Annotated in this window: 48 protein-coding genes, 1 tRNA gene and 1 pseudogene (1 of these 50 running past the window's edge); 33 read left to right on the plus strand and 17 right to left on the minus strand. The window is 52.0% G+C overall.

Annotated features, from left to right (window positions below; translation table 11 throughout):
* Positions 1–729: 729 nt before the first annotated feature.
* From ACRRUX_RS03785 to ACRRUX_RS03805, 5 genes are all read right to left on the minus strand, one after another.
* Positions 730–1,416 carry a TorD/DmsD family molecular chaperone gene (locus ACRRUX_RS03785; RefSeq protein WP_432527331.1) on the minus strand — a complete coding sequence of 229 codons (687 nt, stop codon included), beginning with the start codon at positions 1,414–1,416 and terminating at the stop codon, positions 730–732.
* An 88-nt stretch (positions 1,417–1,504) separates the two neighbouring features.
* On the minus strand, positions 1,505–2,188 hold the full coding sequence (locus ACRRUX_RS03790; RefSeq protein ID WP_432527333.1) for a 4Fe-4S dicluster domain-containing protein: 684 nt from the start codon (positions 2,186–2,188) through the stop codon (positions 1,505–1,507).
* A gap of 18 nt (positions 2,189–2,206) precedes the next feature.
* Positions 2,207–4,570: a DMSO/selenate family reductase complex A subunit gene (locus ACRRUX_RS03795; protein ID WP_432527335.1), complete on the minus strand. Its 2,364-nt coding sequence runs from the start codon at positions 4,568–4,570 to the stop codon at positions 2,207–2,209.
* 62 nt (positions 4,571–4,632) lie between these two features.
* A complete protein-coding gene (locus ACRRUX_RS03800; RefSeq protein ID WP_432527337.1) occupies positions 4,633–6,645 on the minus strand; it encodes an MtrB/PioB family decaheme-associated outer membrane protein in 2,013 nt (670 codons plus the stop codon).
* 15 nt (positions 6,646–6,660) lie between these two features.
* Complete coding sequence (locus ACRRUX_RS03805; RefSeq protein WP_432527339.1) at positions 6,661–7,605, minus strand: DmsE family decaheme c-type cytochrome; 945 nt, start codon at positions 7,603–7,605, stop codon at positions 6,661–6,663.
* A gap of 514 nt (positions 7,606–8,119) precedes the next feature.
* On the opposite strand from ACRRUX_RS03805, the gene ACRRUX_RS03810 reads away from it, so the two are divergent.
* From ACRRUX_RS03810 to ACRRUX_RS03825, 4 genes are all read left to right on the plus strand, one after another.
* The gene (locus ACRRUX_RS03810; RefSeq protein WP_432527341.1) at positions 8,120–10,711 is read left to right on the plus strand and encodes a molybdopterin-dependent oxidoreductase; all 2,592 of its coding nucleotides are present in this window, start codon (positions 8,120–8,122) and stop codon (positions 10,709–10,711) included.
* Between the two features lie 16 nt (positions 10,712–10,727).
* A complete protein-coding gene (locus tag ACRRUX_RS03815) occupies positions 10,728–11,348 on the plus strand; it encodes a DMSO/selenate family reductase complex B subunit (RefSeq protein WP_432527343.1) in 621 nt (206 codons plus the stop codon).
* 116 nt (positions 11,349–11,464) lie between these two features.
* Positions 11,465–12,196 (plus strand): Crp/Fnr family transcriptional regulator, encoded by a 732-nt coding sequence (locus ACRRUX_RS03820; RefSeq protein WP_432527345.1) that lies wholly within the window; start codon positions 11,465–11,467, stop codon positions 12,194–12,196.
* Positions 12,197–12,316: 120 nt separating this feature from the next.
* Positions 12,317–14,314 (plus strand): hypothetical protein, encoded by a 1,998-nt coding sequence (locus ACRRUX_RS03825; RefSeq protein WP_432527347.1) that lies wholly within the window; start codon positions 12,317–12,319, stop codon positions 14,312–14,314.
* A 104-nt stretch (positions 14,315–14,418) separates the two neighbouring features.
* On the opposite strand, the gene ACRRUX_RS03830 is transcribed toward ACRRUX_RS03825, so the two are convergent.
* Positions 14,419–15,381, minus strand: a complete 963-nt coding sequence (locus ACRRUX_RS03830) for a LysR family transcriptional regulator (protein WP_432527349.1) — start codon at positions 15,379–15,381, stop codon at positions 14,419–14,421.
* Positions 15,382–15,654: 273 nt separating this feature from the next.
* Between ACRRUX_RS03830 and ACRRUX_RS03835 the strand changes: the two genes are divergently transcribed.
* From ACRRUX_RS03835 to menE, 4 genes are all read left to right on the plus strand, one after another.
* Positions 15,655–15,954 (plus strand): multiheme c-type cytochrome, encoded by a 300-nt coding sequence (locus ACRRUX_RS03835; protein WP_432527351.1) that lies wholly within the window; start codon positions 15,655–15,657, stop codon positions 15,952–15,954.
* Between the two features lie 338 nt (positions 15,955–16,292).
* Positions 16,293–18,005: a 2-succinyl-5-enolpyruvyl-6-hydroxy-3-cyclohexene-1-carboxylic-acid synthase gene (gene menD, locus ACRRUX_RS03840; protein ID WP_432527353.1), complete on the plus strand. Its 1,713-nt coding sequence runs from the start codon at positions 16,293–16,295 to the stop codon at positions 18,003–18,005.
* Positions 18,005–19,999, plus strand: a complete 1,995-nt coding sequence (menC, locus tag ACRRUX_RS03845; RefSeq protein WP_432527355.1) for an o-succinylbenzoate synthase — start codon at positions 18,005–18,007, stop codon at positions 19,997–19,999. The genes menD and menC overlap by 1 nt, the downstream gene beginning before the upstream one ends.
* On the plus strand, positions 19,996–21,456 hold the full coding sequence (menE, locus tag ACRRUX_RS03850) for an o-succinylbenzoate--CoA ligase (RefSeq protein ID WP_432527357.1): 1,461 nt from the start codon (positions 19,996–19,998) through the stop codon (positions 21,454–21,456). Before menC ends, menE begins: the two co-directional genes overlap by 4 nt.
* A 55-nt stretch (positions 21,457–21,511) precedes the next feature.
* Here the strand turns inward: menE and rpoH are convergent, their stop codons facing one another.
* The 4 genes from rpoH to ftsY form a co-directional block, all read right to left on the minus strand.
* Positions 21,512–22,378, minus strand: coding sequence for an RNA polymerase sigma factor RpoH (gene rpoH / locus ACRRUX_RS03855; protein WP_432527359.1), 867 nt, complete (start codon positions 22,376–22,378; stop codon positions 21,512–21,514).
* 246 nt (positions 22,379–22,624) lie between these two features.
* Positions 22,625–23,587: a permease-like cell division protein FtsX gene (gene ftsX, locus ACRRUX_RS03860; protein ID WP_432527361.1), complete on the minus strand. Its 963-nt coding sequence runs from the start codon at positions 23,585–23,587 to the stop codon at positions 22,625–22,627.
* 10 nt (positions 23,588–23,597) lie between these two features.
* Positions 23,598–24,281, minus strand: coding sequence for a cell division ATP-binding protein FtsE (gene ftsE / locus ACRRUX_RS03865; protein ID WP_432527363.1), 684 nt, complete (start codon positions 24,279–24,281; stop codon positions 23,598–23,600).
* A gap of 7 nt (positions 24,282–24,288) precedes the next feature.
* The gene (gene ftsY, locus ACRRUX_RS03870) at positions 24,289–26,217 is read right to left on the minus strand and encodes a signal recognition particle-docking protein FtsY (protein ID WP_432527365.1); all 1,929 of its coding nucleotides are present in this window, start codon (positions 26,215–26,217) and stop codon (positions 24,289–24,291) included.
* A 260-nt stretch (positions 26,218–26,477) separates the two neighbouring features.
* On the opposite strand from ftsY, the gene rsmD reads away from it, so the two are divergent.
* A complete protein-coding gene (rsmD, locus tag ACRRUX_RS03875; RefSeq protein WP_432527837.1) occupies positions 26,478–27,119 on the plus strand; it encodes a 16S rRNA (guanine(966)-N(2))-methyltransferase RsmD in 642 nt (213 codons plus the stop codon).
* A gap of 12 nt (positions 27,120–27,131) precedes the next feature.
* Positions 27,132–27,413, plus strand: a complete 282-nt coding sequence (locus ACRRUX_RS03880; protein ID WP_432527367.1) for a DUF1145 domain-containing protein — start codon at positions 27,132–27,134, stop codon at positions 27,411–27,413.
* A 558-nt stretch (positions 27,414–27,971) separates the two neighbouring features.
* Here the strand turns inward: ACRRUX_RS03880 and ACRRUX_RS03885 are convergent.
* Positions 27,972–28,535 carry a NapC/NirT family cytochrome c gene (locus ACRRUX_RS03885; protein ID WP_432527369.1) on the minus strand — a complete coding sequence of 188 codons (564 nt, stop codon included), beginning with the start codon at positions 28,533–28,535 and terminating at the stop codon, positions 27,972–27,974.
* A gap of 429 nt (positions 28,536–28,964) precedes the next feature.
* On the opposite strand from ACRRUX_RS03885, the gene ACRRUX_RS03890 reads away from it, so the two are divergent.
* The 8 genes from ACRRUX_RS03890 to ACRRUX_RS03925 all read left to right on the plus strand — a co-directional run bounded on the left by ACRRUX_RS03890 (position 28,965) and on the right by ACRRUX_RS03925 (position 37,441).
* Positions 28,965–29,387 carry a DUF2057 family protein gene (locus ACRRUX_RS03890; protein WP_432527371.1) on the plus strand — a complete coding sequence of 141 codons (423 nt, stop codon included), beginning with the start codon at positions 28,965–28,967 and terminating at the stop codon, positions 29,385–29,387.
* A gap of 118 nt (positions 29,388–29,505) precedes the next feature.
* The gene (locus ACRRUX_RS03895) at positions 29,506–29,850 is read left to right on the plus strand and encodes a hypothetical protein (RefSeq protein WP_432527373.1); all 345 of its coding nucleotides are present in this window, start codon (positions 29,506–29,508) and stop codon (positions 29,848–29,850) included.
* A 137-nt stretch (positions 29,851–29,987) separates the two neighbouring features.
* Positions 29,988–30,413 carry a DUF2057 family protein gene (locus ACRRUX_RS03900; protein WP_432527375.1) on the plus strand — a complete coding sequence of 142 codons (426 nt, stop codon included), beginning with the start codon at positions 29,988–29,990 and terminating at the stop codon, positions 30,411–30,413.
* An 87-nt stretch (positions 30,414–30,500) separates the two neighbouring features.
* Entirely contained in the window at positions 30,501–30,896 is a 396-nt protein-coding gene (locus ACRRUX_RS03905) for a hypothetical protein (protein WP_432527377.1), read from the plus strand.
* A gap of 152 nt (positions 30,897–31,048) precedes the next feature.
* Entirely contained in the window at positions 31,049–31,471 is a 423-nt protein-coding gene (locus ACRRUX_RS03910; protein ID WP_432527379.1) for a heavy metal-binding domain-containing protein, read from the plus strand.
* A 35-nt stretch (positions 31,472–31,506) separates the two neighbouring features.
* A complete protein-coding gene (locus ACRRUX_RS03915) occupies positions 31,507–33,024 on the plus strand; it encodes an efflux RND transporter periplasmic adaptor subunit (RefSeq protein ID WP_432527839.1) in 1,518 nt (505 codons plus the stop codon).
* A 15-nt stretch (positions 33,025–33,039) separates the two neighbouring features.
* Entirely contained in the window at positions 33,040–36,189 is a 3,150-nt protein-coding gene (locus ACRRUX_RS03920) for an efflux RND transporter permease subunit (protein WP_432527381.1), read from the plus strand.
* A 268-nt stretch (positions 36,190–36,457) separates the two neighbouring features.
* Positions 36,458–37,441, plus strand: coding sequence for a ribonuclease T2 family protein (locus ACRRUX_RS03925; protein ID WP_432527383.1), 984 nt, complete (start codon positions 36,458–36,460; stop codon positions 37,439–37,441).
* Here the strand turns inward: ACRRUX_RS03925 and ACRRUX_RS03930 are convergent.
* The gene (locus ACRRUX_RS03930) at positions 37,438–38,208 is read right to left on the minus strand and encodes a VOC family protein (protein ID WP_432527385.1); all 771 of its coding nucleotides are present in this window, start codon (positions 38,206–38,208) and stop codon (positions 37,438–37,440) included. The genes ACRRUX_RS03925 and ACRRUX_RS03930 overlap by 4 nt on opposite strands.
* A 258-nt stretch (positions 38,209–38,466) precedes the next feature.
* On the opposite strand from ACRRUX_RS03930, the gene ACRRUX_RS03935 reads away from it, so the two are divergent.
* Positions 38,467–38,844 (plus strand): globin domain-containing protein, encoded by a 378-nt coding sequence (locus ACRRUX_RS03935; RefSeq protein ID WP_432527387.1) that lies wholly within the window; start codon positions 38,467–38,469, stop codon positions 38,842–38,844.
* A gap of 31 nt (positions 38,845–38,875) precedes the next feature.
* Here the strand turns inward: ACRRUX_RS03935 and adiA are convergent, their stop codons facing one another.
* Positions 38,876–41,167: an arginine decarboxylase gene (gene adiA, locus ACRRUX_RS03940; protein ID WP_432527389.1), complete on the minus strand. Its 2,292-nt coding sequence runs from the start codon at positions 41,165–41,167 to the stop codon at positions 38,876–38,878.
* Between the two features lie 657 nt (positions 41,168–41,824).
* Here adiA and potE point away from each other — a divergent pair.
* Positions 41,825–43,144 (plus strand): putrescine-ornithine antiporter, encoded by a 1,320-nt coding sequence (potE, locus tag ACRRUX_RS03945; protein WP_432527391.1) that lies wholly within the window; start codon positions 41,825–41,827, stop codon positions 43,142–43,144.
* A gap of 57 nt (positions 43,145–43,201) precedes the next feature.
* On the opposite strand, the gene ACRRUX_RS03950 is transcribed toward potE, so the two are convergent.
* The 3 genes from ACRRUX_RS03950 to plsB all read right to left on the minus strand — a co-directional run bounded on the left by ACRRUX_RS03950 (position 43,202) and on the right by plsB (position 47,091).
* Positions 43,202–43,275 (minus strand) — tRNA-Gly (locus ACRRUX_RS03950).
* Positions 43,276–43,332: 57 nt separating this feature from the next.
* Positions 43,333–44,580: a tryptophan permease gene (gene mtr, locus ACRRUX_RS03955; RefSeq protein ID WP_432527393.1), complete on the minus strand. Its 1,248-nt coding sequence runs from the start codon at positions 44,578–44,580 to the stop codon at positions 43,333–43,335.
* A gap of 93 nt (positions 44,581–44,673) precedes the next feature.
* Positions 44,674–47,091 (minus strand): glycerol-3-phosphate 1-O-acyltransferase PlsB, encoded by a 2,418-nt coding sequence (gene plsB, locus ACRRUX_RS03960; RefSeq protein WP_432527395.1) that lies wholly within the window; start codon positions 47,089–47,091, stop codon positions 44,674–44,676.
* 158 nt (positions 47,092–47,249) lie between these two features.
* Between plsB and lexA the strand changes: the two genes are divergently transcribed.
* The 6 genes and pseudogenes from lexA to ACRRUX_RS03990 all read left to right on the plus strand — a co-directional run bounded on the left by lexA (position 47,250) and on the right by ACRRUX_RS03990 (position 52,920).
* Entirely contained in the window at positions 47,250–47,870 is a 621-nt protein-coding gene (gene lexA, locus ACRRUX_RS03965; RefSeq protein WP_432527397.1) for a transcriptional repressor LexA, read from the plus strand.
* On the plus strand, positions 47,867–48,355 hold the full coding sequence (locus tag ACRRUX_RS03970; protein WP_432527399.1) for a cell division inhibitor SulA: 489 nt from the start codon (positions 47,867–47,869) through the stop codon (positions 48,353–48,355). Before lexA ends, ACRRUX_RS03970 begins: the two co-directional genes overlap by 4 nt.
* Before the next feature lie 376 nt (positions 48,356–48,731).
* A pseudogene (coxB, locus tag ACRRUX_RS03975) lies at positions 48,732–49,835 on the plus strand (cytochrome c oxidase subunit II); the annotation flags it as partial.
* Between the two features lie 30 nt (positions 49,836–49,865).
* On the plus strand, positions 49,866–51,479 hold the full coding sequence (gene ctaD, locus ACRRUX_RS03980; protein WP_432527402.1) for a cytochrome c oxidase subunit I: 1,614 nt from the start codon (positions 49,866–49,868) through the stop codon (positions 51,477–51,479).
* Between the two features lie 2 nt (positions 51,480–51,481).
* The gene (locus ACRRUX_RS03985) at positions 51,482–52,048 is read left to right on the plus strand and encodes a cytochrome c oxidase assembly protein (protein WP_432527404.1); all 567 of its coding nucleotides are present in this window, start codon (positions 51,482–51,484) and stop codon (positions 52,046–52,048) included.
* A complete protein-coding gene (locus ACRRUX_RS03990) occupies positions 52,045–52,920 on the plus strand; it encodes a cytochrome c oxidase subunit 3 (protein ID WP_432527407.1) in 876 nt (291 codons plus the stop codon). The genes ACRRUX_RS03985 and ACRRUX_RS03990 overlap by 4 nt, the downstream gene beginning before the upstream one ends.
* Positions 52,921–52,923: 3 nt before the next feature.
* Here ACRRUX_RS03990 and ACRRUX_RS03995 read toward each other — a convergent pair whose 3' ends face one another.
* Entirely contained in the window at positions 52,924–53,142 is a 219-nt protein-coding gene (locus ACRRUX_RS03995; RefSeq protein ID WP_432527409.1) for a DUF2909 family protein, read from the minus strand.
* A gap of 24 nt (positions 53,143–53,166) precedes the next feature.
* Between ACRRUX_RS03995 and ACRRUX_RS04000 the strand changes: the two genes are divergently transcribed.
* The 7 genes from ACRRUX_RS04000 to ACRRUX_RS04030 all read left to right on the plus strand — a co-directional run.
* Positions 53,167–53,880 carry an SURF1 family protein gene (locus ACRRUX_RS04000; RefSeq protein ID WP_432527411.1) on the plus strand — a complete coding sequence of 238 codons (714 nt, stop codon included), beginning with the start codon at positions 53,167–53,169 and terminating at the stop codon, positions 53,878–53,880.
* Positions 53,881–53,915: 35 nt separating this feature from the next.
* Positions 53,916–54,452, plus strand: a complete 537-nt coding sequence (locus ACRRUX_RS04005) for a hypothetical protein (RefSeq protein ID WP_432527413.1) — start codon at positions 53,916–53,918, stop codon at positions 54,450–54,452.
* The gene (locus tag ACRRUX_RS04010; protein WP_432527415.1) at positions 54,452–55,435 is read left to right on the plus strand and encodes a COX15/CtaA family protein; all 984 of its coding nucleotides are present in this window, start codon (positions 54,452–54,454) and stop codon (positions 55,433–55,435) included. The genes ACRRUX_RS04005 and ACRRUX_RS04010 overlap by 1 nt, the downstream gene beginning before the upstream one ends.
* Before the next feature lie 14 nt (positions 55,436–55,449).
* A complete protein-coding gene (gene cyoE, locus ACRRUX_RS04015; RefSeq protein WP_432527417.1) occupies positions 55,450–56,373 on the plus strand; it encodes a heme o synthase in 924 nt (307 codons plus the stop codon).
* 2 nt (positions 56,374–56,375) lie between these two features.
* A complete protein-coding gene (locus ACRRUX_RS04020) occupies positions 56,376–56,999 on the plus strand; it encodes an SCO family protein (RefSeq protein ID WP_432527419.1) in 624 nt (207 codons plus the stop codon).
* A 166-nt stretch (positions 57,000–57,165) separates the two neighbouring features.
* Complete coding sequence (locus tag ACRRUX_RS04025) at positions 57,166–57,447, plus strand: STAS domain-containing protein (RefSeq protein ID WP_432527421.1); 282 nt, start codon at positions 57,166–57,168, stop codon at positions 57,445–57,447.
* Between the two features lie 14 nt (positions 57,448–57,461).
* Positions 57,462–57,671, plus strand: the 5' portion of a protein-coding gene (locus ACRRUX_RS04030) for a response regulator (RefSeq protein ID WP_432527423.1). The gene runs 153 nt beyond the window's last position; 210 of the gene's 363 nt are visible here — the first part of the coding sequence; it begins with the start codon at positions 57,462–57,464; its stop codon lies off the right edge, out of view.

Raw genomic sequence — 57,671 nt, forward strand, 5'->3', positions numbered from 1 at the left:
CGCAGCAACAGAAAACGCCATGGATAATCCCACGGCGAACAGTGCGCTCAGGCTGCTTTTCCAGCCTCTGGTTACACGCTCATTCATTCTCTGGCCTTTCACTCTTGTTATTTGGAATCGGGTAAATACCACGTGATGAGTATTCTAAAAGAGGTAATTGCTGAATCGGGGATTGTTATATTTCAGGAGTGGAAAAATGCGATCGCGCATTCAGAACAAATATTTTCGTGAGCCAAGCCGCAGGAAACCCACTTTAAACGCAGATAAAAAGCACCCGGAATACATGATTAAAATCATTCTATATTAGACACTTAGAAACTTGTTAAGAGATAACACAAGACCACTTGTTAAATAAGCATTTCCCAATTGTGAATTAACTCTCTCCATGGCCAAAGGTTAAAATTTGATGAAGTTCAAAAATAACCACTTTACCCACTAAGAAGTATTTCACTTATCAGATAAACAAGTGAGAGGATGATAATTATTATCAATAATTATCATAAGTCATTGCCCTTAATTACACCGGCATGTCCTCACAGCCTGACGATAAATCCTGCGAAAAAAAGGAATACCATTACTCCAATAAACGGAGAAGCAAGCGGATAACTGAACAGATAGATATGAATATGAAGGGACACATGCCCCCTCATATTGCTGATATCAGCACCGGAGAAAACCCGCCTGCGCCTTTATCACTCCGCGCCGAAGATGAAGCCTGTCTGCATCCCGCTATGGTGTGATAGCCACAGCAGCCCTGACAGGAATCCTCGCAGCCGCTGGCCTCGGCCCCAAGACCTGACTGAGTGTCACCAGATACTCTTTGGCGAGCACGGCAAAACAGCGGTAATAGTCGGTAGTGGCATGCAGCTCCACCAGCGCCAGACATTGTCCCGACCAGGGCAGCAGATGCTCACTGAGCAGGGTTTGCAGCAACATCAGCGCTCGCTGCTCATCGCCACCCTGCACTGCTTGCAGCAACAGGCTGTCGATAACCGCAAAGATCAGCCCTATGTGATCAACCGGCTCATTGGAAGCCGCACTCACGGTTATTCCCTGCTCACGATAAAAGTCCATCAGCGCCAGCGTGCTGCGCTCATTGAGCAGTTGTGTTTCACTGGTGTAGACCGAGCCCCAGGGCGCGGCTTTGGGGTGTCCGGGGCCAAAGAACAGCTGGCCGTAATCCAGCTTTAACGCCAGCAATAACTGTTCGCGCTCAGGGTCTTTGGCAAGCAGCCAGTCCGACAGGGTCTGTTGCAACAGCTCACAGGCCGCAGATGCCAGCGGCCAGTTGCGCGCCAGCTGGCCCTGAGCAAAACCATCCAGTTGTTGTTTTTCCGGATAGATGTAAAACACATGGTTAAGCACCCGGGCCATGCCCTGGAGCAGTTCAAAGTCTATTTCTTCATTTGTCATCATGGTCGAAGGTGTCATCCCAACCTTTTGAAAGAGAAGCGTCAGTGGAGTTCTGACGCTCAACCTCGGGTTACAGCCGCCCGCCGAACCTTTAGACTTCAGCCGGATTTAACAAACTGCCTCCGGACTGGGCTCTGGCATTGATCTTCACAATCAGGTTGGGAGAAGTGATTCCCTGAGATGGCAAAGGTGCAATATGACTGTCACCTTTTCCGTATTTAGCTTCAAGATTTTCGATAGTATCGAAATCCAGCGCTCTCATTGGACAGGCTTCAACGCAAACAGGCTTCTGTACCAACTCGCCCAACTCATTGGTTTTCAAGCGGTCAGCACACCCATCACACTTAGTCATCACCTTCCTGCCAGCATCCAGCTGTGGCGCATCATAAGGACAGGCCTTGGCACAACTACCGCAGCCGATACACAGCTCCTTGGCAATCTGAACCAAGCCATCTTCCCGACGCTTGTGCATCGCGCCTGTAGGACAGGCTTTCACACACACAGGATTGGAGCAGTGGTTACAACCAACCGACATGTAATAGGCAAAAACACTCTGCTCAAAACTGCCATCACTGTTTTCCTGCCAGATCCCGCCGCCATATTCATATACTCTGCGCCACAACATGCCTTTCAATGTGGCAACCCCGTCATTCACCACATCATCCCGGGACCGCTCCAAACCGGCCATACGGTCTTTACAGGCGATATGACAGGTTTTGCAGCCGGTACACTTGCTGGAGTCAAAATAGAATCCATATTGAGTATTGGTTGTCATATTTGGTAACTCCCTGAATTATGCCCTGGTGATTTGAACCAGATTGGTGTGTTGTGGATTCCCTTTTGCCAGGGGGCTTGGACGCAAAGAGGTCAGGCTATTGACGCAACCACCTATGTCAGTACCATTCTCTGGCTTAAACCAGGCCCCCTGTGGCAGTGAAGCAACTCCCGGCATAATTCTGGGTGTTATTTTCGCAATCGTTCTGACAGCACCACGTTTACTGCTGACGATCACCTCGTCCCCCTGATTAATTCCTCTGTTCATTGCATCAATAGGGTTCATCCAGACCGCGTCCTGAACCGCTTCTCTCAGCCAGGGAATATTATGGAAACTCGAATGGGTGCGTCCTTTGGTATGGTGACCAATCAATTGCAATGGGAAATCCTGTTTGGTTTCCAGATCTCCCACGCCTTCCCAGGTATCGCAATACATTGGAATAGCGCTGATCACATCGCCCTCGGGCAACGCCCACTGAGCAGCAATTTGCGCCAGTCGCTCTGAATAGATTTCAATCTTGCCGGATGGCGTAGATACCGGATTAGCCAGAGGATCGGCAATGAATTTCTGCAAGGTGATCCCTTCCCCCTGTTGAGCAACTTTGACCACACCTTTTTCGCATACTTCCTGATAGGAAGGCAGCGCCGGATTTTTGGTGCGGGATCTCTGGTACACATACTCTACCCATTGCTGATAGTCGCGGCCTTCAGTAAAGGCCTCTTCCACCCCAAGACGTTTGGCCAACTCCAAGCAGACATCAAAACAGCTCTTGGCTTCGAAAGGAGGCTTAACAGAGGTTGTCATGGCAATGACAGACTCCATGTTTGTGCCCGGATTTGAAATGATGTCGTGTTGCTCCAAATCCATGACATCGGGCAGCAAAATATCCGCAAACATCGCACTGGGAGTCATCTGAACATCGTGCACCAGAATAAACTCGCACAGAGATTCATCTTCCAGGATTTTTGCTGTCGCAAAAGTATCTGAATGCTGATTAATCATGGTGTTGCCAGCGTAGTTCCAGATAAACTTAATATTCTGCGAGAGCTTATCCACCCCCTGTACACCATGCTCTGTAGCCGTCATGTTCTTGCCATTGATCACGGCCTCTGTCCACATAAAACATGGGATCTTGGCCTTAACCTTGTTCACCCCGATAGGCATGGCTCCCAGAGTTCCGCCGTGACGTGGCCAGTTACCATTATTGGTACCGGGCAAACCTAACTTGCCCAACAACAGCGGCAGCATATAGATTGCTCTGGCAGTTTGCTCACCATTGGCCTGACGCTGAGGTCCCCATCCCTGGGTGATAAACGGCGCCCGGGCGTTTGTTAACTTATCCGCGAGATCAATGATCTGACGCTCTGGGATCCCGGTGATGGCCGCAGCCCAGGCTGGCGTTTTTGCAATACCATCCGCTCCCAACCCCAGAATATGGGATTTATAGTCGGAATTTGCCGGAGCACTTTCAGGCAGAGATTGCTGATCAAAACCAACACAGTATTTGTCCAAAAACTGTTGATCATGACGTCCCTGAGAAATAATTTGGTAAGCCAATGCCTCACAGAGCGCAGCATCGGTTCCCGGACGAATCGGCAGCCAACTGCAGCCATCAGCCAATGCCGATTCTGAGTAACGCGGATCAACAACAATCGTAGTGACCTCAGTGGCCGCGTTGACATAGTCATAGCCGCCCCCCGTTCCACTCATCCGGGTTTCTGCAGGATTGAACCCAAATGACAGAATCAGGTCACTGTTATTCATCTGCTTGTAGTCACTGGATGCAAACTCACCAAAGGTATAAACAGAGGCAGGAACAATCTGCGCTGCACTGTATGAGCCGTACATATCCAGAAAACCACCGAGAAGGTTAAGCAACCTCTTTGAAGACTCGCGTCCGCCCGCCCGATATTGATTGGTTCCGGAAGCATATTGCCAATACACGGCGTCATTCCCGTAGGTATCAATTACCCTTTTCAGCTCAGCAGCAATAGTTGAATAGGCTTCATCCCATGAAATCGGAACGAACTTACCCTCACCTCGCTTGCCAACCCGCTTCATCGGCGTTTTCAGTCGATCCGCCGCGTAGATTTTTTGTCTTGAAGATCGGCCCCGCAAACACGCTCTGGCCTGAATATCCACGCCGGTATCCGGGCCGCTGCTGTCGGTTTCAACTCTGGTCACTACACCATCCCGGCTGTAGACCTTTAATGCACAGGCGGCTGCACAATTGCAGGTGCAGGACGACCAGTTCACCCGTTCAAGTGACATGGGAGGTAGCGGTGGTTTCGCATCAACATCACTTGAGCTGGAGTCACATCCGGCTACCGATGCGGCGCATCCAAGTGCTGCACTCATTTTTAAGAAACTTCTGCGTTCCATTATGTCCTTCCTCTTATTCTTGAAACTCTTGTAGGTTCATCGAGAAATGCGCCTCAACCCTGTCATGGCAACAGATAGCTGAAAGACAGCATGATCTGATGTGCGTTGTAGTTATGGTTGAGATCGCCAAGGGTTATCAGTCCGGGAATGGCGTTCACCGCCACGACGCCAGGGTCTGTGTCGTAATAACGTTCGTACTGATAGGCAAGTTTCAGCGTCATCTGCGCGTTGAGTGCATAGGCCGCGTAGGCGCTGGCGCTGTGTTGATAGGAGTAGTAGTCGCCCGGATTAGTCGGGGCACCGACCAACAGATGGGCATCGCTGCCGGAATTGGCAAACAGGTAATCAGCCCCCAGTGACAGACGACCATCCAGCAGACCGGTATAGCCGATACCGGCGCCCAGGTTGATAAAATGATCTTCCACAGTCTGTTGCCACAGGCCTGCTCCTGCAAATTCGCCGCCGGCAATGTCTGAGTCTATATATTGCTGACCGGCAAAACCGTAGGCAGTCAGTTGCTCACCCAGAGTCAGGTTGGCATTCAGATCATAGCCATAGTCTTTTGAATGGGTCAGACCCAGTACACTTTCGTCATAGTCATCCACGGCGTAGTAACTGCGCAGATCCAGACTCAGCCAGTCCATGGCCTGCCAGTTCACCTTCAGCGCCACGGCCGTGCGCTCACGATCCGCCAGATGGTATTTGCGCAGCAGCGAAGTTTCTTCGGTAGAGGTCAGCTCATTGGCCTGATATTCACTGCCACCCCGCTTGCCATAGTCGGCATCAAGCTGCAGAACCACTCCGGGAATGGCGCTGATCTTGAGTTTGGCCCAGAGCTTGTCGTCATGGGTATCTTCCCGCTCGCCATAGCTACGGCTGACTTCTTTACGGTCATAGCCTGCCATTAAACGGTAGCCGGATGCGAGGCGATAAGCCGCATTGAGCTTGTAAGTCTGGCGTTCGATATCCAACGGCAGATTCTGGCTAAAGCCGCCGGACAGCGGGTCGAAACTCAGACTTGCGATGCCCTGATTGAAATCCCACAGCGAACTTTTATTGTCTCTGTCGCTGTAATCCACACTGGCACCAAGGCGCAGGCGATTGGTGAGCATAGAGGTGATATTGAAACCGGCATCCAGGGTATCGACTTCACCGTCCCAGTTAACAATGGGATTGCCGCTGACCGGGATCAGATCGTCATCCTGGATCATGCGTCCGGCAACAACTCTGCCGGTCATGACAGTGGTATTCAGCTGATACTGGCCGGACAAACTCAGTTGGTGGGCCTGGTTATCCGGGGTGGCACTGTAGATGTCGTACCACAGTGGTACCGTAAGGCTCAGGTGTTCGATGTCGTTGTCGTATAAGCTGCCCTGATAGTTCAGATCCACCAGCCAGTGCTGACCGGAAAATGCCAAACCGGCGGCCAGTGAGTCGGTACTTGAATCAACCGGCAAGGCAAAGTTGATCGGCTTGGGTGACACCAGGCTGGCCTGACGATGGCCGGTTTTCTCTTCCCGGTCGTAGCGAATCCAACTTTGAAGGTCACCAAGCCTGTACTCCAGCCCCAAACCAGCCTTCTGCCGCTCAAGGTTTAAATCCAGCAGACGAGTCGTCTCTGATGGACTGAGCACACCATTGTCATGCCACAGCTGAGTCGGTACATCACCATTGCGATAGCTGGTGATCATCCGGTAATCCAGATCCACCTGATAGCGGCCGACTTTGCCGGATTCGATATGGGCAAAACTGTTCTCCAGCCCCAGCTGATGCGCCTGAATAGCAGAGCGATATCCCTCATCGTTATGGTAACGGATATCACCGCTGACACTGCCGTTCAGCCCATCTTCGTCAGTACCAAAGCGGTTACCGGCATGGGGATCACTGCCGTCAACATAACCGGCAGAGACACTGATCTCTCCCTGATGACGGGGCTGAATCACGCACTGACGGCACTGATAATCTTCAACATTCACTGCGCTGGTGTTGGCGTTGGTCACGCTGAAATCCAGCGCCATCACGCTGCCGGATGCGCCCAGCAGTGCCAGGGTGATTAAATTCAATGGAAATTTCATCGTATGCACTCCCTGTTAGCGGGCCAGCGACTTGCCGGCGGGGTGATTGGAACCATGGATCTGGTTGTGGCAGTTAAGGCAGCTCTTGCCGCCGCCAAAGCTGTCGATACCGCTTTGGGCGATCACCCGGGCACCATGTCCATCGTCGGCATGACATTGCTGGCACAACTGCGGCGCACGCTGGGTCACCAGCGATTCGTTGACGCTGCCATGGGGGTTATGGCAGTTACCGCAGTTTTCGGTAACAGGGGCGTGTTCCCACAGAAATGGGCCGCGTTTTTCAGCGTGACACTGAAAACAGGTGGTATTCACATTGGGCTGTACCAGCGCACCTTCACTCATTGAGCCATGGGGATTGTGGCAATCATTGCAGGTCATCTGATCCCACTTCAGCGGATGGGATGAGCGCTTGTTCAGATCAGCACCTTTCTGGGTGTGGCACTGAATACAGGTGTCATTGACCTTGAGTGGATTGAGCGCTGGGTCCTGCGGCGTGTGGATCCGGTGGCAATCAACACAGGCAATCTGCTCCAGATTGTGAGTAGAGCCATGCCAGGCCATGACATCCGGTTCGTTGTGGCAGCCAAGGCATACGCTGTTCTGAGCAGGGGCACTGAGTCTGGCATCATCGCCAAAGGCGATCATAGGCTCCTTGCCGCCACGGTTATGTTTACCCATGGGACCATGGCAGGCTTCACATTGCAGACCGGCCATTGGCGAGCGACTGGCATTGGTATCACCGTGCCGGCTATTAAAAATAGCCATCACAGATTCACTCTTTTTGTGACACCCCAAACAGGAATCAGCACCTTTCGGAGAATAATTTCCCTGTTTGAATTTTTGCATCAGGGTAGTTTCAAGTTCTGCTTCGGATAAATTATCCCAGGGGGTTGCATTTACTGTGACAGAAATACATATGCCGACTCCAAGCAGGAGTTTACTTAAAGCATGCAGCATCATTATCAAGCCCTATAGTATTTTAGTTGTTTGACAAGAAGCATTCAGATAACAGCCGGAGATTAATTACAAAGGAATAAACTCCACCCTGAAATAGCCATCAGGAATGAATCTCAATAATAAAGTGATCAACGCCACACCAGCCAGCTAGCGGCATACGGGCGGTCGCAACTATTAATAGCCATAAACCCGGATAGAATCTGTGACCTACTCATAAAAATAATTTATTAATAAATCATCAAATTAAGGATAAGCAAACCACTATATAAAATCAGGATCACAGTATTGAATAGCTAACAAAAAGAAACCATATTGAATTTGCGTAACACCTCACACTTATATCCATAAAACACATCAAATGTATATTAGTTTGCATTCCTGCCAGCCAATTAAAAACTAACTTAATAGCGCCCTGAAAGCTCCCTGAATATTTCAAATAGATAACCCGCTACTTTAGTTAAATAGCAATAAATAACCCAGAGAATATTTCAATACTGACTGGGTTGAGAGCTGAATAATGAAAAGACGTGATTTTTTGAAGCTATCAGCTTCCTGTGCAGCTTCTGCCACTGTGGTTGGATGCAACAGTGATTCCGCATCCCCCCTGTTACCACCGATCTCACCGGATACCGGATTACCCGGTGAGGTTTCCAGGCTATCGGCCTGCATCGGCAACTGTTTCCAGACCTGTCCACTGCGGGTATATACACGCGATGGTGTCATCACCCGCATCGAGTCTGAAGCCAGTGGTATCAAAGGCTTCGTCGACAAGTGGGACGCCGACAGCGCCTCACATGAAATCCGTCCCTGCCTGCGGGGCCGCGCGCTCAAACAAAAGGTCTACAGTGCCGACCGACTGAAGTATCCGATGAAACGGGTCGGCCCCAGAGGCAGTGAGCAGTTCATCCGTATCAGCTGGGATGAAGCAATCGCCGAAGTGTCCGCCCGCCTGCAACACACCATAGATACCTATGGCGCTCAGTCCGTCTATTTGCCGGTGGCTACCGGTGATTATGACTATCAGGTCGATGGCATGTATGCCGCCATGCGCTTCTTACATCAGGTCACCAAAACCAAGATTCCGTTTGAGCCTATCCCGGGATTCCAGATGGAAATTGAGGCCTCCGGCTACATGATGTACCACGACAGCTATTCAGCCGCCCAGATGCAGACCGCCGCCAACAGCACCTTTGGCTTTGCGGATATGTGGGGCAGCGGCAACAGCCTGCTGGATATGAAAAACGGCACAGATCTGATGATCTGCTTTGGCTACAACCCGATGGAAAGCCGTATGGGTGGCGCCGGATCTGGGTATGACTACACCAACCTCAAGCGTCAGTATGGCTTCAAATCCATCTACATCGAACCCAGATTCACCGACACCATGGTGGTCTGCGACGATCAGTGGGTACCTATAAAGCCGGGCACAGATGCCGCACTGGCCGAAGCCATCGCCTATGTGTGGATCGCCGAGCAGCACGAGCAGGCGCTGGATCTTGAGTTCCTGCGCAGCAAAGTGTTTGGTTATGATGCAGAAACCGCCACCGCCAGCACACCGGCTGTATCAGCCGAGGAGAGCTACAAAGGGCATATTCTGGGGCTGGCGGACAATCAACCGAAAACTCCTGAGTGGGCAGAGGCCATCACCGGCATTGCGGCAGATACCATCCGCGATCTGGCCGATCAAATCGCCGCCGCCAACAAGCCTTTCTTTGTGCAGGGATGGGGTATTCAGCGCCAGGTCAATGGTGAGAACGCCGCCCGCTCGCTGTTTATGCTGCCGATCTTGCTGGGCAAAATCGGCCAGTCCGGTACCAACTTCTGCTCCCAGCCCGGCGCAAAGACCTATGCCAAACCTGTGGTGATGGGAATGGAAACAGACAGTCTTGGCAGCAGCATAGGTTCCATTACCATTGGCGGCACTGAGTACACGATCCCCGGTTATATGTGGCTGGAGGGCATTCAACAGCCACTGAACTCAAGGGATCATGGGCTGCGCCAGATGCTGGGGTTTGAGCAGGGATATCCCAAAGAGCACCCACTGACGCTGAAAAATCCGATCAAGTTCATCTTTGCCAATGCCTGCGGTACTGTGCTGAACCAGACACCGGATATCAACCGCACCCTGGACATCCTCAATCAGGCCGAAGATCTGTTCATTCTGTCCATCGATCATATGTTTGGCCCCAGTGCCAAAGTGGCCGACATCATATTGCCCTGCATCACCAACCTGGAAAACTCAGACATAGTCACCAACAAGCTGGACCACGACTCAGGGATGATGAGTTACTCCTATATCTTTGAGCAGGCCATTGCCCCCATGCACGAAGCCAAGAGCACCTGGGAGATCTGTCGCCTGCTGGCAGTCGCCATGAACGTTGAAGCTGGCTTTACTGAACTCAAGACCCAGCAGGAATGGGTACAGTGGTGTTTTGAAAAGTTCGCCAACAAGCTGCCCGGGGTATTTGAGCCGGGGGCCAGCTATGAATCGCTCAAAGGCCAGTTGCCGGCGCGCAAACTGGCCGAAGAGAACCCCAACTTTACCGCCCTGCGCCAGTTCCGCGAGGACACCAGCGGCAAGGTGAAACTGGGCACCCCCAGCGGCAAAATCGAAGCCTATTCGCTGAAAATTCTGGCCCGGGAAAAACTCGAAGCGCTGGACATGAGCGAAGTCAGTTATCTGCCCAAGTACATCGCCGCCCAGGAAGGCGCCGAGGATACAGAGCTTGCACGGGAGTTTCCGCTGCAACTGATTGGCTTTCACGCCAAGTCCCGGGTGCATTCCACTCACGCCAACTATCCCTGGCTGCAGGAAGCCAACGAGCAAACGGCCTGGCTCAACCCGCTTGATGCCAACCGGCTGGGTGTGGCCAACGGCCGCAAAATCCGTCTGCTCAGCCCCCGTGGCGGCCAGATGGAGATCAGCGCCCGGGTCACCCCCAGAGTAATGCCCGGCGTCGTGGCCATGGGCCAGGGAGCCTGGTACACCCCCAATGCTCAGGGAGTCGACACAGGTGGCAACATCAATGTGCTCACCAGCCGCAAAGCCAGCCCGCTGGCCCGCGGGATCCCGGCAAACAGCGCAAGAGTAAGACTCGAACTGGCTTAATCACACAGGTCTAAGTATGGAAAATTCAACAATTCAATACGGCTTCTATCTGGATGCCAGTAAGTGCAGTGGCTGTAAAACCTGTCAGGTCGCCTGTAAAGACAGAAGCAATATGATTGTCGGCCCCAAGTGGCGCCGGGTTTACGAATATACCGGCGGCAGCTGGCAACAAAACCCCAATGGCACCTTCACCCAGGATATCTTCGCCTGCTACCTGGCACTGTCCTGCAACCATTGCAACAACCCCAAATGTGTTCAGGCCTGCCCGACCGGCGCCATGCATAAAGACCGTCAGACCGGCCTGGTCAGGGTGTTTGAGGAGTCCTGTATCGGCTGTGAGGCCTGCGCCAGAGCCTGTCCTTACGATGCCCCGCAGATCCATCCGGAGCGGCGGGTCATGACCAAGTGTGATGGTTGTTACGATCGGCTCAAACAGGGACTGGCGCCTGTCTGTGTCGCCTCCTGCCCACAACGGGCGCTGGAGTTTGGCCCAATCGATGAGCTCAGGGCACGCTACGGTAACCAGGCAGACGCCCCCGGTCTGCCCTCTTCGGCCATTACCGATCCGAATCTGGTCATCACCAGACATCCCCGGAGCAGAAATGGAGGACAAATCATCAATACCAGTGAGATCTGAGCCCCAAATCCGGTGGGCAGCAGGATGCGTGCCCGCTTTTGAATAACCGGTAACTTCGGTACCAGGGACTTGGTGGTACTCTCTGAGCAACAAAGCTATGCAGCGGATACAGCAATATGCCAAGCCATCATTCAGTTATTTTAAGTCATTTGCTCCAGCGGATTGTTTATCTGGGGGGCGAACCGACGCAATCAAAACAGTTTGTCGAGAACTGTATTATTATGCCATTAACTGAAGGTGATATATTCTGTCGACGCGGCGAGTCCAAAGGCTTAGCTTATTTAGCAGAAGGTGCCATAGTTACCCGACACAATTTTGGTGAAGGCCTGGAAATATATTCAAGCAATCGTACCGCTGATAATTTTGTGATAACCGCAATTGAGAATTTACAACCCGCAGCGAGATCAGATTTTATCTGCCTTGAGCCTGGTATCATCTGTTATTGGAAAGCGCATGTATTGCAGGATTTTATCCATAGCAATCAGCAATTCCATAATAATATCCTGCAGTTGTATCTTTACGAGCTCAGTATTATCTCTGAGCTGGGATACCTGCGCTCAATGCTCAACAAGAGAGATTATGCGATATTGACCATGCTGCTGATGTTTTCTTCCAATGCCAAACGAACACAACCAAGCTACCAGGTATCGCAGCAGATTATGTGTAACCACACCGGCATGACACGCCAATACTATGGCAAGTTATTAAGTGAGCTGGAACACAAAAATGTTATCAAATGTCACTATAAACACATTCATCTGCTGAGCTATGAAAAATTAAGATCCGAGTTATCCATTGATATTCTGGATCATTTTATTGGTAGTTTTGGCTTCAATAATATTCAGTAATAAATTCGTTTCAAACGTAAAACTTTTTAAATAACTAATATCGCTATTTGCTGAGTACCAATTCAGCAAGGTGTACTTGCGGCTGGTGTATTGGCACCGGTTGATAAACAGGATGGGAAAATGAAACTGACTAAAATTTCCAAATGGGTAGTACTGGGAATGCTCGGCGGTACGCTGATGGCATGTAATGATGACGACAATGATTCTTTGGTTGTCCCCCCTGAAACCCAATACAGTGCGCAGCGGGTATCCATCGCGCCCGTGGATGAGATCTATTTTGGCCGGGCCAGCAGTTTAAACGAGTTTCAACCTTACGCCGGGTTGACCGAGTCCGATGCCGAATTGCCCATTCAGCCAGCCAAAGTCCGTCGCAACGCTTCCTATGCCTGGGGCGTCGCGCAGGTTGATGACAAAATCTGGTTTGGCAGCCTGAATAACGGCTGGTGTGGCTGGATGATGAAACACCTCAAACTGCCGATGATGGTGACCGCCTTTGATTCTGAAGTGCAGGCCTGCAATCTGGTCGACATCGCCCGTCCCGGACAGCTGTATATCTATGATGTGGGCAGCAATGAAACCCGGATTATCAATCCGGATGAAATCCAGAATGCTGCCGGACAAAACTATGCCCGGGATATTGCCAATGGTCCCACCAAGCACCTTGGCGATGGTCAGTTTGAAGGAGAGGCACCCAAAATCTATGGTTTCCGCTCCGCCGGTGCCCATGATGGCGTGGTATTTTTCATCGGTCACGCCAACCTCGACAGCCAGAGTGCTACCGAAGCGGCCGAAGGTTTCCTGCGGGTATTTGCCTTCGACAGTCAGACCCAAACCTATTTGGGCAAGGCCGATTTTCCCTATGACTCATCCCGTCGCATGACAGTATTGAACCACCCGGATGGCAGCCAGGCGCTGTATACCTTTATGGGACCGGACACCTCATTGGGTCAGGCAGGAACCTCAGGTACTGTCGGACTGCGCTGGGTTGGCAGCAAAACCGCACCATTTGAAGGCGGCGATGTGCAGGGCTTTGAGATTGTTACGCCGGAGAGCTTCAGATTTGAGGGCCTGCCGGGTGAGTTTGTTACCACGGCCGATGAGAAAGGCAACGAGCGTCTGGTGGTCAGCACCTGGGCACACCCCAGGGCCGCCAAAGATCCCGCTTATCAGGGCGGTAACCTGCTGGCCTCCAACCCGATGCCGGCAGCCGGTTTCAGTAAAGCTGATCCCATGACCTTTACCACCATCTTCAAGACCGAAGACTTTGATGCCGATCCTGTCATCGCCAAAACCTATGAAATGGGTGCCATGACCATGTATCAGGGATACCTCTACTTTGGCTCCATGCATGTGGGTCACTCAGGCGGGTATGACAAGCTCAAAGCGGCGTATCCGGCGCAATTCCCGGCAGTAACCGATGGTCAGTACAGCAAGGTCGAAAAGGAGCTGGCTATCAACAGCTGGCGTGCCTCTTCACTATTTCGCATGAAGATGGATTCCTTCTTCACGCCCGCTGAATTCAAACCTGAACTCCTGTACGGCGACAAGCTGCAGTGGACTTTTGATGGCAACCAATGGCAGCAAAAGCCTAATCGTATGGGGCTGACGCCTCAATATGGCCCGGCCGGCTGGGGCGAAGTGCTGAACGTATATGCCTGGACCGCCGTGGTTCACAACGACAGGCTGTATTATGGTGGTTTTGACCTGGGCAGCGGCATGCGTGACTACTATGACAACATCCGTGGCATTCAGTCCAAGGCAGCCGGTCTGCCAACCCTCAAGCCGGATCAATTCTGCCTGCAGGGTCAGTGTATTCCGGTGGATATGATGGGCGGCGCATCCTGGTTCGATCAGGCCACCAACAACCCCATGTACTATGTCTATGAGTGGGCCCAGAAAGTGCCGGGTAACAGCAACAAATCCGGGGCTGATTTGATTGTGTTTGAGAACACCGATTCTGCCGCCAAAGTGATAACCGAGAACGGCTTTGATAATCCAGGCAACAACGGTATCCGTAACGCCGCCATCATTGATGGTGAGCTGTATCTGGGTACGTCAACTTACTCGAATTTGGGTAATGATGCCGGTTTTGAGTATTACCGGGTTTCCGGGGAATAATATTATTCCGCCGATCATGTTTGTTAATTGATATCTATCACGAATAAAATTCGGGGCGGAAATTATTTCCACCCCGATTTTTTTAACCTTCAAAATTATATCAATTACTTCGCGTTTACCTGCTCCATGATATAACTCTTGATGGCCGAGATAAGCAGCGGCGGGATTTTTTCGCGACGATCCAGACGACAGATAAAGCCATATTTAGGCGGCGCCACTCTGTCATGCAATCTGGCGAACTCTGCCTCAGACAGAGCCACAGCCTTCATCCCGGGGAAACGGGTCATAAACTCGGCTGCACAGGCGGTACCCAGGAATGACACGGCGTTGGACTGCATCAGGCTTTCCAGCAAGGTTGCCAGACTGGCGGTACGCTGGGTGACGTTCAGGGTCATCTCCTGCTTGGCGCAGAAGACTTCAAATGGGTCCACTTCATCATTGAAACCCGGCATCTGAGTGACTACAAATGGATACTGAGCGATCTGCTCCAGCACCAGTTGTTCCTCAGCCCACAGCGGATGATCTTCAGCAGCGACCGCATAAATCACGCCACCATCACACACAGGCTCGGCCGTGATCATCGACACCCCCTGCTTACTGCAATCGGCTGTGCGGGTACATTCCCTGTGAGTGACCGCGATACAGACATTGCCTTTGACCACATCTTCACAGATACCACGACGTGTTGGTTTTACCGCAAACGACAGGCCGGGATAGATGAGTTTCAGGGTCTTTTCCAGGTAATCAGGCAGGCCTACGGAGAAGGTTGGCGGCACCGCAATGACGCACTCTTTGACCTCGACATCCCGGCTGTTTTGCTGGATCAGATCTTCTGTCAGCGACACAACCTGACTGACCACAGGGTAGAGCTGATGCGCCCGGGCAGTGGGTACAAAGCCTGTCTTCTTGCGGATAAACAGGGTATCTGCATAGAGGTCACGCAAGCCGGACAGATAGCGGCTCACTTTTGACTGTGAAATATCATACATCTCGGCAACGAGTCGCGCGCTGCCGGTTTCGTAAATTGATTTAAAGACAAAGAATGCCCTGATTTCCTGATCCAACATTTTATTTACCAACGCAATTATAGTTATATATTTTGAGCGTCAATATAGCGCCAATTTCCATTTTATAGAATTAAAATCTTGTGAAATGAATAGATTGCACTGGAATTCACAATATTAAAATATGAAATAAAAGCAAACTCTCACATATTGGAAACATGGCCGTTTATTTTTATTTTGAGGCGGTTATTATCTCGCCAGTTCAAACGACAGGTGCAGTAAACCTCGTTTTTGGGAGAGGTGAGAGCACCATCCCCCTGACTGGAGGTTTGCGTGATGAAGTGGATAGTTCTGGCGTGTCTGCTGTGGGTTCCACAGGCGTGGGCACTGGATGATTGCAGCAAATGCCATGACGATAAGTGGCAGGTGACTCCGGCACACGTTTGGATAGAAACGCAGCATCATATTGACGCCGTCGTCTGCGTCGACTGCCACCGTTGGCAGGATGGTAAAGACCTGCCTCCTGTGCTGCCAAGCATGGCCAGCCTGCAGAAAGATTGTGGCAGTTGCCACCAGACCCCTGCGGATTTGGCATCCATGATGAACATGGAACAATATGAGCAGCTGACCAACTGAGTCGGTCAACAACAACACGATTTCCCTGCAAGGTTCGTACGCTTCATCACGTACGGGCCTTTTTTCTTTTCTGCGCCTGACCACTGCTTCTGCGCTTAAAGCCACGCCATTGCAGACCAACCCATACAAAGCCCGGTGACAACGACTCTGACAACTCACATTCGGCAGCACACCGTTGGATCAGTTCAACAATGAAATAAGTATAAAGATTTAAGCCTGATAGGGAGTTGGGCGTCACAACCTTCTATGCCGTCAGGTATTACGCTAAAATCCAAGCCATTCAATTTACTGCCGGCACGTCACAACCACCGGCAGCTCGATAGACAGGGTACTGACAGATGCAAACCCACCAAATCGCCGAGCTGAATCTGCTCTGGGGCGCCTTGATACTGGAAGAACTGGCCCGCCTGGGCGTTAAGCATGTATGTATGGCGCCGGGGTCACGCTCCACGCCGCTGACGCTGGCGGCTGCCAGACAGTCCAAACTCAGACAGCACCTGCATTTTGATGAGCGGGGTCTGGGCTTTTTGGCGCTGGGCCTGGCCAAGGCCAGTAAAGCACCGGTGGCAATCATCACCACCTCTGGCACCGCAGTCGCCAACCTGTATCCCGCCATAGTGGAAGCCTGGCTGACCCATGTGCCTTTGATTGTGCTGTCCGGTGACAGACCGCCTGAGCTGCTGGATTGCGGTGCCAATCAGGCGATTGTGCAGCCGGGGATCTTTGCCGGCTATGCACGGCAGATGAACCTGCCGACACCGGATCTGTCGATTGCGCCGCAGGCGCTGCTCAGCAGCATTGATGATGCGGTCAGCAATCAGTACCAGCCACTGCATATCAACTGTATGTACCGTGAGCCCCTGTATCCCAGCGCCGAAGCGGGCGATCACTTTGCCGACTACCTGCGCCCGCTGGCCAACTGGCAACAAGGCACGGCGCCTTGGACCCAGGTGGCAGTTTGTCGCCCCTGCACACTGCCAACAGCAGAGCAACTCACCGCCTTTGCCAATGCCAAAGGGGTGATAGTGGCCGGTACTTTGCCACCCGAAGAGCAGCCTGAAGCCTTGATCGCCCTTGCCAATCAGCTGGGCTGGCCAGTGCTGACCGACGCCCAGTGCCAGCTGCGCCAGCACCATCAGGCCATTGGTCATATTGACCAGTTGCTGCAGCAGCCTGATGCCCGCACCCTGCTGGAGCAGGCTGAGCATGTACTGGTGGTGGGCGGACGCCTGCTGTCCAAGCGGCTCATCAGTTTCCTCGCCGCTCATTCCTGGCAGGCTTACTGGCAACTGCTGCCCCGTCAGGAACGGCTCGATCCCAGTCACAACCCCAAGCATTTGTTTACCGCGCCACTGAGTGTATTTGCCGCTCTGCCGTTCCCGTCATCATCCGGGAAAGACTGGGCGCAGCCACTGATGACGCATAACCAAAACGTCGAGCAGTTACTGGTTAACGAAATCGATGAGGGCGAATTCGGCGAAGCACAGGTGATCCGCACCATTGCCAGCGCCCCGGCGCATCAGCTGTTTATCGGTAACAGTCTGCCCATCCGCATGTTCGACATGTTTGCGCCGCCGCGCCAGGGCGACACCAGTGTCACCTACACCAACCGTGGCGCGTCCGGCATCGATGGCCTGCTGGCCACCGCCTGCGGGGTTGCCGCCCATGCCGATGCACCAACCACGCTGGTGATTGGCGATCTGAGTCAATTGCATGACCTCAATTCCATGGCGATTGCCCGCACTGCCAAAGGTCCACTGGTGCTGGTGATCCTCAACAATGACGGCGGCAATATCTTCAACCTGCTGCCGGTTCCCAACGAGGCGCTGCGCAGCCAGTATTACCGCCTGAGCCACGGTCTGAGCTTCGAAGGGGCCGCGTCCATGTTTGGCCTGCCTTACCAGCGTCCGAGCAACCTTGAGGCGTTCGAGCAGGCTTACCGACAGGCGCTGAGCCATGCCGGTGCCAGCGTGATTGAAGTGTGCGTTACGCCCAATCAGGCCAGCGACCAGATCGCCGCCATCGGCAAACTGATCCGGCAGGGACTCTGATGTCAGCCCTGGGCGGTGTCGCGTCCCCAACGTCCAGCCTGCTTGCCAGCCGCTGCAACGGTGAGCGCACGCTGCCAACCCTGGTGCTGCTGCACGGCTTTCTTGGCAGCAAGGATGACTGGCAGCCTCTGCTGCCCTATCTGCGCGAGCACTTTTACTGTATCGCGCTGGATCTGCCCGGCCATGGTGACAGCGCTGCAATCTCCCTGCCCACCCCGGGCTTTGATGCCTGCAGCGATCTGATTATCCGCACTTTGGACAGCCTGGGTGTCGCTCAATTTGCCCTGCTGGGATACTCCCTGGGCGGACGGATTGCCCTGCATCTGGCGCAGCGCTTGAGTCAGCAGTCGCCCTCACGATTGACGGCGCTGCTGCTGGAGTCCTGTCATCCCGGCTTGCAGGATGACGCAGAGCGTGAGGCCAGAGCCCGCAATGATGCCCGCTGGGCGAAGCGGCTGACACAGGAGCCACTGACAACCGTGCTGGCCGACTGGTATCAGCAGCCGGTATTTGCCGATCTCAGTGATGTCCAGAAACGGGATTTGGTTGTCAAACGCAGTCAGGCCGATGCCAGCGAGCTGGTCAACTGCTACCGCGCCACCTCGCTGGCACTGCAGCAGGATCTCTGGTCTGTACCTGATGCGCTGACCTGCCCTGTAGTGTTCTTCGCCGCGCAGCGTGACAGCAAATTCCGCGCACTGGCCCGTCGCTGGCGCGATCAAGGCAGGCTTAACTGCCGGATTATTGCCGGGGCTGGCCACAATATTCATATCGAGCAGCCCAAACTGCTCGCTCACGCCATTATGGAGCAGCTTCATATGTCGCAGGATGCAGACGCGATATCCACGCCTATCACTATCCAATCCGCCGCGCTGTATCAATACCGCATCCCGCTGCAGCCCATGCTGCCGGTGGGCAGCGCGCGCATCAATGAGCGCCAGGGCCTGGTGCTGGCCATTGAATGTGATGATGGTACCCGGGCAGTGACCGAAATTGCGCCTTTGTCAGGGGAAGATCATCAGGGCAATGCCTTCAGCGGCTTCAGTCGTGAATCTCTGGGACAGGTCATTGCCTGGCTGCAATCTCAGCTGACTTCCCTGCCCGGTCAAAGCCCGGATACCCTGCTGACACTCTCGGCACACACACCTTATCCCAGCGCCGCACTGGGGCTCAGTCTGGCTGCCGCCAAGCTGAGCGACGATCTGCCTGCCATCAGACAGAAACAAAGACCGATCCCGCTGCTGTATATTCCGGATTTGAGTGCCCAGGACTTAACAGCTCAAAATGAAGCAGCCCGGAGTGAAACTGCTCAGAGTGCTGACGCCATCAGCCAGAGAGCCTTCAACGAGAGAGCCATCAGCCAGAAAGTAGCGGCACACATCGCTGAGCGTGTCAGCGCCCTGAGCCCCGATGTGCAGCAGGTGAAAGTCAAAGTGGGCCAGCTGCCGATGGCGCAGGAAATTGCGCTCATCCATCAGATTTTGGCCGCGAATCCGAAACTCAAGCTGCGGCTTGATGCCAATCGCGCATTTACCCTGGAGCAGGCACTGGATTTCTGCGCCTGCCTGCCACTGGACGCCATCGAGTACATCGAAGAGCCCTGTCAGGATCCTGCAGACAATATTGAGCTGCATCAGGCACTGGGCATACTGTATGCGCTGGATGAATCCCTCAATGACCCGGATTATCGCTTCGAGCCTGCGCCCGGATTATGTGCACTGGTGATCAAACCTATGCTGACAGGCAGCCTGTACCGCTTGAGTGAGTTGATACTGACCGCCGATGCCCATGGGGTGCGCTCAGTGCTCAGCTCAGCCCTGGAAAGCTCACTGGGGATCAATGATATCCGCACCCTCGCCGCCTGGCTGACGCCCACTGAATCACCGGGCGTCGACACCCTGGGCGCCTTTACTCAGGCATTGATTGCGCCATTGGCCGATAAACCCTGCCTGCAGCTCAATGACCTGACACTGATTGGAGAGTACCGGCTATGACCTGGACGCTGTCACCTTTGCACCAGGCGGCTGTTGATGCGCCGCAGGCCATCGCGGTTTGCGCAGCGGGACAGCAACTGAGTTACCAGCAGCTGAGCCAGAGGGTATTGGCCCTGGCCACCAGCCTCAGCAATCAGGGGTTAGGGCGCGGCGATGTGCTGGGCGTGATCAGCAGCAACCGCCTGGAGATGCTGATGCTGTACTGGGCCTGCCTGGATATCGGCGCGCTGTTCTGTCCCGTGTCCCCCAAATTCCCACCAGCACAAATCACGACTCTGCTTAAGCGCTGTGGCGCCAGATACTACTGGTCTGATGCCGGGTTGCCTGGCTCTGGGTCTAACGCTGGGCCTGAGCAAGCACTCACCGCCAATCCGCTTAACACAGCTTCACTCACACCACTGACACTGGATTTCAATGCCGTTGCCACCCAGACTCCGGCGATGCTGGATGACACCCAGGCGGCCAATATTATCTTTACCTCAGGCTCCAGCGGCATGCCCAAAGCGGCGGTGCACAATCTGGCGCAGCATATGGCCAGCGCCGTGGGCTCGGCCAGTCTGATCGCACTGACCGAAGGCGATCGCTGGCTGGCTTCACTGCCGCTGTTTCATATCGGTGGCCTGGCAATCCTTAATCGCTGTGCGGCTGCCCGCGCCTGCGTGGTGTTTGCCGACGCCGGTCAGCCGCTGGCACAGCAACTGCTCAGTCACCAAATCACTCATCTGTCTTTGGTCGCCACCCAGCTGCAGCGATTGCTGCAACAGGCGCAGGACAGTCTCAAATACATTAAAGCCCTGTTGCTGGGCGGCGGCGCCATCGCTCAGCCACTGCTGGATAAGCTGGATACACTCGGCATCCACGCCTTCACCAGCTATGGCATGACGGAGATGGCATCACAGATCACCACCGGCAAAGCGCTGGGCGACGGCAGCAGTGGCAAGCTGTTGCCCGGACGTGAGCTGATCCTGCGCGATGGGGTGATCTGGGTGCGCGGCGCAACCCTGTTTATGGGGTATTTGAGCGATACAGGCCTTGAGCGGCAAACCGATTCTCAAGGTTGGTTCTGCACCAAAGACAGAGGTTACTGGGATGATGCCGGGCATCTGCATATCTGCGGCCGCAGTGACAACATGTTCGTTTGCGGCGGCGAGAATCTACAGCCCGAAGAAGTAGAAGCTGTGCTGAAACAGTTACCCGGAGTCGAGGATGCGCTGGTGTTTGCCCTGGCAGATGAGGAGTTCGGCTGCCTGCCGGCGGCCATCATCAAAGGACAGATACCCTCGCAGGTTCAGGCCGATGAGTTTATCTGCCGCCATATCGCCAGATTCAAGCGCCCCAGAGCTTATTTCAGCTGGCCTGCCGGGGTGGCGCAAACCGGCCTTAAGATAAACCGCCGGCAGCTGATTGATGCGGTGCGCCGAAATGAGGGACTGTTACCGGGTAAAGAAAAGGGCTAGCGCCAGAAACAACAAAGCCCGCATCTGCGGGCTTTGAATTATCCGGGGTTGTTGCTTAGAAAGATTCCAGACACAGCTGTTGTTTCAGCTTATTCATGGCGTTCTTTTCCAGCTGACGGATACGTTCAGCCGACACCTGATACTTGTCTGCCAGCTCCTGCAGGGTGGCCTTGTCATCATCCAGCCAACGAGTCTGCAGAATGTACTGGCTGCGCTCATCCAGAGTCTTGATGGCCGACAACAGACGCGCCTGGGCGTCGTTTTCCCAGTTATCGTTTTCTACCTGAGCCGCGATATCGGAAGAGTGGTCCTCCAGATACAGGGCCGGGGCGAAATCGTGATCATCTTCGTTGTCGCTGGCCAGATCGAAGGCTGGATCCTGCGCCGCCATACGCGATTCCATCTCCAGCACATCCTCTTTGGATACCCCGAGATTTTCCGCCACCATATCCACTTCAGCATCGGTAAACCAACCCAGACGCTTCTTAGCTTTGCGCAGATTAAAGAACAACTTACGTTGCGCCTTGGTGGTTGCCACCTTAACGATACGCCAGTTCTTCAACACATATTCATGAATTTCCGCTTTGATCCAGTGCACCGCAAAGGACACCAGGCGTACCCCCACATCGGGGTCAAAGCGCTTAACGGCCTTCATCAGACCGATATTACCTTCCTGGATCAAGTCCGCCTGAGGCAGGCCGTAGCCGGAATAACCCTTGGCGACATGCACAACGAATCTCAGGTGGGACATAATCAACATCTTGGCCGCCTGCAGGTCACCTGTTTCCTGCAAACGCTTGGCAAAACGATACTCTTCCTCGGCATCCAGAACAGGAATACTGTTCACCGATTGGATATAAGCATCGAGGCTGGCGCTTCCCTGAGGAACCATCAGTGCCATAGATTGCGTCTGTTCAGTCATTCACGCTCCTGTAAGATAAATCGTTGTTCCGGTTTAAGTTAGCCGAATAATGTGGCTGTTTACCGAAATAATTGATGCTTTTTGCAACAATTCTTGCTGCTGAACTATCGTTGAATTCATCCGGACTGTCAACCAAGCCCGGGGATTAAGACCCCATTTCTGAAGTAAAGTTCATACTCTCAAAAGACGGTGGCAGGCCTGTGGCCGGGCCGCGACAAAAGATCAGCAAATCTTGGTAAACGAATGTTACTGCGGCTCAATGGCCCGCAGGTGCTGACGCACCGACACATAAGAGCCCAACCAGCCCAAAAACGAGGCGACACCCACCAGTTGCAACAGTTCGCCAAAGGTCAGCGCCTGCATGCTGATTTGGCTGCCGTACAGCCCCAGCAATTCAGCCAGCGCGCCGTCCAGATACCAGACCAGCAGGTTGATGATGACCCAGGCCAGCACCCCGCCAATCACCCCGTACCAGATACCCGTGTACAGAAATGGCCGTTGGATAAAGCCCTCGGTGGCACCCACCAGTTTCATCACTTCAATCTCGGTACGGCGATTCATGATCGCCAGCCGTATGGTGTTTCCAATGATCAGCACCACAGCCAAAATCAGTAATGCTGCCACCGCAGATACAGTACGCTGCAGCAGCTTTACACCGGCCTGCAATCGCTCAAGCCATTCGATATCCAGTCGCCCCATGCTCACTTCCGGCTGTTGCTGCAATTTATCCAGCAACTCCCGGGCACCCTGCGGACTGGAATAACGGCTGGTTGGCGTTACCATCACCACCGCCGGCAGCGGATTGGAGTCCAGATACGACAGCGCATCACCAAAGCCGGACAGAGTCTGAAACTCCTCCAGCGCCTGCTCGCGGTTGATATAGCTGACTTCCGCCACTTCCGGGAACACCTTAATGCGGGTGATCAGGCTCTGAATCGCCTGCTCGCTGCGGCCTTCGTCGATAAACAGGGAGATCTGCGCCGCGCTGTCCCAGCTGTGAGTGATGGATTCGGCGTTTTTCACCAGCACCTGCAAGGCGGCCGGCAGACTCAGGCTGACGCCGAGTACCGCCATGGTCATCAGCGATGACACCGGGTTCCGCCACAGCTCGCCCATGCTGGCCATCGCCTGCTGAATATGGCGGATGAAAAACATCACAATGCGGCCGGTAAACGGCAATTTGCTGCGGTTAAGTGGTGCCTGGGTCATCCCTGTATCCTCAATAATCCTGGCCAGTGGCCAGTTCATCGGCACCCAGCATACGTCCCTGTTTCAGTGTCAGGGTGCGGTATTTCATGCGGGCGATCAGTCCCAGATCATGGGTGGCAATCAACACGCTGGTGCCGGCGTCGTTGAAGGTTTCAAACAAACGCAGAATATCCATCGACAGTTTGGGGTCGAGGTTACCGGTCGGCTCATCGGCCAGCAGCAAAGGTGGCTTGTTGACAATGGCGCGGGCTATGCCGACCCGCTGCTGTTCACCGCCGGACAGCATCACGGGCGAGTGTTTGTGTTTCCCGTACAGGCCGACCATATCCAACGCGCCATCCACCCGCTTGCGGATTTCCCCCAGGGAAAAGCCTTCGATCACCAGTGGCAGCGCCACATTATCGAACACGCTTTTATCCATCAGCAGGTGGTGGTTCTGGAAAATCATACCGATATGACGGCGCAGGTAAGGCACCTGAGTACGGCTGATGTTGGCAATATTGTGGCCGTTAATGGACACCTTGCCGGCACTGGCGCGCTCAATCACAGTGATCAGCTTGAGCAGGGTACTCTTGCCCGCTCCGGAGTGACCGGTCAAAAACGCCATTTCACCCTGTTTAAGATGAAAACTGACATCCGTCAGCGCCTTCTGGCCACCCGGGTAGACCTTGCTTACCTGCTCGAAGCGAATCATGACTGTGTTATTGTTCCTTGTCGTGACTGAAAAGCGCGTCAATAAAGTCTTTGGCGTCGAACTGACGCAGATCGTCGATCTGCTCACCCACACCTATGTAACGGATAGGAATACCAAACTTATCGGCAATCGCAAAGATCACCCCGCCTTTGGCGGTGCCATCGAGCTTGGTGATACTGATACCGGTCACCCCTACCGCTTCCTGGAACAGCTGCGCCTGGCTGATGGCGTTCTGGCCGGTGCTGGCATCCAGCGTCAGCATCACCTCGTGGGGGGCATCAACATCCAGCTTCTTCATCACCCGCACCACTTTCTTGAGCTCTTCCATCAGGTGGCTCTTGTTCTGCAGACGACCGGCGGTATCGGCAATCAACACATCTACGCCACGGGCCTTGGCGGCCTGCAGTGCATCAAACAGTACTGAGGCACTGTCGGCACCTGTGTGCTGGGCAATCACAGGAATATTGTTGCGCTGTCCCCACACCTGCAGCTGCTCAACCGCCGCGGCGCGGAAAGTATCACCGGCAGCCAGCATCACTGACTTGCCTTCACGCTGATATTGTTTAGCCAGCTTACCAATGGTGGTGGTCTTACCTACGCCGTTCACCCCAACCATGAGGATCACGAAAGGACCATTGGCGTTTTGTGGTACCAGCGGAATGCTCACTGGCTCCAGGGTGTCTTGCATCTCCTTGCGCAGCAGCTCGTACAGGGCTTCGGCGTCTTTCAGTTGTTTACGGCTGGCATGATCGGTCAGGTTGTTGATGAGCTTGGTGGTGGTTTCCACCCCCACATCGGCGATCAGCAGCTGCTCTTCCAGCTCTTCAAACAGATCATCATCGATTTTCTTGCCACGGAACAGGCTGATAAAGCCACTGCCAATGTTCTCGCTGGTGCGCATCAAACCACGCTTCAGACGGGCAAAAAAGCCTTCTTTCACCGGCTTTTCCTGTGGCTCAGGCTGGCGCTCGGCTTGTGCTTCTTCAGCACCCTTTTCAGCCTCTGCAGCCAAGCGGGCGGCTTCTTCCGCCTGACGCTGCGCTTCAGCCTCTGCCGCCATGCGGGCAGCTTCCTGCGCCTGACGCTGTGCTTCATCCTCTGCCGCCAAGCGAGCGGCTTCCTGCGCCTGACGCTGTGCTTCGGCCTCTGCTGCCAAGCGGGCGGCTTCCTGCGCCTGACGTTGTGCTTCAGCTTCTGCCGCCAAGCGGGCAGCTTCCTGCGCCTGACGCTGTGCTTCAACCTCTGCTGCCAAGCGGGCAGCTTCCTCTGCCTGACGCTGTGCTTCAGCCTCTGCCATTTCTCTGGCCAGAGCGGCAATACGCTCCTGCTCAATACGTGCAGCTTCGGCAGCCAAGTGTTGCTGACGCTCAGCTTCAATGCGAGCCAACTCCTCAGCCTGCAGACGAGCCTGCTCTGCTGCTATTTCCGCAGCCAGTCTGGCTTGCTCTTCGGCTTGCAAACGAGCTGATTCTTCCGCCTGACGCTGGATCTCAGCTTCTGCGGCCAAACGGGCTGTTTCCTCTGCCTGACGCTGTGCTTCGGCCTCAGCAGCATTCTTTTCAGCTTCTAAACGGGCAGCTTCTTCTACCTGCCGTTGTGCCTCAGCTTCTGCAGCCAAACGGGCTGTTTCCTCCGCCTGACGCTGTGCTTCAGCCTCAGCGGCATTCTTTTCAGCTTCTAAACGGGCAGCTTCTTCTGCCTGCCGTTGTGCTTCAGCTTCTGCAGCACTCTTTTCAGCAGCCAAACGGACTGCCTCTTCTGCCTGACGCTGTGCTTCGGCCTCAGCGGCACTCTTTTCAGCTTCTAAACGGGCAGCTTCTTCTGCCTCCAGGCGCGCGGCTTCTTCAGCGGCCTGCTGGGCAGCCAACTCCGCAGCTTTATCTTCTTCTTTTGATTTATCTCTGCGGAACCAGGAAAAAAAACCTTTCTTTGCCATGTATGCTACCAATCTTCTTGGGTGGAAATTCTGTCGTTGGGCGTCGCAGTTATATCTGCCGGGAGCGGAGGATTATCCTGATACCGATGAAAACAGCCCAAACTGACCTGGGATGAGCGTTCCCCCAACTGGGTCAGTTCATGTAAAATAGCGCCCCCATACCAGTCACCAATGCCTTATCAGCTTGGATGTGCGGCTGGCTGAACACGAGGCTGCATAGTCTACCACTTTCTTTCTTCAGGCAAAATCACGGGGGCATGATGGCCAGAAATAAGCCAGGCAGCGGCCAGGTTAGAATCATTGCAGGGCAGTGGCGCTCGCGTAAGCTGCCTATTCAGGATCTTGAAGGGCTGCGCCCCACCACTGACAGAGTTCGAGAGACTCTGTTTAACTGGCTCAGCGGCGAGCTGTCCGGAGCCCGGGTGCTGGATTGCTTTGGCGGCAGCGGTGCCCTGGCCATGGAGGCGCTGTCGCGCTACGCCAGTTATGCCCGGGTCTTTGAGCTGCAAAAGAGCGCCGTGGTACAACTGCAAAACAACCTGAAAACACTCAAATGTGAACAGGCGGATGTGATAGCTGGTGACAGCCTGCAGTTGCTGGCCCAGGGGCCGGCCGGACAACGGGCAGTCAAAGACAAAGAGTCAGCCAAAGGCTTCGATATCATTTTTATCGATCCGCCATTTCGCAAAGGGCTGGCCGATAACTGCATCCGCGCGCTGACCACGTATCAATGGTTGAATGCCGACGCCCTTATCTATATTGAGACCGAAGCAGAACTGCAGGCGCTGCCTGTACCTGCCGATTGGACTCAGTTGAAAGAAAAGACTGCAGGTCAGGTGTGTTATCGCCTGTACCGCTACGAACCCTCTACCCAACAGGCTGAACAACCACAGCCGGAATAACGAGAACAAACGATGAAAACTGTATTAATGGCGGGAAAAGCCATGACCCTGTTTGCCTGGGGCGTGATGATATTCAACCTGTTTATGCCATTTCCCGGCAACGCCGCCGTGGCGCTGAATATTCTGTTGCTGGTGACCGCCTTTATGCATGGCATGCAGGTGTTGATGTTTTACGGCATGTTCAGTCAACATATGCGGCTCACTAAAAAGGACTTTTTGACTGTATTTGGTTTTGGGGTGTTTGCCCTGCTGGAATATCGCAGGAAACTGATGGCGCAATTGCAAAACGCCTGATCGCCGGATATTCACCGTGCCTGCAGTGTTGCGGGCACATTTAAATAACACCTGACCATTCATCTCCGTCTATTGACCCGGATTGGGTTGCGAAATCACAATCAGATTACGAAGCCACAGACAAATCAGCAATGACTTAATTAGTAATTGCCAACCAATTAAAATCAGCAAGCGAGGTTTCTGCGCCCCGGCATTACCGCAAATAACCGCCCATCTGTTTGTCGTCATGTTGATTATGTTGCGGTTGGATTATCTGTTTAAGCTATTGCAAATCCGCCGAGCCATCAAAGTAATATGGTCATGCCTGCGCGGCAGAGGTGGTGAACACTTTATCTGGCTTGCAGCTTCCACCTATTGAATTACGCCATACCGCCGGTTCCAATGGCTTTCGGCAATCTTACATTTCTTCCGCCACGACATTTTCCACTTTACCGCTCACAGGCTTAAACGTTTCCATTGGCATCTGGCTCCGGCACCGCAGGCATCTTTACACCAGAAACAAAAACCCCCGCCGACTGGCAGGGGGCTTAAACATCAAGCTGTTACTCTGATATCCAATTAGTTCTTTGGATATGGGTGAGCTACACCTTTATGACAGTCAACACAGGTCTTTCTGTCTTCTGGGGCTTTCTTGAAGTTCATTTCATGCATTCTGACAGCCATCTTCTTCATTTCTGGAGATGGATTCTCATAAATACGGTTGTGACAGTTCTGACAGGTAGAAGAGTCAATGGAACGCAGGTAATCACGGGCCAGTTCGGCCTGCTGCTTACGGTTGGTTTCCAGCCAGTCCTGAGTTTCAAAACCATCAATAGTCAGGTAACCGATGATGTCCTTGGACACCACGATTTTCTTAACCAGATAGTTGAATGGCTCCTGGGCAATGTGACACTGCTGACACTGCACCACGATACCTGCACTGTTGGCGCCGTGTGGAGATTCCAGCACTTCATCCTGCAGTGAGTGACCCGCGTGACAAGTCATACAGAAGGCATCTGTACTGGTTGCATGCAGGGTAGTTTGAGTTGCAAAAAAGCCAACCGCGCCGATCACGATACCCACGATCAGCAGGGCCAGTATTGAGTATTTTGCGCTGGGTTTAAAAAGTGCACGCCAGTTCATCACTCTCTCCGATTTTTCAGTAATTAGAAAACTATAGAATTCTTTTTTTTAGTGTATGCGTTTTACATTTTCAGAAAATTGACTCGAGGCCAATAAACGAAAAATTACACAAACTTAGTATAAAAATGCGATCCAGATCTTGCTGAGCCTGTTGCAGTGTAAGTTCAATCTGTTAACAGACGACAAAATGCAGATGCCATATTGCTTGCGTCACCGCTATTTTATCATCAGCTATTTGACTGATATTCCCCCAAACAGGTGATCATGCGCACATTTTGCAATCGCCGATAAAAATCTTTCTGATCTTCGGAACCCTAACTTGCTCTCTCCGGTCAACTATTACAAGTCGATGGCTAATAAAGCATGGGCTGAAACTGAAGAAGTAAACTCTCAATGTCTTGAATAAACACCTCAAAGGAGAAACAGACAATGAAAACACTACGACTAATCCTGCCAGCCTTGCTGTCGCTGGCCAGCTTGCAGGCCAGCGCCGGGAGCCTGAGCGTAAGCGATAACCTGACTATAGAATCGGTTGACGGTGAACTGATGAATACACGCCAGGTTCAACTGGCCGAAGGTATTCATATGGTTGCACTGAGATTCAGTGATTTTTATGCCATCAATGCAGAAGACTCAAGCTGGGTACGCTCTGGTCCGCTGTTTACCGAAATCAACATTGAACCCGGCGAACAACTGGCGCTCAGTACTTACCCATTGCTCTCGGAAGAGGATGCGCGGGAGTTTCTGCAAACTCCGCAAGTCAGCGTTCAATCCAATAAAAGGGAGGATGGAAAACAAGCACTGATGAATCAGGTGCAGGTGATAACCCGACTGCTACAGGAGCAAAACTAGTGGCAGTTGCACGTAAAATGTTCGAACGGAAGCTGTTTAATGCGGTAAATGAAACTTTTTCCATTCGGCCTTTGTCACATCGGATAACCCCGGTATAAACCAGGCATTACACCTCGCTATGAAACTGAGAATCGGCAAATTGGCAATCTTAATCGCACTTCTGTGGCAACTTCTGGTCGCCTCAGTGCTTGCCATGCCCGCTTCAATGCTCGAGCAGGTTCATCATGCCAGCTCAGGTTCACACCATGCTGAACTTGTTACCTCCTCCACCTCAGAAGCAAGCGAATGCTGTCTGCCCATGGCAACAGAACACTGCGGTCAACACTGCGTAACTCTGTGGCTGAATACAGATAAACCATTGATTCCTTCTGAATCATCCGGAAATGGCAGAATTCTGCTACCGCAACAACTTGCGTTGACCGGATTACCTGCAGATATCAACCGTCCTCCAATCAAAAGTTAATTCGCTGCACTCTTGGTGCAGATCACTGTTTGGCCACAATTAACTAACTATGATTCAACAGCATATCTAGAAATGGCTGGGCTTTTTTGCCCCTCTTATTTGCCATTCGATAGCGACCCTAATTGGAGAAAATAATAATGAAATCAACTATCCGCTTTGTATCTGCAATCACATTTTCTTTGGCTGCGCTGAGCGCTCAAGCCGCCACCCTGACCGTGGGTGACAACCTGATGATCGAGTCCATCAATGGACAGGTCGTCTCCGGCGAGCAGGTACAACTTGCAGCAGGCAATCACCTGGTTGAACTGAGATTCAGCGATCGCTATTACACCAACGCCAACAGCAGCGGTAACTGGGTTAAATCTGCCCCGCTGTTTACTCAAATCAGCCTGACTGAAGATGAAGCTCTATCACTGCAAACACCCAAACTGAGCAACGAGGTTCAGGCGCGGGAATATGTGCGTCAGCCTGTGGTCACTCTGACCTCTGCAAACGGCCGTAATGAAAATTTATCGCTGCAAACTCAAGCACAATTAATGAGTCAGTTACTGGCAGCAATGTGATCTGAAACTCACATTTATCGTTAAACAGGAGCAACACTTGTGGTTGCTCCTGTGATACACTCAGGCCATCCATTATCAGGAATGATTATGATTAACCGATTCAAGTCACCACTGCTGACACTGCTTACCATGCTTGCACTTCTGGTGCAGAGCGTGGCTTTTGGTGCGCAATCTGTGACCCCTGTTTCAGTTGATATGCATCAAACTATGATGATGGATGGCAATCACTGCGCACCTGACATGGCAATGACCGCCATGGATTGTTGTGACAATGATGCTCAGGCCTCCGGCAATTCCTGCTGTGATGGTCAGGGCAGCTGCAGCGGCGACTGCGTTCACTGTCTGAGCATCTCAGTAACAGGCACACTGCTGAGTGACAGCCGTTGGCCGGATGCCCTGCCTTGCGGCACACTTCTGGTTGCCTATCTACCTCACTTCCACTCCATAGCTTTACCAAAGGCGCTCAGGCCTCCAATCGCCTGATCCCGCTTGCCCGCACCTGTTTATTGGTCGGGCTGTTCTACCGGTGCCTCACCGGATCTTAACTACTGGTAATTTTTGCCGTTTTCTCAGGCCAGCTTGTACATAGCTGATGCCATGCAGTACACGGCCATCAACTCGATGGAGTGATAATAATGAAGACCCTGATTAATCTGGTTTTATCCGCTTTTCTGCTGTTCTCTGCCGCGCCTTCAATGGCGATGGATCATCATGCCGCTCACCAGAGCCACGAATGCCCTATGCATCCTGAAGTAACAGGTATGCAGGGCGACACCTGCCCTAAATGCGGTATGGATCTTGAGCCTGCAGCCAAACAAGGCAAGGCCGGTTACCACTGCCCTATGTGTCCGGGCGTTGAAGGCGACAAGGGTGACAGCTGCCCTAAGTGCGGCATGGATTTGGAAGCAAAGGCCGGTTACAACTGCCCGATGCATCCAGAAGTGACTGGTCAGCAGGGTGACTCCTGCCCCAAGTGCGGCATGGATCTGGAGTCCACTGCCCAAGGTCAAGGTCAAGGTCATGGCCACGGCCACATGAAACACCATAAGCATCATTAATTCCGGGTGGAAGTGAGGTACATACAATGAAAACCATTAAACCGACAACGGCCGTCCGCAAGCATCATTCAGCGACAGCGACCGCCAGCGCCTGCCTGCTCGGGCTTTCCCTGGCATTCTCACCGGCTTATGCTGCAGCTGGCCAGACGGCAGAACACTCTGAACATCAGACATCTCAGATTGAAGCAGCTCAGAGCCATTACTATTGCCCGATGCACCCTCAGGAAACCAGTGATCATCCGGGACGCTGCCCTATCTGCAAGATGTTTCTGGTAAAAGATGAAGAGCAGGAAGAGGAAACACATTCAGCCCAGCAGCATGCGGGAAATGATCACAGCGCTCACCAGAGTATGAGCAATCAGGCTGCTGACAAAGTATTCAATCACCCTCAGCCTGATCCCCTTGCAAAAGCCAGTGCAGCCCCCGCCAGCGAAGGCAAAATCAAATACGTCTGCCCTATGCACCCGCAAATTGTCAGTGATGAGCAGGGCACCTGCCCCATTTGTGGCATGAATCTCGAGCCGGTCACCATGGCTGCGGATGCGCAGGAAATTGAAATTAACGTATCCGGCGGTATGCAGCAGGCCCTGGCGCTGCGCACCGAGCCTGTAAAACGCGGCACAATGTGGAAATATGTTCGTACAGTCGGTCAGGTGGACTATGACGAAAGCCAAATCGAACATGTTCACGCCCGAGTCAGCGGCTGGATCGAGAAACTGCAGGTCAGCGCTGCCGGCGACAAAATTGAAAAAGGCCAGCTCCTCTATGAACTGTATTCACCTGAGCTGGTAAACGCTCAGGACGATTATCTGCTGGCGATGGAAACCCTGAAACAGTCCAAAAACAGTCAAAGTTATCAGGAGCTGGTGCGTAAGGCCGGGTTGCGACTGGAGCTGTTGGGCATGTCTCAGGCGCAAATTACCAAGCTGGCCAAAACCGGCAAAAGCCAGTACCGGGTACCTTTCTATGCCAAATCCAATGGCGTGGTAAAGACCCTTAGCATTCGGGACGGCATGTATATACAACCCCAAACCGAGATCCTCTCCATGGTGGATCTGTCCAAGGTATGGGTGATCGCCGATGTCTTTGAAAACGAGCAGAGCTGGCTGGAAATCGGCCAGGAAGCTGAGGTCTCTGTGCCCGCAATGGGCCTGCAGGATATCAAAGGGCGGGTGGATTACATCTACCCGGAACTGGACCCGGTAACCCGCAGTTTGCGGGTGCGTATCGTGCTGGACAATCCGGGCGCTGAACTGAGACCCAAGACCCTGGCAAAAGTCGCCCTGTTCGGTGGCGCCAAACGCCAGGCATTGACCATACCTCAGGAAGCCCTGATCCAAACCGGCAAAGAAAACCGGGTTATAGTCAAACTGTCGGATGACACCTTTACTGCCCGTCTGGTCGATGTAGGCATGCAGAGCAAAGGCAAGGCAGAAATCCTCAAAGGCCTGGAGGAAGATGAACTGGTGGTGACATCCGGTCAATTCCTGCTGGATTCAGAAGCCAGCCTTAAAGGCAGCCTGATGCGTCTGAGCTCAGGTCATCAGCACTGACAGGGCGGGTAAACTATGTTGAAACGAATTATTGAAGCCTCGCTCAAGCAACGCTTTATGGTGCTCATTCTGGCCGTCATGATTGCGGCCTGGGGCGTACTTGAGCTGCGAAAAACACCGTTGGATGCGCTGCCTGATCTGTCTGATGTACAGGTAATCATAAAAACCAGCTACCCGGGACAGGCACCGCAACTGGTGGAAGAGCAGGTCACCTATCCGCTGTCCACCGCCATGCTGGCAGTACCCGGAGCCAAAACCGTTCGCGGATTTTCTTTCTTCGGCGATTCCTATGTTTACGTCATCTTCGAAGATGGCACAGACATTTACTGGGCGCGCTCACGGGTACTGGAATACCTCAGTCAGGTCGCCAGCCGCCTGCCGGAAGGAGTACAACCGGCACTGGGACCCGACGCCTCCGGCGTTGGCTGGGTCTATCAATATGCTCTGGTCGATCGCAGCGGCAAACTGGATCTGTCGCAACTCAAGAGCTTGCAGGATTGGTATTTGAAGCTTGAGCTGCAAAGTGTCTCGGGCGTATCAGAGGTTGCCACCGTCGGCGGCATGGAACTGACCTATCAGATCGTGCTGGATCCCGACAAACTGGCGCTTTACAAACTGGATATCGCTTCGGTTAAAAATGCCATCAGTAAAGCCAACAGCGAAGCAGGCGGCTCGGTCGTGGAAATGGCGGAAGCTGAATACATGGTTCGCGCCAAAGGCTATCGCCAAACACTGGCGGATTTTGACACAATTCCACTTGGCGTCACCAGTCCGTCCGGCACACCATTAATGCTCAAAGACATTGCCACTGTCCGCAAGGGCCCGGCCGCCCGCCGTGGTATCGCAGAGCTGGACGGTACCGGCGAGGTCGTTGGTGGCATTGTGGTGATGCGCTACGGTGAAAATGCCCTGAGCACCATAGACGCGGTCAAAGCCAAGTTACAGCAACTGCAGGCTGGTTTACCTGAAGGGGTAGAAATTGTCACCACCTATGACAGATCCCAGCTGATCCTCAATTCCGTCGATAACCTGTACCACAAGGTTATTGAAGAAATGCTGGTTGTAGGTCTGGTGTGTCTGCTGTTTCTGCTGCACGCGCGCTCAACCCTGGTTGCCGTGGTCACTCTGCCATTGTCGATTCTGGTTGCCTTTATCGTCATGAATCACATGGGGGTGAACGCCAACATCATGAGTCTGGGCGGCATCGCCATTGCCATTGGTGCCGTGGTGGACGGTGCGATTGTGATGATTGAAAACCTGCACAAACACCTGGAACACTTCAAGGATGAGCATCAGCGGGAGCCGGATGCCACAGAGCACTGGAAAATTGTTGCCGAAGCCTCGGTAGAGGTCGGCCCGGCGCTGTTCTTCTCTCTGTTGATTATCACTTTGAGTTTTGTTCCTGTGTTTACTCTGGAAGCTCAGGAGGGACGACTGTTTACCCCACTGGCTTACACCAAAACCTTTGCCATGGCCGCAGCCGCCATATTGTCCATCACGCTGGTACCGGTACTGATGGGCTATTTTATTCGCGGCAAAATTCCCTCCGAGCAAAGTAACCCGATTAGCCGGGTGCTGATCGCTCTGTACAAACCAGTTCTCAAGTTGGTATTGCGCTTCCCGAAAACCACAGTAGTGCTGGCATTGGCAGCGTTGATCAGTGCCTGGTACCCCTATTCCCATATGGGTCGCGAATTCATGCCTGAATTGGAAGAAGGCGATTTGCTGTATATGCCGACCACCCTGCCGGGGATCAGCGCCGGTAAGGCGGCGGAAATTTTGCAGCAAACGGACCGGTTGATTAAAACCGTGCCTGAGGTGGAGCGGGTATTCGGTAAGGTCGGCCGCGCCGATTCAGCAACCGATCCAGCGCCACTGACCATGCTGGAAACCACCATCATGCTCAAACCCAGAGACGAATGGCGTGAAGGCATGACGCTCGAAGGGGTCATAGATCAGCTGCAGGCAACAGTGAAAGTACCAGGTATGACCAACGCCTGGGTACAACCCATCAAGACCCGGATCGACATGCTTTCCACTGGCATTAAAACCCCTGTGGGTATCAAAATCACCGGTGCCGATGTCGAAGAATTGCAGCGGATCGGTGCCGAAATTGAAGCCATTCTGGCACCATTGCCCGGCACTCAGTCGGCCTATGCGGAGCGGGTTGGTGGCGGACGTTACATAGACGTGACGCCGAAACTGGAAGTTGCCTCCCGTTATGGCATGACGCTCACCGATATTCAGGATGTGGTACGCTATGCAGTAGGCGGCATGAAGGTCGGCGAATCGGTGCAGGGTGCAGAACGTTATCCGATCAACCTGCGCTATCCAAGAGAGTTGCGGGATAATCTGGAAAAACTGCGGGATTTGCCGGTAATCACCAAAACCGGGCATTACCTGCCGCTGGCTAATCTGGCCGATCTGCAGATCACCGATGGCGCTCCTATGCTCAAGAGCGAGAATGGTCGGTTAATCTCCTGGGTATTTGTCGATATCAAAGGCATGTCTGTCGGTGAATATATTGACCAGGCCAAGTCGGCGCTCAGCACCAAACTACAACTGCCACCAAGATACAGTTACAGTTTTGCCGGTCAGTACGAATACATGCAGCGGGTAGAAGCCAAACTCAAGACTGTCATCCCCATGATGCTGGCGGTGATCTTCATGCTGCTGATGCTGACATTCGGCTCTGCCGTACAGGCCAGTGTGATTATGCTGAGTCTGCCATTTGCCCTGGTCGGCTCGACCTGGTTACTGTACCTGCTCGACTTCAACCTGTCGGTTGCGGTCGCGGTCGGTATGATTGCGCTGGCCGGCGTCGCAGCCGAATTTGGTGTGGTGATGTTGGTGTATTTGAACAACGCCATTAAGCAGCATCAAAAGCAAGGCAGATATCAGACCACTGACGACCTGAAAGATGCACTGATAGAAGGAGCGGTCATGCGTATTAGGCCAAAAGCCATGACGGTAGCCACCATCTTCTTTGGTCTATTGCCCATCATGTGGGGCGCAGGCAGCGGGAATGAAGTGATGCAGAAAATTGCCGCCCCCATGGTTGGCGGTATGGTTACGGCACCGATATTGTCATTGTTCGTTCTGCCTGCACTCTATCTGCTGATTTATGGCCGTAAGCTCAGCAGGCCACAGCACAATGAAGCCTGACAACATCGGGCGTCATACTTAAGCATGAAACAGTCAGCATCCAGGGTTAACCCCGGATGCTGTCACATCGCTGCAATATATTGCAGGAATACTGGTTCTATCTCGCAAGCGTACTTGCAAGCACTCTTGATAGTCCCCCAGAGAGTATTTTGATGCCAAATCCTGTTGCAGGATTTGGCATTTTTTTCATGCGTAATACCCAGGACTACTCGAGGTCTTTGGTGGGCGGGTATAATCACATCAAATTGCCCCAACCCACTGTTTATTAATGAAACGCTTAACTTTAACCCTGCTGCTATGCGGTTATCTGCTCCCTGCACTGTCGGCACCGGCAGATGGCGTGCTCGCAGCAACCGAGACCTGCCCGCTTTACCAATCAAAAAACAAACTCACCAACCCGGGAAATCTGCAAACAACGGCCGGCAGGCAATATCAAATTACCGAGTATTTGGGTCGGCCTCAGGCACCGCAATGGTTCCGGGTGCGAACAACTGCCACTGAGACTCCACTTCGCTGGTTGTCGGCAGACTGTGTTGATGTGCAGCAATTTTCCGCTCACAAAGCTGATAACAAAAAGCAAACGGGCAACTGCAATACCCGGGCTCAACAGGACAGCTTCGTATTGGCACTAAGCTGGCAACCGGCATTCTGTGATTTGAATGGTCGGGATAAAACCGAATGCAGAATGCTGGATGCAAACCCAGAGGCCATTGCCCACAGACAATTTAGTCTGCATGGTCTGTGGCCCAACAAGTCGTCCTGCGGTGTGAAATATGGTTTTTGTGGCGAGGTGAAAACTAAACCCCGGACTTTCTGTGACTACCCGGCATTGTCTTTGTCGAGCGATGTCAGAACTCAGCTAGAACAGGTAATGCCCAGTGCCAGGTACGGCACCTGCCTGCAGCGACATGAATACTGGAAGCACGGCAGCTGTATGACTGCTCAGCCCGATGAATATTTTGCAATGTCAGCAAAATTAATTAATCAAATCAACAGCTCATCCTTCGTCACTGAGTTTATCGCCCGCCATAGGGGGGAAAAAGTCAGCCGTGAACAATGGCAGCAGGCGTTTGATTCCAGCTTTGGTCAGGGAGCACACCGCAGAGTTAAACTGCAATGCCACAAGGGGCTTTTAACGGAAGTACAAATGCAACTGCCATTGAACCTGGATGCACCATTACGCGAACTGTTGACCCGGGCGGAACCAACTCACAAAGGCTCCTGCCCGAGTAAATTCAAGCTGGTGGATTAATTGCTCAGAGTGATGACAGAAAACACGGCGCCCTGAGAGTCATTCAGTACCGCGAACCTGCCCACGCCCTCGATTTCAGTTGGGGGCACGCACACCTCACCACCAAGTTCCTGTGCGCGGGCCGCCGTCAGATCTACATTCGCAACACGAAAATAAGGCATCCAGTGACTGTTGATATCACCCCAGTCATCTGTCATCTGCAGCATCCCGCCGAAAGCCAGCGAATGCTGTTCCAATTCGGTATAGACATGCCCTTCCACTTCCAGACGCCGACTTTGCCATCCCAGTGACTGCTGATAAAACTTCAACGCCTGAACCGGATTGCGACAGGCCAATTCAACCCAACATAGGGTGTTCAGTTCACCAAAACTGGCTGCGCCCTGATGATTACCGGCCTGCCACAAACAGAAGGATGCCCCCTCCGCATCTGAAATCATTGCCATATGACCGGCGTCGCCCACCTGATGTGGCCCGGTGCGAACCACACCACCGGCCTCACGGATCAGCCCCAGCGTCCGGTTGAGATCAGTCACTGCGAAATAGATATTCCAACCTGGAACAACGAAATCCATCTGGTCAGTGACAGCATAAATGGCCCCCTGATTCTGAGCATCAACGCTGTACATGGTGTAGGCACCTTCAGGCAAAGGAATATCCGCAAGCGTCCAACCAAACAATGAAGTGTAAAAGGCCTTCGCCTGCCCGGCATCAGTTGCCGCCAGTTCGGTCCAGCATGGCAATCCCTGAAGATACTGAGTGACTTGCATCCTTTGCTCCTTGTGAATGTGGTTCATATGAAGGGCTGTACCGGTCCAAACGCACATCACGCCTGGCTCGAATTTGACTTCATGAACCTAACTTAGCGGTCTTACAGGATTTTTTCCACTCACCACAGAAAAGTTGGCGTTACTTGAAGGGGCGATTCTCTGACAACTGGTCTAGGCTTTAATGAATAACGCACCCTAAAGCGAGGAAATACCGTGAGCATTTCAGCACATCAGATCAGATTGGTTCAGGAATCCTTTATGAAGGCAGCCCCTCACGCAGATAAACTGGCCGCCCACTTTTACAAAACGCTGTTTGAAGTCGCTCCCGGAGTAAAACCCCTCTTTGGAGCAGATATGAAATCCCAGCAGCGGAAACTCATCGTAATGCTAAAAGCGGCAGTAGAAGCACTGAATGATCTCGATGCGCTGGTGCCGGTGTTGAATGATTTGGCCGTCCGCCATGTAAAATACGGCGCCAAACCGGAACATTTTACCCCCGTCGGCAATGCACTGCTGTTCAGCCTGAAGTGCCAGTTGGGAGACAAAGACTTCACACCTGAAGTCAAAGAAGCCTGGATCGCAGTTCTCAGGTTGGTTTCCAGTACAATGAAACAAGCAATGAGGCCCGCTGCGTAGGCGGGCCTCCTGGCTTTAACGGCAATTTAAGTTACTGCTTTAAACACATCACGTGATAGACACCATCTTCCACTTCAGTCCCCTCGGTTTCATGCTCAAAACCGGGAAACTCTTTGTCCCAGATCTCAAGACTCTTGAGGTAACCAATCTGCGGACTGGAGTCATCCCCAAAGTTCTCCCCTGACATCAACATTGGAATGCCAGGAGGGTATGGAATAACAGCATTGGCTGCCACCCGCCCGGCCAGCTTGTAACTTGGCACCATTTCCACATTGTTTTCGACAATGGCCTGAAATGCCGCTCTGGGCGTAATATCGGCGTGAGGCAAAATTGAATAGGCAGCATTCAACTTTTCAGAAGGGTTATGGGTACGCAGATAGTCAAACATCTTGTCACCCAGCTCCTTCAAACCCATTCCTCCATATGTGGCAGGATAGTTGTCTGTCAGGTTTGGCAGCACATCCTCCAGCGGCGTATTGGCATCATAGTGCTTCTTGAACGACAGCAAGGTGTTCACCAGTGTTGCCCACTTACCTTTGGTAATCCCCATAGAGAACAGGAACATCACCTGAAAATCTGTGGTACGGGTTGGAATGATGCCGTAGCGCCCCAGATATTGAGTCACCAATGCAGCCGGTACGCCGGATTCAAGCAGGTTGCCATCATCTCCCATCCCCGGCGCAAGGATACTGACTTTGATAGGATCGAGCATACACCAGTCTGCAGGCATATCCTTGAAGCCATGCCAACTGTCGCCCGGATGCATCTTCCAACAATCCTGATTGGTCGCCAACAGCTCAGGAGGCGCTTCTTCAAAGGCATAGCTTTGCCCGGTGGCCGGATCTTTGACAATTTCCGCATTCCATGGTTTGAAGAACCAATCGCCATCCTGCTGATATTCCTTGTAAAGCTTGCCCATTGCCTGACGAAAATCCACTGCTTCACGGATCACTTCAGTGGTCAGAGACAAACCACGATTGCCATCCATCTGAGATACGGCAATGTCATTGGAAGCAGCAATGGCATACAGAGGCGATGTCGTGGCATGCATCATGTAAGCCTGGTTAAAGCGCTGAAAATCAATAGCGTCTTTACCATGACGAATATGCAGCCAGGAAGCCTGAGACAGTGCGTTCAGCAGCTTGTGAGTGGAGTGCGTCGCGAAAATAGTTGGACCATCGTAATCCGGGTCTGGCTCACCACGCATGGCATAGTGGTCTTCATAGACAGGGTTGAATCGGGCATATCCGTACCAGGCTTCGTCGAAATGGATACGATTGCTGCTTTCAGCGAGAATTTCCTGAGCCCGTTTGGCGTTATAACACAGACCATCATAGGTACAGTTGGTCAGTACCGCGTAAGGTGCCACCTTACCGGCCTCACCTTTGGTCATTTCGTTGGCCTTGGCGGTAGCCTCCAGTGCCGCTTTGGTCATCTGTTCTGGATAAATAGGGCCGATAATACCGTAGCGGTTGCGGGTCGGCACCATATAAACCGGCAATGCACCGGACAACATTAAGCCCTGCTCAATGGATTTGTGGCAGTTGCGATCGCAGATAGCCAGGGTATTTTCCTTCATACAGATTTGCATGATGGTCCGGTTTGACCCGGAGGTACCTGTCACCAGAGAGTATGAGGAGTCAGCCCCAAAAACCTTGGCTGCGTATCTTTCACTCTCACCAAAGGCCCCTGTGTGATCCAGCATGGACCCCAGGTTTCCCCGCTCAATCCCCATGTCCGTACGGAACAAGCCTTCGCCATAGTAACTATAGAAACGCTGCCCTGCCGGGGTTTTGGTAAAACCAACCCCGCCCTGATGTCCCGGCGCCGCCCAGGAATACTCGTGGACATCATCGTATTTCATAAAAGCTGACATCAAAGGCGGCAGCAGTCGGTCACGGTATCTCTGCATGGCCGCCAACGCGCGCCCTGCAATAAAGTCAGGAGTATCTTCAAGAATCCAGGCAAATTCATCAACATTGGCCATCAACTCGCGACTGACGGTCAGGGTAATCTTTTTGCGCTCAGCCAGCAGGAATACGGGCACATTTTCCTGACGCTTGTTCAACTTTGCGATCAGTGAGAAAAAGTGCTCATTTTCGTCATGCTGCGAGCCACTCATGGTAGATGTCAGCATCAGACAATCAATGGCGATGTTGGCATTCAGAATGGAATAACAATCATCAAAAGAAGTCGCTACTGTAACCTTGGCTCCGGCATCCGATAACTCTTCAATCAGACGGTTAATGGCACTACCTACTACCCCTTCTTTGGGTGCCTCTTCAAGGATCAGGACTGTGTACTTTTTACCGTAACTTCTCATTGGTCATACTCCAACAATTTCATATAGATTAAAGGGATATAACTCGCCTATTCAGCAATAAGCGAAGACCAGTTATCAGGAACAACAGCAGGGACAGATTCAGCAAATAAGGCATAATTCGCTTTATCATCATCAGATGAATTGTGTGTAAGCTCTTAACTTAGAAGAAGTAGTGACTATTTGACAAATATTATTATTTTCTTAATTATCAACACCTTAACCACAAATTAATTTATTTTCATTATATTTCAATAAGTTATGCGTAGATCACTTATTGGGCTTGGTCATATTCTACTTAGTCATTGATATGTCATAAATAAATGTCACCTGTCCGGATTACATGTAAAAAAATATTTGTAATCACTTGACCAATCTCTCTAAACTGATTCAGATAATAATAATTTCATCAATAATCTCCTGAGTGAAAATGTCATAAACGCCTGCTAGTGTTTAAAGCTCGTGACTGGCATTTTTTAATCTACTGAAACAAATAAAAATATTTCGTTGAATAATTGGCAATGCAGCCGTTTGACGTTGCCGGGCTAGTGGAACGTAATTGATCCAGGGAAGTTGTAACTCCGTGCAGCTTTGTGCTTGGCTGGGTCAGCCAAGCCACTGCCCAGTTAACGACTTTCCAATAACCTGGGAGTACATCGAATGGCATCTGAATCCAATAAAATGGGGCTGGTTGGGTTAACGACTATCGTAACCGTCAACATGATGGGGTCAGGCATTATTATGTTGCCAGCCAGTCTGGCACAAACCGGCGCCATCTCTTTGCTGAGCTGGTTGGTCACCGCAATAGGCGCAATGTGTATCGCATACGCCTTCGCCAAATGTGGCATGTATTGCACGAAAGATGGCGGTATGTCGGCATACTCAGCAGAGGCTCACGGCAAATCTTCGTTCTTCATCGCTTCCTATACCTACTATGTCTGTCTGGTGATTAGTGCCGTGGCCATTGCGGTGTCAGCAGCTGGCTATCTGGAAGAGTTTATCCCCTGGTTGAAGGAAAAGCCGATTAATACCTTTGTCGGCGTTGTCGCCATCCTGATTGTGACCATGATAGCCAACTTCAAAGGTCCAAAAATCACCGGTCAGATATCTGCATTTACCGTTTGGGGTATCATCATTCCAGTGGTTGGACTGTCGGTGATAGGCTGGTTCTGGTTCGATCCCAAGCTGTTTAGCGAAGCGTGGAATCCCCACCAAATGACCACCATGGATGCCATTTCCTCAGGGATTGCGCTGACTTTGTGGGCATTTTTGGGTATTGAATCAGCCGGGGCAAACTCAGGCACGGTGGAGAATCCACAGAAAAACGTGCCACTGGCCTGTATGCTGGCAACCAGTTTCACCGCCATCGTGTACATTGCCTCGACAGCTGTGATTCAGGGCATCGTCCCCAATGCTGAGCTCGCCAAGTCAGATGCACCATTTGGCTTGGTTTATACCTTCATGTTCAACAAGGAAATAGGGTTGGTCATTACCGCGCTGGCGGTAATCGCCTGTATCGGCTCGCTGTTGGGCTGGCAGTTTACCAACGCTCAGGTATCCAGAGCAGCGGCTGATATCAAGCTGTTTCCAAAAATCTTTGGTGAAGTCAGTAAAGACAATGCTCCTATCAAGGGCATGCTGATCATGCTTGTACTGGAACTGGCATTGGCGGTGATGACCATTTCGCCTACTTTGGTGAAGCAGTTCAACGTTCTGGTCAACCTGGCAGTATTTATTAACATGGTGCCATACATACTGTCGCTGACCGGTCTCGAAGTCATACTTCGCAGTAATAATGTCAGCAGCAAGGAATACCAGATTGGTTCAGTCGTCGGCACACTGGCTGTGGTCTACAGTATCTATGGAGTGTATGCCTGCGGTGAAGAGGCCGTATTCTACGGCGCCATCCTGACTCTGTTTGGCTATATATTCTATGGTTTTATTGCGGCGCGGGATGTTACTCCGCAGGCCAAAGTATAAGCCACGACCCACGGATAAAAATGAATAAGGGCGCCAATAGGCGCCCTTATTCATATCTGGAGCGGGTGATGGGAATCGAACCCACATTAAAAGCTTGGGAAGCTTCCGTTCTACCATTGAACTACACCCGCGACATACCCATAAGTTACTGATGTTTAAAACGATGTCAATACAATGCCAAAAAGATTTCAACCATATACTGGCAGCAGCTTTGCCATAGCCAACAAATGACAGGTTGCTGTCAGCACACCAAAAGCGATCACCAGAATAATCACCAATGTACCGCCCGGCACTCTGAAGCTTTTGCTATCCGGAAACATTTTACGGGTTTGATAGGCCATCAGTCCGGGAACGATCACCGCCCAGATACAGGCTGCCAGCGCAGCAAAGCCGATTGCAACCAAAAAGCCGTTGGGGAACAGCACACCCATCAACGTCGGAGGAACAAAGGTCACCATGGCGGTCTTACTGCGTCCCGCCATGCTGTCGTCAAATCCAAACAAGTCAGCCAGATAGTCAAACAGCCCCAGCGTCACTCCCAAAAATGACGAAGCCACCGCAAGATTGGCAAACAGCGTCAACATGCTGCTCAGCCATTGCTGAGCCATCACCTGCTGGAGTGCGCCAACCAGCACGCCCATATTGCCCCCCTGAGCAATAATCTCAATAAAGCCGGTTCGGCTGATATTTCCCATGGTCGCAACCAACCAGCAGATATAAATCACCAAGCCAAGAAAAGTACCGGCAAAAATCGCTTTAATGATGGTCGACGCTGCATGCCCATAATATTTAACCAGGCTGGGCACGTTGCCATGATAACCAAAGCTGGCTAACCCAAAAGGCAGGGCTGCCAGAATGTAAGGCGCATACACAGCCTCACCATCTGGTTGCAGTAATTTTGCCGGTTCTATCTCGATCAGCAGATTACCAATGGCCAGGAAGAAAGTAATTATCATGCCTCCCAACATCACGGTAGTAATGCGGTCAACCGCCTTGGTGCTGATCATCACTATGGATGCCAGAACGCCGGCAAATACCAGCCCGGCCACGCTTTGAGGAAGATGGATGCCCAGGTTGTCGAGACTGTGGTTAACGATAGATGAACCACCACTGATGTAGGCGTATGTCAAAATATACAACACAAAAGCAATCGACACCCCGCTGACAATTCTCCAGAATCGTCCCAGCGTTTCGCGGGTTAACGTATCGAAGCTGGCGCCAGGTTCGAAGTGAAGATTAGCCTCCAGCAGCAGCAAACCAGACATCAACATGATAAACCAGATGCCGATGAGCAAGATTACCCCATAGCCAAACCACATACCGGCACTGACCACCGGCAGGGAGAACATGCCGGCACCGACAGTCGTCCCGGCAATAATCATCGCGCCTCCCAACAAAGATTTTCCGCCGGGGGCCGCATTCATATGATTCGCCATAATTATCTTCCGTTATTCTGTTCAGCGATAAAAAACGCCTGCAGGGCAGGCGTTTTCTTGATTCAAGGCCATACCAGAGGTATGGCAGATCCGTTAATGTTCGGCAGCAACGGCCTCGACAATAGTCTGCCTGACCGACGACCGCAACAAGCTGTTTGAATGATTGCGAACCCGCTCAATGACCTCAGGCTTCGCCTTACCGGCCAGATAACCCAGGTCCTTGAGACGAACACTCAGCGTACCGTACAGCTTCTTGTCATAAAACTCTGGAGCGGTCACCCCGTGCAAAGCCCCAAGACGCTGCGCCAACAGATGACTTTCTGCTTCCAGCTCGGCCCGCTCAATAGCAGGACGGGACGCCAGCAGATTAAAGATAATGGCGTAACGCTGCATGGTTTCGCTGATAAGGCCACTGAGCAACAGCAGCATATTGATTTTACCCTGATTGACCTGATAAACCGTTTCACCTGAGATCAATCCCTCTTCAACAAACTCACTCAGCAGCCTGTCGACATATCCGGTCAGATCATCAATTCCCATAAAGAGCTCTGCCTCAAGCAAAGGATAGAACTCCTTCACTGTATCCTGCACTGAATCTCTGGAGCAGGCCTCATAACGGGTCAGGCAGTTGGCAATCAACGCAGGTACAATCAGCAAGTGAATGATGTTATTGCGATAGTATGTCATCGACAGGGTATGCACCGGGTCAATTCTGACAATATCTCCCAGTCCGTCAGATTCCTGCACCAGTTTTTTCAATTCCAGCCCCTGATCCACCAGCGACTGGCCATCTCCCTCAACGACAGACATATAGCCGGTGTAAGGCACACCTTTAAGCAACTTCAGGTAGAGATCCAGTTGCTTTTCCAGTTGATTCCGCTCAAGTGCATTTTGCTCTGCAGCAAGCAATACCGCACTGTTCAGCGTAACGGCACTGGCCGCAGCGGCATCATTGATATTGGTCATGACTCTGGTGGCCAGCTGATTCACCACAGGCGTCAACCAACTGGGCTTGCTTTCAGGTTCATTTGCCAACTGCTCTCGCCAATCTGCCACATTCTCGGTAAGAAAATTCTGCAGATTGATAGGCTGACCGAAATTTACATAACCCTGGCCGAAGTTACCCAATTTTCGAATGGCACCAAACACCTGCCAAACCGACTCTTTTTCCTTCTTCTTACCACTGAGTTCTTTGTGATATGTAGCCACTTCCATTACATGGTCATACCCCAGATACACAGGCACCAAAGTCACCGGGCGTTCAATACCGCGCAATACACTGTTGACCGTCATCGCCAGCATTCCGGTTTTAGGTACCAACAAACGACCGGTACGTGAGCGACCACCTTCGGTGAAATACTCTACCGAATAGCCTTTGGCAAACAGCTGATCCAGATACTCGCGGAACACTGCGGTATAAAGCTTATTACCGTTGAAACTGCGACGGATGAAAAATGCGCCACCACGGCGGAACATAGGACCGGCTGGCCAGAAGTTCAGATTGATACCGGCCGCAATGTGCGGAGGCACCATGCCCTGAAAGTACAGAATGTAAGACAGCAGCAAATAATCCATATGGCTGCGATGGCAAGGCACATAGACAATTTCATGGCCATCATGATGTAACTGGCGTACATGCTCGGCACCTTTGATATTGATGCCCTTATACAATTTATTCCACAACCAAGTCAAAATACGCTCAGCGATGCGCACCAGCGAGTCAGAATAGTCCGCCGCGATTTCATCCATATACTCAATGGCGCGGGCTTTCGCCTCAGCTTCGGAAATCTGCTTGGATGCGGCCTCTTCTTCAATAGCCCGCTTGATATTTTCAGCATTCAGCAACGAATGGAACAACGCCTGACGGTTAGGCAGCGCAGGTCCTGTCATCACCTTACGCTGACGACGGAAGTGCACTCTGGCGACTCTGGCAAGCTTGTGAGCAATGGACTGATCCGTGCCGTGCTCATCTGCCATATAGCGCAGAGATACTGCATTGGAAAACTGAATAAAGTTGTGACGCCCAAGGAACAGAATCATCAGGGCTTTGCGCAACCAACTCGGGTCTTCGCGTTCAAGCACTGCAGCCTTCATGGTGTCATCATCTTTACCCGGAGTCCGTCCCCAAAACAGACTCACAGGAACCAACTGCACATCCAGCTCACTGTCCTGACGGTGTAATTCCAGCAACTGGGTAAACGCCTCAAGGAACGGTTCGTTGCCCGCTCTGCGACCAAACAGCGGTTTGGCACCTTCCAGACACACCACTCTTGGGATCATTCGCCCTTTCAACATCAAAGGTTCGTTTGGACTGGGCAACCCCAACTGCTGGCTGATATTCAGCAACACGTTCATATCACTGAAGGACGATGTCTTCAGGACATAAATCATCGGCCGCTCGGGATCCAGATTCAGATCATCGAACGGGCGCTGTGGCACGGTAATAGTGTGAACCAGCTTATCCTGGATCCACCTGAGGGATTTCAACCAAAAAGAGTCTTGTTTGGACATTATTTGCTGCAATCTACATCACATTGAATTGTGACATAGAATATCAGACATAACCCGCCCAGCGCCACGCACTCTCAACTAACAGAATTGAACAATACTTGCACTGCAAAAAATACTGTATATACTGACAGGTACTGTATGAAAAAACAGGGACCGACATGAGACCGCTGACGCCACGCCAAGCCGAAATTCTTGAGCTGATTAAACGCAACATTGCCGATACAGGCATGCCCCCTACCAGAGCAGAAATCGCTTCAACATTGGGTTTCCGCAGCGCCAATGCGGCTGAAGAGCATCTTAAGGCCCTGGCCAAAAAGGGCTACATCGAGATCATGCCCGGCACCTCCAGAGGCATTCGTCTGCCTCAGGAAGAAGCACAAAATGACGACCCTGGGTTGCCATTGATCGGGCAGGTTGCTGCCGGCGAACCCATTCTGGCGCAGCAACATGTGGAAAATTACTATCAGGTTGATCCTGCCATGTTCCATCCCCATGCTGATTTTCTGCTGCGGGTGCGCGGTGACAGTATGAAAGATATCGGCATTCTGGAAGGCGACTTGCTGGCAGTCCATAAAGTACAGGATGCCCGCAACGGACAGGTTGTAGTCGCCAGAGTGGAAGACGATGTCACCGTCAAGCGCTTCGAAAAGAAAGGCAATGTCGTTTATTTGCACGCTGAAAATGCTGCCTACAGCCCTATCAAGGTAGATCTGACCTGCCAACACCTAACCATTGAGGGTTTGGCTGTTGGAGTCATTCGCAATGGAGACTGGCTATGAACAAACTCGTCGGCACTGCCCCCCGCCATCCAGGCTTGTGGCGCTCTCACAGCAGTGACAGCGACGCAGGACGGATCCTGACACTGCAAAGTGAAAATCGCGGGCTGAGTGAGTTGCACAGCTGTGCTCCTCAACTGGCACAACTGAGTCAGCAGGGCCGCTGGATTGTTCTTATCAATGCTCCCAAGTTCGAATATCGTCAGCTATTAGCGAAGGCCGGTGTGCGTATGGACAGAATCCTGCTGGTTCGTGGCAGAGATGAAGTTGAAACCTTATGGGCGATGGAAAGAGCACTGACAAGTGGTACGTCCAGTGCAGTGATAGCTTGGAGTTCGCCTCTTGATGAAAGGGATCAACGCCGCTTGCAATTGGTTGCCAAAAGCGCCAGAGCAATAGGATGGTTAATTGAAGATGTGAATGCTCACTCACAATTCAGACATGAGCACCGTTTGATCAACACGGTAAAATTGCAAAACTTTCACTGAGCACTCAGTCTGTATTTTCCCACCAGGCCCCTTGATAGGGGCCTAACCGTTTATATTCCCCTGAAAAATTTCATTTGCGCCTTGAGCTTGATCAATATTTGCGCAGCAAGTAATGTAAATTTAAAGGGCAAATTTTCTGCCCAACTCTCCTCTAATAAAACTGACCGGAAGAAGTTGGTAGCAGAATTAAAGTCAAATGGACGGCGATTAGTGTGTCGTTTTGCTGTCGGTATACCGTGTTCAAATGAAGCGCGGTGCCGAATACACTAACAGTCTCATTGCTTTTTGTGGGAACCGAAGAGTTAACATAGAGCAGAGATTTACTGTGTGACTCTTCTTTGTAGTTGCGGTTGCAATTATACAGAGGAGATGTCTTTTGAAGCATTGGCTGTATCTTTTAGTAGGGCTGTTTGCCCCTGCACTGACGGCATCGGAATTGCCGCTCAATATGACCCAGGGGGTCACAGAAATCAGCAATAAAGTCTATGACCTGCATATGACTATTTTGCTGATCTGCTGTGCCATTGGCGTGATTGTATTTGGATTGATGTTTTATTCCATGCTCAATCACCGTAAATCCAAAGGTGCCGTTCCGGCACAATTTCACGAAAGCACTAAAGTTGAAATAATCTGGACCCTGATCCCATTCCTGATCCTGATTGGTATGGCGATACCTGCCACCAAAACCTTAATTGCCATGGAGGACACCAGCGATGCCGATATTACTGTGATGGTTACCGGCTCTCAGTGGAAATGGCACTACAAATATTTTGATGAAGACATCGAATTCTTTTCGATATTGTCGACCCCCAGAGATCAAATCGACAATCAGGCTCCGAAAGATCCCCATTATCTGCTTGAAGTGGACAAACCTCTGGTGTTGCCCACCAATAAAAAAATCCGCTTTCTGGTGACCTCTGAAGACGTAATTCATTCTTGGTGGGTACCTGCTTTTGCCGTTAAAAAAGATGCAAATCCCGGCTTCATCAACGAGGCCTGGACCAAAATCGAGCAGCCTGGAACCTATCGAGGCCAGTGTGCTGAGTTGTGCGGTAAAGATCATGGCTTTATGCCTATCGTTGTTCAGGCTATGCCGGAAGCCGAGTTTGCTGCGTGGGTCACGGCGCAGAAGCAAGCCGCATCGACTGCCGCGGCTCAGGCCGAGGCGGCACTCAGCCAAACTCTTTCCAAAGAAGAATTGATGACTCAAGGCGAACAGGTTTATCTGGCTCGCTGCGCTGCTTGTCATCAGCCTAATGGTGCCGGCCTGCCCGGCGTATTCCCCAGCCTGCACAAGAGCCCGGTTATTCAGGGCCCAGTAGCCGGACACCTCAATATCGTCATTAATGGTAAGCCGGGAACGGCTATGCAGGCCTTCGGTAAACAGCTGACAGCTCAGGAAATTGCCGCCGTAATCAGCTACGAGCGCAATGCCTGGGGTAATGACAGCGGCGATCTGGTTCAGGCCGCAGATGTCAGTAACTTTGAGAAATAACGGGGAGCGCACAAGATGACAAGCACGACTCACGATACCAATACCGTCTTGGACCCCGCATCTCATGGTGATGAACATCATGACCATGGTCCTGCCAAAGGAATTATGCGCTGGGTTCTGACAACCAATCACAAAGACATTGGCACACTCTATCTTTGGTTCAGTTTCATCATGTTCCTTATCGGCGGTGCCATGGCGATGGTGATAAGGGCAGAATTATTCCAACCTGGTCTGCAATTGGTGGAACCTAATTTTTTCAATCAGATGACCACTGTTCATGGTCTGGTGATGGTTTTTGGCGCTGTCATGCCAGCCTTTACCGGACTGGCCAACTGGATGATTCCACTGATGATCGGCGCGCCGGACATGGCGTTACCTCGGATGAATAACTGGAGTTTTTGGATCCTGCCCTTCGCTTTTTTAATCCTTATCAGCTCACTGTTTATGGAGGGCGGAGGCCCTAACTTTGGCTGGACTTTTTACGCTCCCTTATCTACCAACTATAGCCCTGATACTACCGCCCTGTTTGTGTTTTCGGTGCATATCATGGGGATCAGTTCCATCATGGGTGCAATCAACGTAATTGTTACCATAGTCAACCTGCGTGCCCCCGGGATGACCTGGATGAAACTGCCGCTGTTTGTCTGGACCTGGCTTATTACTGCCTTCCTGCTGATTATGGTTATGCCGGTGCTCGCGGGAGCGGTAACCATGGTATTGACCGATAAATTTTTCGGCACCAGCTTCTTTGATGCCGCCGGTGGTGGCGATCCTGTGATGTTTCAGCATATTTTCTGGTTTTTCGGGCATCCGGAAGTTTACATCATGATCCTGCCCTCGTTCGGGATCATCTCATCCATCGTGCCGGCCTTCAGCCGTAAAAAGCTGTTCGGCTATTCCTCTATGGTTTACGCCACAGCCAGTATTGCAATTCTGTCATTCCTGGTATGGGCGCATCATATGTTCACCACAGGGATGCCTCTGGCCGGTGAGTTGTTTTTCATGTACTGCACCATGCTGATCGCTGTACCGACTGGCGTCAAAATCTTTAACTGGGTCGCAACCATGTGGCGAGGCGCGCTGTCATTCGAAACTCCTATGCTGTTTGCCCTGGCTTTTATCATCCTGTTCACTATCGGGGGTTTTTCAGGGCTGATGCTGGCAATCACACCGGCTGACTACCAGTATCACGATACCTATTTTGTGGTTGCGCATTTCCATTATGTATTGGTATCAGGAGCGGTGTTTTCCATTATGGCGGCAGCCTATTACTGGCTCCCAAAATGGACCGGACACATGTATGACGACACTCTGTCCAAATGGCACTTCTGGTGTTCACTTATCTCAGTCAATGTACTGTTTTTCCCAATGCACTTTGTCGGCCTGGCGGGTATGCCAAGGCGAATCCCGGATTATGCGCTGCAATTTGCCGACATTAACCAGATAGTGTCCATAGGCGGGTTTGCATTTGGGCTGTCACAGCTGATCTTTTTGGTAGTGGTCATCAAGTGCATCAGGGGCGGGGCACCAGCGCCGGCCAAACCCTGGGAAGGTGCGGAAGGTCTGGAGTGGGAAGTACCCAGCCCTGCGCCGTACCACACCTTCACCACACCACCAGAGGTGAAGTAGTCATGGATAAGGCTAGGCAAAACCGCAAACTGATAGGACTGCTGCTGTTGGGCTCAGTTGGTATGTTTGGTTTTGGTTTTGCGTTGGTGCCTTTATATGACGTGCTGTGCGATGCCCTGGGAATAAATGGCAAAACCAGCACTACAGCGGTGACTTATCAAAAGATGGAAATAGATACCAGCCGCAGCATTGCAGTGGAATTTATAGCCATGGTACCTGGACAGATGTCCTGGGAATTCTCCCCTTCGGTAAAACGTATACACGTTCATCCGGGTGAGTTGGTCCGTACTCATTTTAACGCAGCCAACCTGACCGACCACACTATGATTGGTCAGGCAATTCCCTCTGTGTCTCCCGGGATAGGCGCTGCCTATTTCAATAAAACCGAATGTTTCTGTTTCAATCAACAAACACTCAATGCCCATGCCAGTGCTCAGTTGCCGTTGATTTTTTATGTAGATCCTGCACTGCCGGAGGGCATTACCACTTTAACTCTCTCTTACACCCTATTTGATATTACCGCTCAAAGCCTGAGCAGCGGGAATGTAGAGCAAGGAGCTGCGAAATGACAACCAAATATCAAGCCTACTATGTGCCGGCACAAAGTGCCTGGCCTATCGTCGGTGCAATCGGGCTGTTTTTAATCGCCTTTGGCGCAGGCACGCTGGTATCCCAGCTGGATACAGGTGGTGGCATTGGTCCTTACATTCTGATCACCGGAATAGCGGTGATCTTGTTCATGTTGGTTGGCTGGTTCAGAAATGTCATCGGTGAATCGATGAGCGGTCTGTATTCAGCCCAGCTGGACAGGTCATTCCGTCAGGGGATGGCCTGGTTCATCGTCTCAGAGATCATGTTTTTCATCGCCTTCTTCGGTGCGCTGTTTTATGCCCGTAACTTTGCCGTGCCCTGGCTCGGAGGCGCTTCCAACAATGCCATGACCCATGAATTGCTCTGGCCAAACTTTGAAGCATTCTGGCCAGTGCTCAAAACACCTGACGGCACGGAAACCAATGCCATGGGATGGCAGGGGCTACCACTGATGAACACCATATTACTGGTTGTCTCGTCGATAACGCTGCATTTTGCCCATACCAGCCTGGAAAAGGGCAAGCGCGGCGCGCTGAAGCTGTGGCTGGCAATCACCATATTACTCGGGTTGTCATTCCTTGGCGGGCAGATTTATGAATACCGATTTGCATACCAACACATGGGGCTGACGCTGGACTCAGGTATTTACGGCAACACTTTCTTCATGCTGACTGGGTTTCACGGCATGCACGTTACCCTCGGCGCCATTTTCCTGATCGTATTGTTGCTGCGGATTTTTAAAGGCCATTTTTCACCACAACATCACTTCGCCTTTCAGGCAGGCAGTTGGTACTGGCACTTTGTGGATGTGGTATGGCTGTGTCTGTTTGTGTTTGTTTACATCCTTTAAGGATCAGTAAGGTCGCGGGTTGGGGGCAATCAACCCGCTGCCCAGAGCAATCAATAACAACAGGATAATCAGTGCGGAAAACAGGACCCGTCGACCGAGAAACTGACTCATGGATTGTTTGCTGTCAGCTTTGAGCATGATGAACAGAGCGCGTCCAAGATTAAACAACACAAACAATAACAACAGTACCAACACGACTTTGAACAGCAATACCGGATTCATTGGCAGTCCTTGTATCGAGGCCAGATGATAAGAATATTTTTTGTACTGTTCACTTTGGGGATATTTGCACTGATGGTCAAGCTTGGCTTTTGGCAACTATCCCGGGCGGAAGAAAAGAGCCAGTGGCAGGCAGAGCTCACCAGTCGAATGCATGACAGAGCGCTGAATTTCAGCGAATTGCTGGTGCTGTCTGAGCAAACAGACAATCCCAGTGGATATCGTTTTGCGCTGACCGCAAAAGCGTTATCTGCCCCATTGATATTGCTGGATAACCAGGTATTCGATGGCAAGGTAGGCTATCTGGTATATCAGTTATTTGAGGTCACTCCTGACAGCCCGAAACTGCTGGTTGAGCTGGGATTTATTGCTGCGCAGCAACAGCGTTATCAGCTGCCATCGCCTCCCGCTGTTCAGGGTGAAATGTTTTTGCAGGGAAAGGTCTATCGCAAGGAGGTTAACCCCTTGAGCCAGCAACTGTTTGCTGACACCCAGTCCCCAATGCGAATTCAGAATATGCATTTTGCCCAGTTGAGTGAGCAATTGGGCTACCAGGTAATGCCTCTGGTTTTACAGCCGGATGTACTGGAAGGTATTGAGCTACCCCGCCCCTGGCATCCACTCCCGATGTCACCGGAAAAGCATTTGGGATATGCATTGCAGTGGTTCTCAATGGCAGCGGCCTTACTGTTATTGAGTGTCCTTTTTGTACTGAGACAAAGGCACAGAAATTCGGGCTAAAGACGTTATGTTACGTCATAACCAGAGGAGACGGTATGAACTCCCTTTTTAAGAATCGCATGAGTTTACTGATGGTACTGGTCGCCTTTGGCTTACCGGTGTTATTGGCAAAACTCGTTCTCGATAACCATTGGTATCACGGTGGAGTCACCAATAAAGGCGGCCTGCTGGAGCAAGGTATCAGCTATACAAGTCTGGGCATGAGCAACCCTCACCCAGGCCGGTGGCAACTGATCTATATGCCGCCCACCAGCTGTACCGAAGCGTGCCAGGACCGGCTTTACATCCTCAGACAAAGTCATACCGCGCTGGGTAAAGAGCAGGACAGGGTTACACCTGTCGTCATGCAGGCAGAGTCAGCTGCGGCGCCACTAGGTCACGAATTGCCGTCGGCAATCCCCTCTGCAGCCATGCAATCATTGTTGCTCAGCGGTGACATCATTATCGTCGACCCTTTGGGGAATCTGGTCATGCGGTACGTGATGGTCACCGGCATGGAAGCGCAGCTCACACAGGGGAAAGACCTGCTGGCCGATCTCAGAAAGATGTTAAAGCTGTCGAGGATAGGCTGATGACCATGCAATCGTTGCTGAAAATGACCCTGATTTTTACCCTTACTGTCATCATCATGGGCGCTTATACCCGGCTTGAAGATGCAGGCCTGGGATGTCCGGATTGGCCTGGTTGTTACGGTCATCTGACCGTTCCCGATGAAGCTCATGAGCTCGCCAAGGCCGATCAGCTGTTTCCAGGCCATGAAGTCGAGCCTCAAAAGGCCTGGCTGGAGATGATCCACAGGTATATTGCCGGCACACTGGGTCTGCTGGTGCTCTGGATCCTTATCCTCTGCCTGCGAAGCCGGGACTATCCCAACAAACTGCCCATTTTTATCTCGGCCCTGATTATCTTTCAGGCGTTGTTGGGCATGTGGACCGTCACCATGAAGCTGATGCCAATCGTTGTAATGAGCCATTTACTGGGGGGATTCACCCTCATCTCGCTACTGCTGTTGCTTTACTTGAGGACCCGGCCATTGCGAATCCCGGGAGGTGATCCTCAGGCTCGCCGACTGGCGCCTCTGGCACTGCTTGGCCTAACAGTATTGGTGCTACAGATCTTGCTGGGTGGCTGGACATCATCAAATTACGCTGCACTGGCCTGTACCCAACTGCCTGTATGCGAAGGTGACTGGTTTGACAACCTGCAGCTTGCAAAGGCGTTTTCACCATTTCAGGGAGATCATCCCAGCTTCGAATTTGGCGTACTCGATTATCACACCCGCATGACTATACATGTCACCCACAGGTTCGGTGCTCTGCTTACCGCCGCTTTACTGCTGTTTCTGGCATTTAAACTCTGGCACAAATCCAGAAGCCATATCCTGAAACAGAGTGCCATGCTGCTGGTGATAGTGCTGGCATTGCAAATCGCACTTGGGATATCCAATGTCGTCATGCATCTGCCCTTGGGAATTGCGGTCGCACACAACGTCGGGGCAGCCTTGTTGTTGCTCACCATAGTTTTTATCAACTACGCCCTTTGGCGCAAGGCATAACAGGGAGCTCAGTTATGGCGAAATCTGCACAGATCTCAGCAAGTCATGCAACGGATAGCCATCACAGGCTCCCGAATATTCAATGGCGTGCTTACTACGAAATGACCAAACCCAAAGTTGTTGCCCTGATGCTGCTTACTGTCCTGGTGGGAATGTGTCTGGCACTGCCCGGCAGCGTGCCATGGCAACCACTTGTCTTTGGCCTTGTCGGTATCGGCATGATGTCAGGCGCCGCAGCGGCCTTAAATCACCTGATTGACAGACGTATTGATGGGTTAATGGCACGCACTTATAACAGACCGCTCCCCAAAGGACGGGTCAGCGCCGCTCATGCGCTGGCTTTTGCACTGACCTTGGCACTGCTGGGATTCATCTTACTTTACACTCTGGTCAACGCGCTGACCGCCTGGCTTACCTTTGCCAGCCTGATTGGTTATGCCATTGTCTATACTGCCTATCTGAAACGTGCCACCCCCCAGAATATAGTGATAGGCGGGCTGGCCGGGGCCATGCCACCTTTGCTTGGCTGGACTGCTGTGACCGGAGATTTTCATGGCCACGGGCTGCTGCTGGTAATCATCATCTTCACCTGGACACCTCCACATTTCTGGGCGCTGGCAATTCACCGTCGCGAAGACTATGCCAAGGTCGATATCCCCATGCTGCCGGTTACCCATGGCGTTGAATTCACCAAAACCTGTATTTTGCTCTACACCATTTTACTGGCCATCGCCTGCTTGTTGCCGGTATTGGTAGGAATGTCAGGCCCGCTGTATCTGGTAATCGCGACACTGCTCAGTTGTGCTTTTATCTACAAAGCATGGCAGCTTAAATATGCCGACGAGCCAGGGCTGGCCATGAGAGTATTTAAGTTCTCCATCTACCATTTAATGTTGCTGTTCCTGGCTTTGCTGGCGGATCACTACCTCTGGAGTTGAGCATGAACAAAATGGCATTGGCAGTGGTCGGCGCCGTGATGCTGATGGGACTGGGTATCGTCACCGCAGCCAAATGGCAACGGCCTTCGCCACCGGTACTTGCGACCAGCTTTATCTTTCCAGAAGCCCGGCCGCTCGCCCCCTTTCATCTCGCCGATCAGCATGGTCAGGTGTTCGACAACAGCAGATTACTGGGGCACTGGAGCTTAATGTTTATTGGCTTCACCTCCTGTCCCGATGTCTGCCCGACCACGATGGGAAAACTGGCTGCGGCCTACGACGGGATGAATGCTAAAGCACCGCTTCAGGTCGTTTTCGTGTCAGTCGATCCAGAGCGGGATACCCAAGCTAAGCTGGCCAGCTACATCGAATTTTTCAATCCCGAATTTGTGGCTGCAACCGGACCACACAGCGATTTATATCCGCTAACCCGACAACTGGGGATGATTTATTCAATGGTCGGCGAGGGCGACAGCTACACGATTGACCACAGTGCCTCTATGGTCCTTATTGATCCAGAAGGACGAAAAGTGGCAGTAGTGAAACCCCGCAGCGATGGTCAATCACTGCCGCAAATCCGGCTTTCTGAAATGGTCTCAGATATTCAAGCAATTCAACAACTCTGATCAACTCCTCCAGCGCGCTTCCCCTGCTGCAACCTTTGCCTGACCCGGTGCCTGGCACCGGGCTTACGCCTTCAAAAAAAATTTTTGTATCACAGGCAATACTCTGAATTGACGACTATCTTTTGATGGTAGAGGGAGACGACAGGTCTTATTCAGGGGATGACCAATGTCAGAACACACAGAAACGTTCGAGACAGAACTCACCATCAGATCGGTACAGGATGTATATACCAAATTGCATGAGCAGCTGGCGCAGGGGAATGCCCTGATCCTGGATGCCGGCAAACTTATCCAGGTCGATACCGCCGGGGCACAAATGCTGTATTTGCTGGCCCGGTTGGATGACAGCGATTCGCACAAATTAACCTGGAAAAATGGCACTGCTGAGTTGCAGGCACAACTTCAAAGCTTGGGAATTGAAATCCCGGCGCTATTTTCCGACATCTGAAAGGAACACAGCATATGAAGAAAATACTTGCGGTTGATGATTCAGCATCAATGCGTCAAATGGTGGGGTTTACGCTGAAGACAGCCGGCTTTGATGTTACCGAAGCCTGCAACGGTGATGAAGCGCTCAAAGTAGCTCAGCAGGGCCAATACGATCTGGTTATTTCAGACGTCAACATGCCGGTGATGGACGGCATTACCCTAATCAAAAATTTACGGGACCTA

Source organism: Shewanella sp. GXUN23E (assembly GCF_050865035.1).
Classification (GTDB): Bacteria; Pseudomonadota; Gammaproteobacteria; order Enterobacterales; family Shewanellaceae; genus Shewanella.

Bases quoted from the DNA above. Each gene is read 5' to 3' on its own strand.
- ACRRUX_RS03800 (WP_432527337.1), bottom strand. From the start codon at position 6,645: ATGAAATTTCCATTGAATTTAATCACCCTGGCACTGCTGGGCGCATCC.
- menD (WP_432527353.1), top strand. From the start codon at position 16,293: ATGCAAACCCACCAAATCGCCGAGCTGAATCTGCTCTGGGGCGCCTTG.
- ACRRUX_RS03920 (WP_432527381.1), top strand. From the start codon at position 33,040: ATGTTGAAACGAATTATTGAAGCCTCGCTCAAGCAACGCTTTATGGTG.
- ACRRUX_RS04000 (WP_432527411.1), top strand. From the start codon at position 53,167: ATGATAAGAATATTTTTTGTACTGTTCACTTTGGGGATATTTGCACTG.
- ACRRUX_RS03990 (WP_432527407.1), top strand. From the start codon at position 52,045: ATGACAACCAAATATCAAGCCTACTATGTGCCGGCACAAAGTGCCTGG.
- ACRRUX_RS03985 (WP_432527404.1), top strand. From the start codon at position 51,482: ATGGATAAGGCTAGGCAAAACCGCAAACTGATAGGACTGCTGCTGTTG.
- ACRRUX_RS03835 (WP_432527351.1), top strand. From the start codon at position 15,655: ATGAAGTGGATAGTTCTGGCGTGTCTGCTGTGGGTTCCACAGGCGTGG.
- ACRRUX_RS04005 (WP_432527413.1), top strand. From the start codon at position 53,916: ATGAACTCCCTTTTTAAGAATCGCATGAGTTTACTGATGGTACTGGTC.
- ACRRUX_RS04010 (WP_432527415.1), top strand. From the start codon at position 54,452: ATGACCATGCAATCGTTGCTGAAAATGACCCTGATTTTTACCCTTACT.
- ctaD (WP_432527402.1), top strand. From the start codon at position 49,866: ATGACAAGCACGACTCACGATACCAATACCGTCTTGGACCCCGCATCT.
- ftsY (WP_432527365.1), bottom strand. From the start codon at position 26,217: ATGGCAAAGAAAGGTTTTTTTTCCTGGTTCCGCAGAGATAAATCAAAA.
- rsmD (WP_432527837.1), top strand. From the start codon at position 26,478: ATGGCCAGAAATAAGCCAGGCAGCGGCCAGGTTAGAATCATTGCAGGG.
- ACRRUX_RS03810 (WP_432527341.1), top strand. From the start codon at position 8,120: ATGAAAAGACGTGATTTTTTGAAGCTATCAGCTTCCTGTGCAGCTTCT.
- ACRRUX_RS03910 (WP_432527379.1), top strand. From the start codon at position 31,049: ATGAAGACCCTGATTAATCTGGTTTTATCCGCTTTTCTGCTGTTCTCT.
- ACRRUX_RS03970 (WP_432527399.1), top strand. From the start codon at position 47,867: ATGAACAAACTCGTCGGCACTGCCCCCCGCCATCCAGGCTTGTGGCGC.
- ACRRUX_RS04025 (WP_432527421.1), top strand. From the start codon at position 57,166: ATGTCAGAACACACAGAAACGTTCGAGACAGAACTCACCATCAGATCG.
- rpoH (WP_432527359.1), bottom strand. From the start codon at position 22,378: ATGACTGAACAGACGCAATCTATGGCACTGATGGTTCCTCAGGGAAGC.
- adiA (WP_432527389.1), bottom strand. From the start codon at position 41,167: ATGAGAAGTTACGGTAAAAAGTACACAGTCCTGATCCTTGAAGAGGCA.
- cyoE (WP_432527417.1), top strand. From the start codon at position 55,450: ATGGCGAAATCTGCACAGATCTCAGCAAGTCATGCAACGGATAGCCAT.
- mtr (WP_432527393.1), bottom strand. From the start codon at position 44,580: ATGGCGAATCATATGAATGCGGCCCCCGGCGGAAAATCTTTGTTGGGA.
- menC (WP_432527355.1), top strand. From the start codon at position 18,005: ATGTCAGCCCTGGGCGGTGTCGCGTCCCCAACGTCCAGCCTGCTTGCC.
- ACRRUX_RS03830 (WP_432527349.1), bottom strand. From the start codon at position 15,381: ATGTTGGATCAGGAAATCAGGGCATTCTTTGTCTTTAAATCAATTTAC.
- ACRRUX_RS03880 (WP_432527367.1), top strand. From the start codon at position 27,132: ATGAAAACTGTATTAATGGCGGGAAAAGCCATGACCCTGTTTGCCTGG.
- ACRRUX_RS03925 (WP_432527383.1), top strand. From the start codon at position 36,458: ATGAAACGCTTAACTTTAACCCTGCTGCTATGCGGTTATCTGCTCCCT.
- ACRRUX_RS03790 (WP_432527333.1), bottom strand. From the start codon at position 2,188: ATGACAACCAATACTCAATATGGATTCTATTTTGACTCCAGCAAGTGT.
- ACRRUX_RS03995 (WP_432527409.1), bottom strand. From the start codon at position 53,142: ATGAATCCGGTATTGCTGTTCAAAGTCGTGTTGGTACTGTTGTTATTG.
- ACRRUX_RS03935 (WP_432527387.1), top strand. From the start codon at position 38,467: ATGAAGGCAGCCCCTCACGCAGATAAACTGGCCGCCCACTTTTACAAA.
- ACRRUX_RS03815 (WP_432527343.1), top strand. From the start codon at position 10,728: ATGGAAAATTCAACAATTCAATACGGCTTCTATCTGGATGCCAGTAAG.
- ACRRUX_RS03885 (WP_432527369.1), bottom strand. From the start codon at position 28,535: ATGAACTGGCGTGCACTTTTTAAACCCAGCGCAAAATACTCAATACTG.
- ACRRUX_RS03785 (WP_432527331.1), bottom strand. From the start codon at position 1,416: ATGATGACAAATGAAGAAATAGACTTTGAACTGCTCCAGGGCATGGCC.
- ACRRUX_RS03825 (WP_432527347.1), top strand. From the start codon at position 12,317: ATGAAACTGACTAAAATTTCCAAATGGGTAGTACTGGGAATGCTCGGC.
- ACRRUX_RS03900 (WP_432527375.1), top strand. From the start codon at position 29,988: ATGAAATCAACTATCCGCTTTGTATCTGCAATCACATTTTCTTTGGCT.
- menE (WP_432527357.1), top strand. From the start codon at position 19,996: ATGACCTGGACGCTGTCACCTTTGCACCAGGCGGCTGTTGATGCGCCG.
- ftsX (WP_432527361.1), bottom strand. From the start codon at position 23,587: ATGACCCAGGCACCACTTAACCGCAGCAAATTGCCGTTTACCGGCCGC.
- ACRRUX_RS03895 (WP_432527373.1), top strand. From the start codon at position 29,506: ATGAAACTGAGAATCGGCAAATTGGCAATCTTAATCGCACTTCTGTGG.
- ACRRUX_RS03905 (WP_432527377.1), top strand. From the start codon at position 30,501: ATGATTAACCGATTCAAGTCACCACTGCTGACACTGCTTACCATGCTT.
- ACRRUX_RS03805 (WP_432527339.1), bottom strand. From the start codon at position 7,605: ATGATGCTGCATGCTTTAAGTAAACTCCTGCTTGGAGTCGGCATATGT.
- ACRRUX_RS03795 (WP_432527335.1), bottom strand. From the start codon at position 4,570: ATGGAACGCAGAAGTTTCTTAAAAATGAGTGCAGCACTTGGATGCGCC.
- potE (WP_432527391.1), top strand. From the start codon at position 41,825: ATGGCATCTGAATCCAATAAAATGGGGCTGGTTGGGTTAACGACTATC.
- lexA (WP_432527397.1), top strand. From the start codon at position 47,250: ATGAGACCGCTGACGCCACGCCAAGCCGAAATTCTTGAGCTGATTAAA.
- ACRRUX_RS04020 (WP_432527419.1), top strand. From the start codon at position 56,376: ATGAACAAAATGGCATTGGCAGTGGTCGGCGCCGTGATGCTGATGGGA.
- plsB (WP_432527395.1), bottom strand. From the start codon at position 47,091: ATGTCCAAACAAGACTCTTTTTGGTTGAAATCCCTCAGGTGGATCCAG.
- ACRRUX_RS03930 (WP_432527385.1), bottom strand. From the start codon at position 38,208: ATGCAAGTCACTCAGTATCTTCAGGGATTGCCATGCTGGACCGAACTG.
- ftsE (WP_432527363.1), bottom strand. From the start codon at position 24,281: ATGATTCGCTTCGAGCAGGTAAGCAAGGTCTACCCGGGTGGCCAGAAG.
- ACRRUX_RS03890 (WP_432527371.1), top strand. From the start codon at position 28,965: ATGAAAACACTACGACTAATCCTGCCAGCCTTGCTGTCGCTGGCCAGC.
- ACRRUX_RS03820 (WP_432527345.1), top strand. From the start codon at position 11,465: ATGCCAAGCCATCATTCAGTTATTTTAAGTCATTTGCTCCAGCGGATT.